We start from the raw sequence: 57,671 nt of genomic DNA on the forward strand, positions 1-57,671 counted from the left end.
TCATTGTGATAAATTATTAGGTAAGTTAATATGATGGTAATTAAAACAAAAGCTATTACTATGCAAATTATAGATTTATGGAAATACTTTCCTTTAAATTTTGATAGTATGTTGATGTCAATATTAATCATTAAGACTAAATAAGGTATTATTTATTAAAGAATTGTGCTTATAGTTTATTTTTAAAATTTTTGTGGTTTTTAAGTTTTGAATTTTTTTCATAATCACCTATTGCTTTAATTTTAGAATTATCCATTTTTTCAAAAAGCTTAATTCTTTTACGTTTTTCTTTTTCCTTTATTTTAATTGAAATTAGATACACAAACGGTGCTATTAAACTTGGAACTCCTAAATAATAATACCAATAATCCATAATCTGATAATTTTAAGCTAAAATAACTTTGTCTTTGAAAATTCTTTAAGACATGGTTTTTGTAGAAATTTCTTATAAAAACATATCAAAACAAAAAACCTCCCCATTTCTGGAAAGGTTTTAAACAAAATCATTCGTGTATTAGTGGCTAAAAAAGGCAGATAAATATCAAAAGATTCCTGCCTTCGCAGGAATTAAATATGCTTTCCTTTCTCCCAACCATGTTTTCCTAAATATTGATTACCGCTTTCAACAGCGCCACCTTCAATAGACGTTCCCATGCTATCATTCCATCTATTCAAATATCCAAAGAGTGAAATAACACCTAACATTTCAACAATTTCGCCTTCATCCCAATATTCGTATAAACGTTTCTTTATAGTTTCATCAACACCATTTGGCACTTGCGAAGCTGCTAAACTAAAATCTAAAGCAGCACGTTCCGCTTCACTAAATGCAGGATGTGTTCTGTATTCCCAAATATTATCCAGTTGTTCCTGTTCGGCTCCATAGCGCTCTGCAGCACGTATGGCATGTGCTTGACAATACCTACAACCAGTTGAATTACTACTTACCCAAGCAATCATACGTTTTAAAGCTGAAGTTACTCTGCCTTCATTTGCCATAACGGCTTTATTTAAATTAATAAAGGCTTTACTAATGGCTGGTCTGCGTTGCATAGTCAATACAGAATTTGGACAAAATCCTAAGGTTTCATTAAAGAATTCTGCAAGTTTTTTGGTCTCTAAATCGTGGTCTGCAGATAATGGTGTAACTAATGGCATAAATTTAATTTTTTGGTACCCTCAAAGATATAATTTTATTAACTTTCCAATATATAATAAAATGTATTTATGAACCTAATTTTAAGACCATTCGAGCTTAAATTAAAGCACACGTTTACAATTTCTAGAGAGTCGTATAACACACAACCTACATTAATTGTTGAACTTAAAGATGGTGATTTTTCTGGATATGGTGAGGCAACTTCAAATCCATATTATGGCACCACAGTACAAAAAATGACTGATGATATATTACGCATTAAGCATATAATAGAAGCGGATAGCGATAAAACACCTGAAGCATTTTGGAACGAAATATACCCGCATTTAAAGCATAACATGTTTGCTTTATGCGCTTTAGACTTGGCTTATAACGATTTGTACGCACGCAAAAAAGGACAAAAACTTTTTGAGCTTTGGAACTACAATACCAAGAATAATCCTTTAACAGATTACACGATTGGGATAGATACTATTGATAAAATGGTAGCTAAAATGAAAGAATTGCCATGGCCCATTTACAAAATAAAATTAGGCACGAAAGAAGATATCGCTATAGTTGAAGCTTTACGACAACATACAGATGCTATTTTTAGAATTGATGCCAACTGCGGATGGACAGTTGATGAAACCATTAAAAATGCCATCGCTTTAAAAGCTTTAGGTGTCGAATTTTTAGAGCAACCTTTAAAAGCCGATGATTGGGATGCACATAAAGCCGTTTTTAAAAAATCTGTTTTACCCATTGTTGCCGACGAAAGCTGTCAAATTGAAGAAGATATTGATAAATGTCATAATCATTTTCATGGGGTTAATGTGAAGCTTGTAAAATGTGGCGGATTAACTTCGGCAAGAAGAATGCTTACTAAAGCTAGAACATTGGGTATGAAAACCATGGTAGGTTGTATGACGGAATCTTCGGTTGGCATTTCTGCAATAGCACATTTATTACCACTTTTAGATTATGTAGATATGGATGGCGCATTATTATTATCTGAAGATATAGCTCAAGGTGTAATTATTAAAAATGGTGTTGTTGAATATAGCCATTTAAACGGAGCGGGTGTTTCTTTAATTTAGCGAATTAATGATTGTTGAAAGCTTTCCAGACCGAACCGTATTAATAAATAAAAAAGAGTATTTATATTTTGGAGGAACTGCATATTTAGGACTTCCTACTCATGCTGATTTTCAAAATACGCTAATAAAAAGCATTACAAAATGGGGTTCATTTTACGGAAGTTCAAGAAACTCCAATATAAAATTATCCATTTTTGATAAAGCAGAAAATCTATTTTCTAAACAAATAGGAACAGAAAAATCGCTTACAACATCCTCTGGAACTTTAGCAGGGAAACTAGTTTTAGAGTATTTGTCTACAACAGAAAGCACATTTTATCACTACCCTAAAACGCACCCTGCTATTTTACACAGTAAAAGTTTGCCGTTATTTGAAAACGGAACACTGCATAACAACCTTGTTAATGACACAAAAGAAAAAGTTGTGATTACAGTCGATGCTGTTTTAGCATTAGAGATTACACCAACAGTATTCAATTTTTTAAATGACATTTCATCTAAAAAACAGATTACGCTTTTAGTTGATGAATCTCATAGTTTGGGCATTTTAGGAAAACAAGGCGAAGGTGTTTTTAAGACCATTTTGAATAAAAACTTAAAAAGAAAGATAATGATAGCCTCTTTAGGAAAAGCCTTAGGACTTTCGGGAGGCGTTATTGCATCAGATGTAGATTTTATTGATGCTATAAAAAATGAAGCACTCTTTATCTCGTCATCATGTGCAAATGCAGCTTATTTAGAAAGTTATGTCTTGTCGCAAGATATAATTAAAGTTCAGCAAGAAAAACTTGCAGCCAATTTGAATTTTTTGTTTGAAGATTTAGATTTGAATGATACATTTAAGTTTAATAAAGGTTACCCAGTTATCTATTGTAACTCTAAAAATATTTATGATAGGTTAGTTGAAAAAGGTATTATCATAACAAATTTTAAATACCCTAATTATAAAGGTGGTATGAATAGAATTGTAATTACTGCAAACCACACCAAACAAGATTTAACAAAACTGAAAGAGGTATTAATGTCTTTGTAAAAGAAATATTTAAAATCGAATAAAAAAACCTCTCTTCGTTTTGGAAGAGAGGTTTTTAGTATTAAAACTAAGATAGTTTTATTGATCCCACCATACTGGAGCTATTGGCTCTTGCTGATTTGCCAATACGTTTGCTTCATTTCTGTTTAATTCAGTAGATGGATAATTAGCGCGTCTAAACCATTGACCAAAAAAGTCACCATCGCTTTCTTCTTCCTCTCTAATGGTTAATCCTGTAAATACATCATCTGAAAAATCATATCTTCTAAAATCTACAAATGTTTCAGGGTTTAAATAGTTATGTATGTATTTTTCTTTCATAATGTGGTGTAATGCTAAGCCACCTTCTCCAACGTCAACAGATGTATCAGCGATATAATCTGTTCCATCTACACCCCACATATCCATACTTGCAGCAATTCCATCCATATAAGCCATATACGTTGTTGTGTTTGTTCCTACACTAGTTGTTGTACCTCCATTTACTAAAAATGCCGCTTCAGCTTTAATAAACATAGCTTCAGCGTAAGATATTAAGATTAAAGGCGAATCTATACTTGTGTAAAAACCATCAGTTTTAAATCGGGTATTTGCATCGTTTAAACCGCTAGGAGATTTACCTGCTCCACCGCTAACAAACCCTCTATACTCAGTATCGCCATCTGGTATTTCTGCAATTTCAGTCAATCTAGGATCTATTGTAATAGCGCCATTAAATGGATAATAATCACCATTCATTGAGCTTACAATTTGACTTGCAATGTCTCTGCTTAAGTTACCTGTTTCTCGCGCTAAAATTTCTGCTGAATACCATGGGTTTATGTTTTTTTCGTCATAAAACATTTCGAAATTATCATCGTTAGATGTAAATCCATTAGCGATGGTCGTTAAAACATCATTGGCAGTTGTAACCCCTTTACCAATTAAGTGTAGTTGATAACGTGCCTTAATGGTATAGGCTGCTCTTAACCATGAATCTGAATCGCCTCCGTAAATTAAATCTGCAGATCCTAAATTGAAACCAGAATTATCAGCACCACTCAAAGCTGCTATGGCACCATCTAATAGTTTAAAAATTTCGGTATAAATTTCCTCTTGTGTATCAAATGCTGGAAAATTAGAGTCTGGTCCTTGAGTCGCTTCAGAATATGGAATATTATCCCATGTATCTGTTGCTATGCCTAGGTTGATGGCAACTAAAATGTCTGAAATAGCACCTATATGCGGCGCTTGGTTTTCAATAGCCTTTGCCTTTACAACCTTTAAATTTGGTAATATATAAAGGTATATTTGTGTCCATAGACCACTAGCAGAAGTTTGTCCTGCGGCTCCACCACCAGTAGAAACAAAATATTGTGTATAGTTTCCAAATGCTAATTCTGCCGAACGTTGTCCTTCCATTGTGCTATGTATCACAGGAGCTATTAAGTCCTTCATCCCCAACTCTTCTAAAGCGGCAGTATTGGATGGTGTGTTCACATCAAAAAAATCATCACTACACCCTACGAGTGTAATAACAAACAGTGCTAAAATTGTAGCTTTTATATTAAATTTTTTCATAATTTCTTTTTTTAAAATATAATATTAAGACCAAATGAAAAACTCTGGCTTAAAGGTATACTTAACCCAGTAAATCCATAAACATTACTTCCTGCGCTATACTGATTACCTTCAGGATCGAAGCCATCAAATGGTGTCCACAGCAAGATGTTATTTGCACTTAGATTAAAACTAAGCTTGTCTATCTTTAATTTTTCTGTAACATTTAATCCAAAATCGTAAGACAAACCTATGTTTCTAAGTTTTACCCATGAAGCATCTTGAACTAAAATTTCAGAAGCTCTGTTGTAACGTGTTGAACTTCTGTAGTAGTTTTGATCGATAGTAGTTTCGATAGTATTAGGAGTAAAACCTCCACTACCATCATCCATAACGCCGTCTAATACAGTATCTACATTACGAAAAGCTGTAATTCCACGAACACCATTTCTAATGGAGTTACGCATACCCGAATCGTAAAGATCGCCACCTTTTTTGTATTCTAACACAAAATTAAATCCAATACCTTTCCATTTAAAACTGTTATTAACAGAAGATATAAAATCAGGAAATGCATTACCAACAATGACTCTTTCGTCTAGGTTAACACGAGGTAAACCGTCGCTACCAATGTAGCGTTCTCCATTTTCATAGCGCCACTTGTAACCATATAAGTTACCCATTTTGTCGCCTTCTCTAATTTCAGATGTTACACCAGCAAAGCCTGAGTTTGCAAATATAATAGACTCAATATCATCAGGAATGTTAAGGACATTACCCTCACTTGTAGACCAGTTTAAAATGATGTTCCACTTAAAGTCTGGTTTTCTAATAATATCTGCGCTTAATAATAACTCATGTCCAAACACCTCATAATCTCCCGCATTTCTTGTAATAGCAGATAGTCCAGAAGAATAAGCTGTACCAACATTAAAAATTTGATCTTCTACTTTAGTTTTAAAGTAGGCATAATCTATACGAATACGGCTATCAAAAAAACGTAAATCTGCACCAAATTCTGTAGATTTATTACTTTCAGGTTTAATAGCTAAATCTCCTAGCCTTGTACTTCTTCTGTATCCGCCAGAACCACCAAATGGGAAATCGCCATCAACTACAAAGTACTGACCAACGTCTCCAAAACCAGGACCTTTACCTACTTCTGCCCAAGATGCTCTTAGTTTTCCAAAAGAGAATACATTACTATCTCCAAAGAGATCAGAGATATCATAGGCTAAACTAGCAGACGGATAAAAGAACGATCTGTTTTCTTTTGGTAATGTTGATAACCAGTCATTTCGTCCTGTTAAGGTTAAAAACAATTTGTCTTTATATGCCAATTTAAGTTCTCCAAAAACCCCCATATTTCGCAATTGGGTTACTGAATTGTTTATAAAGAAATTAGTTGTATTTCCTATTTCATTTACTCCAGCAATGTTTAAGCCTTCTCCACGCGCTTCATCATAATCTCTTTTGGTGTCTGAAATTTGATGACCTAAAGTCAAATCTGTAGTAAAATCATCAGACCAATCTTTAGTGAATGCAACTAATAAGTTAGATTCTAAAGCGGTAAAATTTATATTTTGATTTAAAATAAAACCACCAACTTGCGAACCACCATCTAAATCTGGTCCTACATAACGATTGCGTCTATCAGAATAATTATCAATTTGAGCAGCATAGGTAATATTTACCCAATCTTTTGGTTGCCAATTAAATGTAGCATTACCTACCCAACGATTAACATCGTCAACAAGACTACTGGTTTCCATTAAATATCTTGGGTTGTCAATAATTCCAAAAGAATAATCACGTTCAGATCCATCAGGGTTTTGGTAGTCATTAATTGGGAATGTTCCTGAAAAATAAGAAAGCGCACTCATAACCGATTTATCCCCACCATTTGCTCTTCTACCTCCAGAGTTTGTGAAAGAAATAGAGCTATTAATATTGAAATTATCAGTAATTTTATAACCTGCTTTTAATCTTAGATTCGTTTTTTCATAATCTGTATTTGGTAAAATACCATCATCACTACTATTACCAACAGATAAAAAGTAATCCATAACACCTGTAGCACCGCTAACACTTAAATTTATTTGTTTGTTAACACCTGTTCTAAAAATGTCATAAGGACTGTAGTAGGCATCATTCGATAAATCTATAACATCTCCATTGCCTAAAGTTGCAGAATCATCGCTAAATTTTGGCCCCCAAGAATAAAAGGAAGTTCCTCCCAACCTTGTAAAACCAATATCGGTTTCTGGAGTATATAAGGTTCTAGGAAGATTAGAAAAACCTTCACGATATTCAGTTTGATCGTCTGGAGTTGTTTTAACATCTCTAAAAGTAGTAGAGGCTGTTAAGCTTATTTTAGCTTTTCCTAGCTTACCCTTTTTTGTGGTAATAATAATAGCACCATTTGACGCTCTAACACCATAAAGTGCTGTAGCAGCAGCGCCTTTTAAAACACTATAGCTTTCTATATCTTCAGGGTTAATATCACCTGCTCTATTAGAAAATGCAAATTGTTCAGCACTGTTTGGGGAATTAGATCCTGAACTTGGTCTTACTTCACCAGAAAACGTATCATTATTAAGTGCTAAACCGTCAACAATAATTAAAGGTTGATTACTTCTAGAAGGATTAACTGAAGTGACACCTCTAATTAAAATATCAACACCACCACCAGCAGACCCAGAAGTTCTGTTAATTTGTACACCAGCAACTTGTCCTTGAAGTGCTTCAAGAGCATTATTTTGACCGGTTAAATTAACATCATTAGCATTTACTTGTGTTACAGAATACCCTAAAGATTTCTGTTTTTTAGCAACACCAAACGCAGTAATAACAACTTCGTCTAGTTTGCTTGCATCTTCTTCTAGAGATGTATCTAGTTTTGTTCCTGTTACAGAGACTTCTTTTGTTTTAAAACCAACAAAAGAAAAAATTAATACATCACCTTGATTTGCAGAAATAGAATAATTTCCATCAAAATCAGTTGAGGTTCCATTGCTTGTACCTTTTACTTGAATGTTTACACCTGGTAACGGAACGCTAGAAGCATCAGTTACTTGACCACTTACAGTTATGTTCTGAGCAAACAAAAAACTGCATGTGGCGGCAAAAAAAACAAGAAAAGAGAGGGTCATTTTTTTTTTCATAAAATAGAATTTGAATTAATAGTTACTCAAATATAATAATTAATTTGCGTTTTTATGCGTTTTTATGCATGTTTATTACGTGTTTTTTGCAATATTGATTTGTTTGTTGCATATTTAGTGAATATTTGATGGAAATTATGTTAAAGCAAGAAAGGCATCATGCTATTTTAGATAAGTTAAAAGCAAATAAAAAAGTGCTATCCACTAAGCTTAGTGAAGAATTACTTGTGTCTGAAGATACCATTAGGCGAGATTTAAAAGAGTTAGAATCTAAAAACTTGGTATATAAAGTGCATGGCGGTGCTTTATTAAAGGAAAGTAGAATACTATCTTATGATGAAAGAAGAGGTGCTGATATTGATAAGAAAAAGAAGATTGCTAAAAAAGCAGTGAAGCTAATTCATGATGGACAGGCTATTATTATGAGTGGGAGTTCAACGAATTTAGAGCTAGCTAAAATTATTCCAGAAAATATAAATGCTACTGTTTATACTTATAGTTTACCCATTGCTACGCAGCTATCTTACCACCCTTTAATAGAGGTTATATTTATGGGCGGAAAATTAAACAAAGCTGCTCAAGTAACTGTGGGCATAGATTTAGTGACTTCTATTTATAATATTAGTACAGATATTTGTTTTATGGGTGTAGATGGCATAAATGTGAAAAGAGGTTTAACAGAACAAGACTGGGATGTGTCTCGAATAAAAAGAAGTATGATTCATGCCTCAAATCATGTTGTAGTAATGTGTATTGATAGTAAACTTATGTCTGCAAAAAGGCATACCGTTGTGCCTATTAAAGAGATTGATGCTATCATTTCTAATATTGATCCTACTGATACTGTTTTCGAAGATTTTAATGCTATTGGTTTAACAGTTATTTAGAAATTAAAGTTTCTGCAATTCGCATAAAATTAATTTTAACTTGATTCAAAAAAAAACAAATAACATTATCTAAAATTATGAGTACTTTAAAAAGTAAACTGATTTATTTGTACTTATTGGCTTTATTATTGAGCAGTTGCAAATCTAATTATATTGCTAAAAATTTAGATAATAAATTTTACAGCAATCAATTTACAGGATTATTAGTTTACAATCCTAAAACAAAAGACACCGTATTTAATTATAATGCCGATAAATACTTTACGCCAGCAAGCAACACCAAAATATTTACTTTATATACTGCTTTACAGGTATTGCCAGTACAAATTCCAGCCTTTAAATATATTGTGGAAAACGACACTATTACCATTCAAGGCACAGGGAACCCAACTTTTCTTCACCCTTTTTTTAATGATAGTACCGCATTAAAAATGGCTAAAAATTATAAAAAAGTTAATTTAATTTTAGATAATTTATCTGACGACAAATTTGGTCCTGGTTGGGCTTGGGAAGATTACGATACTTATTTTAGTCCAGAAAAAAGTAGCTTTCCGATGTATGGTAATGTGGTTGCTATTAGTAATCAAGATAGTTTACAAAGTATTCCTGAAGTATTAAAAAATCACATTCATTTGTCCGAATCTAATAAAAGAAGAAACTTTAACGACAACACGTTTTATTACAACCAAAAGCGAAAAGACACGATTGAAGTACCTATGGTTATTGATGCTGCATTAATAAAGAATTTGTGGGATGATATTTTGCCAAATAAAGTATCAATTTCTAAGTATACAGGTAAAGAGCTAACCCATACGGCTTATAGCATACCATCCGATTCTTTATATAAACGAATGATGCTTGTTAGCGATAATTTTTTAGCAGAACAGATGTTAATTTTGGCATCTTCAACACTTTCAGATACATTGAGCTCAAAAAGAATTAGAGATACTATTTTAAATAATCAATTAAAAGATTTAAAACAAAAACCGCGTTGGGTTGATGGTTCTGGTTTAAGCCGATATAATTTGTTTACACCAACATCTTTTGTGCAAGTGCTTACAAAGTTATATAATCAAATGCCACAACAACGGTTATATAATTTATTCCCTGTTGGGGGAGAATCGGGTACTTTAAAAAACTACTATTCTGGTAAAACTAAACCTTATATTTATGCCAAATCAGGTACTTTAGGCAATAATTATTCATTAAGCGGTTATTTAATTACAAATTCTGGAGAAACATTAATTTTTAGCTTTATGAATAACCATTACCGAAAATCTACAACCGATATTAAAAAGCGCATGCAATTAATTTTTGAGTGGCTTCGCGATAATTATTAAAAACTATCTATAAATTAAAGCATTTTTAAGTGAGTTACTTTTAGCTTTCAAATCAATTAAAAAACCATTAATTACTGCATATTCATTAACACCATTTTTTTGCAATAAAAATGTGGGATTTACTCCAGGCTTTATTTTAAACTCAGGTAATTCGTAATCTGTTTTAACCAAATGAATAGGTTTTGTTGCTTCTATATTGTTTTCAGGTAACTCTTCCATTTGCATGTAAGTATAACCCGATTTTAAGAGTTTATAAACTTTTGAATTCGAAATGTCATCAACATTATTAAATACCTTAGAATAAATTTTTCCTTCCACAATAGTATAACCTTCCGCATTAAAAGTGGCATAACCATAATAGGTAGATAAATCGCCTTGGTCTACAATTCTGCCTACGTTGTAAAAATCGGAATAATCTGTATTATCTATTTCATAATACTTCACACCAATATCAATTGTATAAGGTTTATCTAATAAATTATACGTTGCGCCTTCAATTTTTAAATCGAATAATTTGCTGTCGTTTCTCGGTATTTTTTCATAATCATCAATAGGAATATTTTTGTATTGTCCGTTAGCAATAGTATAAATTGCCGATAGAATAGATACATAATTTAGTTTCCTAATTTCTTGTTTTTCAACATCGTTTTTATAACCTCCAGATTCAATTAAAATAGTGCTCGTTCCCCATTTTTGAACATTATCACCAAAAGCCCTAGGCTCAAAAGCATCATTATATCTACCCACTTGCCCTGGTGCATATTTTTGGATAATATTGTTCATAAAAACAATAATTCTCATAGCGTCTCCACGCACGTTGTTAATGTCTTTTTCATAATTGTATGCCGGTGCTAAATAAGAAATGGTTGCAGGTTTATTAGTGCGTTCTGCATTGTAATAAATATTTTGGTCATGTAAATTAAATCCAAAATCGGCATTAAGGCTGTCTCTAATGCGTTTTAAAGTTTGACCTTCTGGCGATTGTAAACGTAACGCATCTCGATTAATATCTATTCCTAAAGCATTTCGTCTCGTGTACTTTTCTGCGCCATCTGGATTTAGCATTGGTAAAAAATGAAGCGTCACATGTTTTAATATGGTTTCTTTTTCTTCTAAAAAACCTATACTAGTCAATAGGTTAAAAATATCAAAAATAGCCTGAGTTGCTGTAGGTTCATCACCATGCATTTGAGACCATAAAAACACATTCGTTTTACCTGAGCCAATACTAATTAGGGTTAAATCTCTTCCTTCAATAGATTCCCCTACTTTTTTTAATGTAAACTCTGATCTACTTTTAAGAGCATTAATTAAAGGTTGTATATCTTGATGTTTTAATCGTCTTTTATCTAAACTAGGTGCTTTATAGGTGTCATAAGTTTGGTAAATTTTTGAAGTAAAATCGGTTGTTTGACTAGCAACAGATAATGATAGAAATAATAATGTTAGTTTAAAAAAAGGTTTCATAATAACTGCAAGATTATTGTTTTAAGGATATAAGTAGTATTTTTGAAACTACAAGAAACAAAAAATATATTTATAAAATGGCAGATAAAGTTACCACGCAGTGGAAAGGGAATATGGTATTTGAATCGGATAACCCAAGATGGCCATCGATAATGATGGATGCCTCTGAAGATTTTGGAGGTACCAACTCCGGAATGGCACCAAAAGCAATGATGCTATCTTCGCTTGCAGGCTGTTCTGGTTTAGATGTGGTTTCGGTTTTAAATAAAATGAGGGTTAAATTTGATGATTTTAAAATGGTTGTTGAGGGAGAGCTTACTGATGAGCACCCAAAATACTACCATAAGGTATCAGTCGATTATCATTTTTATGGTAAAGATTTAAAAGAAAGCAAAATAAAAAGCGCCGTAGATTTATCAGTTGAAAAATATTGCGGTGTAATGGAAATGTTTCGTCAATTTGCCGATATTAAAATTGGAATTCATTATCACAAAAACTAAGTTCCTTTTTGGAGTTTTAAAAAATTTAATATTTAGAAATTCTTTCTGAAAAGAAATTTATGCGTTGGACACATAAGCCAAAACCAGAAGCTAATAAAATAGCGTTGTTAAAAGATGTATTACAAGTAGATAGTGCTATTGCAGCTCTTTTATTACAACGTGGTATTGAAACTTTTGAGGCTGCTAAAACATTTTTCAGACCAAGTTTAAGCGATTTGCACGACCCCTTTTTAATGAAGGATATGGATCTCGCAGTTGCACGTATAGAAAAGGCTATTGCGAATAAAGAAAACATTTTGGTTTATGGTGATTATGATGTTGATGGTACCACAGCCGTAGCTTTAATGTCTACCTATTTAAAAACAAAATATCCACTTGTTCACACCTATATTCCAAACAGATATGATGAAGGATATGGCATTTCTTATAAAGGAATAAATTTTGCTTTAGAAAACGATTTTTCACTTATTATTGCTTTAGATTGTGGTATTAAATCGGTTGAAAAAGTTGATTATGCAAAAAAATTAGGTATCGATTTTATCATCTGCGATCACCACAGACCAGGAACCGAAATCCCAAAAGCAGCAGCAGTTTTAGATCCTAAACGCGAAGATTGTAATTATCCATATAAAGAATTATGCGGTTGTGGTGTTGGCTTTAAACTCGTTCAAGCATTAGCGTCAAAAGATGGAAAAACGGTTGAAGATTTAACCGAGTATTTAGATTTGGTTGCCACGGCTATTGGTGCAGATATCGTTCCAATTGATGGAGAAAACAGAGCTTTAGCGTATTTCGGATTACAAGTTATTAATACAAACCCACGACCAGGAATAAAAGCTATTTTAGATCAGGTTGAAAAAACCGAACTAACCATTACCGATGTTGTATTTATTGTAGCACCAAGAATTAATGCTGCAGGACGTATGAAGCACGGAAATTATGCGGTGACTTTATTAGCAGAAGAAGAGCATGATAAAGCGCATCAATATGCTTCTGAAATTGACGAATATAACTTAGACAGACGTGAAACAGATAAGCAAATTACTGAAGAAGCTCTCAAACAAATTGAAGACCAAAAGGAGCAAAACCGCCTTACTACTGTTGTTTACAACAAAAATTGGCATAAAGGGGTTATTGGTATTGTGGCTTCTAGATTAACAGAAACCTATTACAGGCCAACCATAGTATTTACAAGAAGCGGAGAAAAATTAGCAGCATCGGCACGCTCAGTTCGTGGTTTTGATGTGTATAATGCCATTGAAGCTTGTAGCGAACATATTGAACAATTTGGTGGCCACAAATATGCTGCTGGCTTAACTCTTGAAGAAGAAAATTATGAAGCTTTTAAACAAGCTTTTGAAGATGAAGTATCAAAAACAATTGATAGAAACCTATTGACTCCAGAAATTAAAATTGATACTCAAATTGATTTAAAAGATATTACGCCAAAGTTTTACAGAATTTTAAAACAGTTTGCACCTTACGGACCAGCAAATATGACACCTGTTTTTATGACTGAAAACTTAATCGATACAGGTTACGGTAAATGTGTTGGCGCAGATAAAACACACTTGCGTTTAACTGCAAAACAATCAGACTCCTCCAAAAGTATCGTTTGTATTGGATTTGGTATGGGCGATAAGTTTGATATTATTTCTGATAAAAAACCTTTTAAAGCGGTCTATTCTATTGATGAAAATGAGTTTAGAGGAAATGTATCACTTCAACTAAAATTAAGAGATATTAAAGCTTAGTAAATGGCTAAAAAAGATCCTTACGCAGCCTTACGAATTAAAGAATTCAATATTTTTTTATTACTGCGTTTCGCCTTAGTTTTTGGATGGTCTATGCAATTTATTGTTATTGAATGGCAAGTGTATGAATTGACTAAAGACCCGCTTTCATTAGGAATTATTGGTCTTTGCGAGTTTTTGCCTGCTTTTTTTCTTGCTCCTTTTGCTGGACATATTGTAGATAAAAAAGAAAAACGAAATCTATTTGCAATTTGCATTACACTATTTTCTTTAATAAGTTTTGGATTGTTTTGGTTGACTTCAGATAACGTAGAATCCTCATGGGAAACGAATACAATTTTATACGGAATTTATGGATTAGTATTTTTTGGTGGAGTTTTAAGAGCTTTCTTTGGACCAACTATTTTTTCACTTATAGCACTTCTTGTTCCTAAAAAAATATATCCTAACGCTGCAACATGGAGTAGTAGTACATGGAAAGGAGCTAATGTTTTTGGCGCACTGTGTGGTGGTTTTTTAATCGCATGGATAGGTGTTCATTACACACTTGGGATCATATTTCTTTTAGTAATGTTAGCATTAGTATTAGTGTTACAGATAGGTAAAAAACCAATTTTGAACAAGAACATTAATGAATCGGTGAAAGAAAGCCTAAAAGCAGGACTTAGTTTTGTGTTTAATGACAAAGTTATTTTAGGCGCATTAACTTTAGACATGATTGCTGTTTTGTTTGGAGGAGCTGTTGCGATTTTTGCTGTATTTGCGACAGATGTTTTAGGTGCAGGACCAAAAGGTTTTGGTATATTGAATGCGGCACTCTCTTCAGGAAGTATTATAACTATGTTAGCGACAACTTATATTCCTATTACAAAAAATACAGGAAAGAAATTACTTATTTCGGTTTTTGGTTTTGGTGTCTTTATGATAATTTTTGGAGCCTCAAAACTACTATGGTTAAGTGTTTTAGCATTGTTCTTTTCGGGTGTTTTCGATGGTATTTCGATGGTAGTTCGACAAACTATTCTTCAACTTAAAACCCCTGATGCTATGCGTGGACGAGTAGGAGCAGTTAATTCTATGTTTGTAGGGTCTTCTAACGAACTTGGAGCTCTTGAGAGTGGTATAGCTGCAAGAATTTTTGGTGCGCCTTTGGCTGTTGTGCTTGGTGGCACAGTAACTCTTATTATTGTCGCTATAATGGGGGTTAAAAATAGAGAATTAAGAGAGCTAGATTTAACCGAAGATGTTGAGGCTAGTGAAAATGAGGATTAATATTCTTTTAATTCCATATTTTCCCCATTAAAAACCCCATAAGTGTAATAATGAATCCAATCCCCTAAATTAATGTATTTAGAGTTTTCGTTGAGGTCTATATTTAAAGGCAAATGCCTGTGCCCAAATACAAAAAAATCGTGATGTTTGTCTTCTAGCTTTCTTTTACAATATTGGACTAACCACTCGTTATCTTCGCCTAAAAATTTGGCATCGTCGTCGCCAGAAATCAATTTGTTTTTTACCGATAAATGTTGTGCCATTCGTACACCTAAATCTGGGTGTAACCAACGGAATAGCCATTTACAAAACGGATTTGTAAATACTTTTTTCATGCGTTTATAACCTTTGTCTCCAGGTCCTAAACCATCGCCATGGCCAATTAAAAAGGTTTTGTTATTAAAGGTAAACTCTTTGGGTTTGTGATATACAGGAATATTGAGTTCTTCTTCGAAATAGCCATTCATCCAAAGATCGTGGTTACCAACAAAATAATAAATTGGAATTCCTGAATCTGATATTTCGGCAAGTTTTCCGAGAGTTCGTGTAAAACCTTTTGGAACTACTTTTTTATACTCCATCCAAAAATCGAATAAATCGCCTAACAGAAATATGGCAGCAGCATCGTGTTTTATATGGTCTAGCCATGCTACGAATTTTTTTTCGCGTGGGCGAGAGGCTTCTTGCGTTGGTGCTCCTAAATGATTATCGGATGCGAAGTATATTTTTTTTCCTTGTGGAATTTGCATGTTGTAAATATAGTTTTTTGACATGAATTTCACGAATAATCAAGAATAAGAATGTATGGATTTTATTGTTATTTCACAGAGTTTTAAGGAGAAAGCACAGAGCTTCGCAGAGAGAAAAACAATATTGTATATTGCCTGAAGTAAGCAGATATGTGCGTTAGGGATTGCAGGGGAAAGTCCACAGCGACCTTTTTTGGGAGCGAGGACTTGTAACGAAAAGCCCCACCCTTGTGGTAACGCCCAAAATAATTTAGCGTTTTAAAGTAACGTGACCTGTAAATTTTTGTCCGTCAATAACAACAACATACCAATAATCGTCGGTTGGTAATAGCTCGTTGTTAAAAGTTCCGTTCCATGAAAACGGTCTATTTCTAGAGCTTTTTAAAAGCTTGCCGTATCTATCAAAAATAGACACAAAAGAACCTGAGTAATACTCAATCCCTTTTAAATCGAATGCATCATTTTCGCCATCGTTATTAGGTGTAAAATACTTGGGAATATAAAAGTGCAAATAGGTTTGAGTTGTAATATATGAGCAATCGCGATCTTTTACATAAACCGTGTATAAGCCACCATCTACATTAAAAAACGTGTTGTTGGGTTGAAAAATGTTTCCGTTTAATGAGTACAACAAATTGCCAGTGTTTGATGTGGCATCGATAACAATTTCATTCCCATCTGAAGTTACATTTTCAATTACTGGATTATCAATTTGATTAAGTTGAATAGTTTTGGTAACCGAGCAAGTACCACTATTCACCCTAACCGTATAAGTACCTGGGTTTGACACATCAATTTGCTCAGTGATTGCGCCATTACTCCACAAATAAGATGTTACAATACCTGGATTTGTTGGATTAGCAGATAACCTTATGGTGGTGTTTTCACAAAATTCTAAGGTTTCGTCTGTTACAATTGGGATTTCGAAATAAGTAGCTTCTAGGGCAGTTCTTGAAGTAGATAAACAGCCACCTAGTCTAGTTTCGGCTTCGGCATAATATATTCCTGGAACGCCATTTGGATTATATATGGTACTATTTGCTTGAAGCAAGTTTCCACCAACCGCAGCATCATACCAATTTACATTAACATCAGTTGGTACGTTAACCCTAAGTGGTGTATTATCATTTTGACAAACCATTAAATCGCCATTGCTCGCTGGAGCATTTGGTAATGTAATAGCTCTAATTTCAAAAATCTCGGACGATGAGTTGCATGACGAGTTTGCTAAATTCACAACATCTTCAGCCACTAAAACTCTGTAAAAAGTAGTGTTGTTTAAAGCTGGCGTGGTATAGTTTTGGTTGTTCTCGCCAACAATATCTACCCAATTAATACCATCTGTACTTTCTTGCCATTGATAAAAATGAGATGAAAAAATAGCAAAATCTGGAATAGCTGTTAACTGTGTTGAAAAAGGAAATTGGTCTTCGCATATATATGCATTTGTGCTATTTGAGGCATCTTCAATAGTTACGGTATCACCACATGTTTTAAAAACAATATCATCAATAGCTAAATCGTTACCACAACCACCAACACCATTGTTTAACATTTTTAAAATAACAGATGTTTGCCCAGGCTCCGTTTGAAATACTAAGGCATATTGCACCCAATTAGGGCTTGAAGTTCCATTTATACTACCTGTATTGCCACTTGCTAATGGGTTGGTGTCGGTATTATCCCAAATTTCAAATCTTACATTTATAGGAATACCTCCGTTTGGACATTGGGTTGTACTTGGCAATAAATTAATCATCCACGAGGAAAACTCATAAGTTGTGTTTTCACATAATCCACTTATTGTTGTTCTGTAAAATTCTCCAGCCGTAAAATCCGCATTAACAACAAGCATTCTTCCGTCTGTATCGTTTGGAGTGTGATCGTCTATATCATGCCAATCAAAAAAATTGGTGTTACTAGAAACGGTATAAAATCCATCACTAGGTGACCCACCAGTAAAAGTATAACTTGTTGTTCCTACAGGTAATTGCGCACTTGTTGGTCCTGTACCAAAAGTTTCGGCAAAAATAGGGTCACCAGAATTCCCACCACAAAACCCCAATTGAGCATGTAGCTTTAAAACCATAAGATTTAAAAAAACTAAAATTAGTATTTGGGCTTTTTTATTGATAATTTTTATTTTTAATTATTCAGAGCCTAAAAATAACAATAAAGCAAGTTATCTTAGTAGAAAATATGGTTTTTAGTTATGAAATCGACTGAGATACTAAAACAAACGCTACATCGTCCATTTAATTACCCCAAACGCTCGTGGAAATTTTATCAAGAATGGAACGAAGCTATTTTTTTGCATTGGGAAGTAAATCCTGAATTGATTAGACCATATTTACCTAAAGGCATAGAGTTAGATATTATAAACGGTAAAACCTGGGTAAGTTTAGTGGCTTTTAATATGAATAATATTGGCTTAAAAAACTTACCAAAAATACCACATATTTCAGATTTTTACGAGATAAACATTCGAGTTTATGTAGTTTGCAATAATAAACCAAGTGTTTACTTTTTGAGTATGGAAGGAAGCAAACGGTCGTCTTGCAAGGTATTAAAAGTATTGTCTAAATTTCCGTATCGGTATTCAAAAATGAAAAGAAATGAGGCTAATTACTGCTCCAATAATACTGAGTTTAATGATTTATTTCGCATTAAGTATAATCTAGACAACCTTCCTGTTAAAAAAGATAAAACCGATTTATGGCTAACCGAACGCTATGCGGTTTTTCAGGATTATAAAAAGCATATTATTGAGTACGATGTGCATCATATAGAATGGCCTATGCAAAACATAAGTATAGAAAACCTTGAAATAAATTATCCTAGATTTAACCATTTAATTAATAATCATCCTGATAAAATACATTTCTCAAAAGGCGTACAAGTTTTAACTTGGGATAAAATAAAACGTAAATTATGAAAAAAGATTTCAAACCCTATTATGCTGTTATTTTTACTTCAACACAAAATGAAGATATTGATGGCTATTCAGAAATGTCTGAAAAAATAGAAATCCTAGCAAAACAACAAACAGGTTTTTTAGGAATGGATAGCGCACGAAACACTATTGGAATTACTGTGAGTTATTGGGAAACTTTAGAGGCTATAAAAAACTGGAAACAACAAAGTGAGCATTTACAAGCACAACAAAAAGGACGACAAGATTGGTACAGTTGGTACAATGTGCGAATTTGTAAAGTTGAACGCGAGTATGAATTTAATTCAAAAAAAACGTCATAAAATTATCTTAAAACACATCTAAGCACAACCACTTAGAGTATATATTTTTAAGTGACATTATTAAAAAACTACATAAAGCGCAACAAAATTAAATCAGCAATAATTGCTGCGCTTTTAATTGTTTATTATTTCTGTTTGCCAAATCAGCTTTTTAAAGATCCTACCTCAACAGTTATTACAAGTTCTAATAACGAATTATTAGGTGCGCAAATTGCTAAAGATGGCCAATGGCGATTTCCTGAAAATGACAGTATTCCTGAAAAGTTTAAAACTTGCATCATTCAGTTTGAAGATGAATATTTTTACAAACACCCTGGGTTTAACCCAATTTCAATCTTTAAAGCATTACGAGATAATATAAAATCTGGAGAAGTAAAACGTGGTGGAAGTACCATAACACAACAAGTTATTCGCTTGTCAAGAAAAGGCACGAAACGCACCTATTTTGAAAAATTTAAAGAAATTATTTTAGCAACTCGATTGGAATTCCGTGAAAGTAAAAATCAAATTCTATCCTATTATACAAGTCATGCCCCTTTTGGTGGTAATGTTGTAGGTTTAGATGCTGCGTCGTGGCGTTATTTTAATAGAGGCGCTAATGATTTATCTTGGGCAGAAAGTGCAACGCTTGCCGTTTTACCAAACGCACCAAGTTTAATCTATCCTGGGAAAAACCAAGAACACTTACTAACAAAAAGAAATCGATTACTTAAAAAATTATTAGAAAAAACTGTTATCGATTCACTTACTTATAATTTATCAATTGTTGAAGGTTTACCACAAAAACCATATCCATTACCACAAACAGCACCACATTTATTACAAAAAACAACAAAATATCATTACGGAAAGCGCATCAAAACCACAATAAATACGCAGCTTCAAAAACAGGTAAATAGTATTGTTAAAAATCATTATAATCAATTAAGTCAGAATGAAATTTACAACGCTGCTGTTTTAGTTTTAGATGTAAAAACTAGACAGGTTTTAGCATATGTAGGCAATACACCAACAGATAAAACACATCAAAAAGATGTTGATATTATTGATAAACCCAGAAGCACAGGAAGCATTTTAAAACCCTTTTTATACGCAGCTATGTTGGATGCGGGCGACATTTTACCAAATACTTTAGTTGCCGATGTTCCAACTCAATTTGGAAGCTATAACCCAGAAAATTATAATAAAACTTATGATGGTGTTGTGCCTGTTAGTCGAGCATTATCGCGGTCTTTAAACGTACCATCGGTTAGAATGCTGCAATCGTTTGGTTTAGATAGATTCCATCATTATTTAAAAGCATTAAACCTAAAAGATTTAAAATATAATGCCAATCATTATGGTTTGTCTTTAATTCTAGGTGGAGCAGAAAGCAACTTATGGGATTTATGTAAAAGTTATGCAGCTTTGTCTTCAACCTTAAATCATTTTTCTGAAACTTCTAGCGAATATTTTTCAAATGAATTTTGCGAACCCACTTTTTTAGCTTCCGAAAACATAAATTTTGGAAAGAAAACCACTGATAAAACCTTATTTGATACGGCTTCAATCTATTTAACTTACAACAGTTTAAAAGAAGTAAACAGACCCGAGAGTGATGAAAGTTGGGAGTTTTTTGATAGCTCGAAACAAATAGCTTGGAAAACTGGCACTAGTTTTGGGTTTCGCGATGCTTGGGCTATCGGTACCACTAAAGATTATGTAGTTGGCGTTTGGGTAGGAAATGCCGATGGCGAAGGTCGCCCGGGTTTGGTAGGCGTAGAAACTGCTGCGCCTATTTTATTTGATGTGTTTGATGTGCTACCTAATAGCGATTGGTTTGCAAAACCTTTTGATGAAATGCAAGAAGTTGAAATTTGCAAAGAAAGCGGATACAGAGCGTCTCAAAATTGTGCTGATACAGAAACACAGTTTATTCAAATAAGTGGATTAAAAACAAAGCCTTGTCCGTACCATGTTTTAATTCACTTAGATAAAGCTGAAAAGTTTCAAGTCAATTCTTCATGTGAAGATATCAGCAATATTACACATAAATCATGGTTTGTTTTACCACCTTTAATGGCTTATTACTATAAAACTAAAAACCCATTTTACAGGCCGATACCAAAATTTAGAGACGATTGTTTAGGTGATAATACCATAACCATGGAATTTATTTATCCTAAAGAAAATAACAGCATTTTTTTGCCAAAAGATTTTGATGGCAACACAAACGACCTTGTTTTAAAAATAGCGCATTCAAAACCAGAATCTACATTGTTTTGGTATTTGAATGACACGTTTTTAGGGAGTTCAAAAGATATTCATGAATTTGCTATGAAGCCAAAACAGGGAGAACATCTTATTACTGTGGTTGATGAATTTGGTAATGAAGCTAAACGGTGGATTGAGATTTTGGAATAGTTTAATACATCTTTATACCAACTAGGTTTAAAAATCTTGCAGTAAAGTATAATCATTTTACTTTCTTACATAAGTTTTAAGCATACTATGATCTGATACTTTGGAATAAAGTTTCTTTGTTTTTAAGACCTTTAAATCTTTAGAAATCCATATATGATCGAGGGAAAGCAACGGCAAATTCCAAAACCAAGTTTCTCTAAAGCCATTACCTTTTTCATTAAATGCATGATTAAAATTAGTTTTAAATGCATTTAAATATTTAGATTCGTAAGGCACATTGAAGTCGCCTAATAAAATGGTTTTTGTTTTTATTTTAATATTTTCATTTACAAATCCTAACTCCCATTCTCTTGGAACATCTGGACTTCCAGTAACATCAACTGCATAAAAATTAATCCCTGCTGTTTTAAAATCTATAACTGTTGTATTGTATTTTGAAGTGTTTTCACTTTTAATTTCTAAAGGAGTTTTCGAGAAAAGAAACATTTCTCTATCAGATGCATAAAAATAATAATTAGGGTATTTTTGTTGAATCTCCTCAATTATATATTTCCCAGTTTCAACTAAAACTAAAACATCTGGTATACTACCATTCTTATTAAAGGCTCCTTGTAAATTATTTTCTCTAGAAGCATTCCAAAAAACAACTTCTAAATCGCTCTCTTTAATATCTTCGGAAAAATTAATTTTAAAGCTCCTACCTAACCATATAAGTAATAATAATGATGCTATTAATAGATTGAATTTTCTAAATTTTCTATTTAAAAAAATAGAAAGTACTAAAACTGCTAAAATAATAATTGGTAACGGAAATGTGTAATACAATAGCGAGCTTTGGTAACTATCTTCTTTATAAATAAAGTGAATAGCTAGCAGCGATAAAATAATTGCTGCATTTAAAAACAGATATAGGACTCTAACTATTTTTAGCATTTATTATCGTAATGGAAAGCCCTTTGCCGCCCACCAAGGATGCATTTCAATTTCTAGTCTACCAGCTTTTACCATAGGATCAGAATTCGCTAAACTATCTGCCATTTTTTGTGTTGGAACGTTATAAATGGTAATACCACGTATATCGCCATCATCTCCAAATGGCCCAGAAATATCAGCATAACCTAACTCGTACATTTTTGCTAAATGTGCTAAATGTTCTTTCTGTAGGTCTGCTGTTTCTTCTTCATTTTGCCCTCGAATTGGTCCACGTTTTAAAAAAGCCATAAAATACTGTTGCATTAATACGGTGTCTTTTGTTTTTTCATCAACATAATCAAAAGTTTTAAAGCCTTTTGCTGTGAGTTCTTCTTTTAGTTGTCTAGCAGATTTTTTAACGGGTTCTTTTATTTCGACTTCAACTATAGAATCTATGGGTTCAGCTACCGTTTCGGTTATGGTTTCTTTTACTTCTTTAACTGATGTTTTTGCTTCTTCTTTACAAGATATAAAAACTAATAAAATCATGCATGCTAAAACTATTTTTTTCATAATTGCCACGTATTATAGGGTTGTTTACTTAATTGTGAGTTGTAATATTTTATATCTCCAGTAACTTCTTTACCTAACCAATCTGGTTTTTTAAAGGCTTCTTTTTCATTTTGCAATTCAACTTCAGCCATAATTAATCCTTCATTATCTCCAAAAAATTCATCAATTTCAAAAATATGATTTTCAATTTTTACCTCATAGCGCATTTTATCAATAATCCCTTTTTCACATAGTTTAAAAAGCGATTCTGCGTCCTCTTTAGAAACTTCTTTTTCCCATTCAAAACGCGATAATCCATCACTTGACGATTTTCCTTTTACGGTTAAAACACCTTTATTTCCTTTTAATCGCACACGAACAGTTCGCTCTGGGTCTCGATTTAAAAAACCTTGAATAATACGCGTACTTTTAAAAGCTTCTGCTTTAAAAACGTTTGAGGTTACTAAAAACTTGCATTCTATTTCTATCATACTCACTTCCTGCTAAAGCAGGAATCTTATTATTTTAATTTAAATCTCAAAATTGAGGTTCCTGCCTCCGCAGGAATTTATAAATTTACATTATGTCTGTCGATTTACCAATTCGAAAAATCATTCATATTGACATGGATGCATTTTATGCTTCTGTTGAGCAAATGGATAATCCTTATTTAAAAGGCAAACCTCTTGCTGTTGGTGGTGGCGGTAAGCGTGGTGTTATTAGTGCAGCTAGTTACGAGGCTAGAAAATTTGGTGTTAAAAGTGCTATGGCAGGAAATTTAGCGGTAAAACTATGCCCAGATTTAATTTTTGTGAGACCTAATTTTGAACGCTATTCTGAAATTTCTAAAAAAGTTAAAGCCATTTTTTATGATTACACAGATTTGGTTGAACCGCTTTCGCTTGATGAGGCTTATTTAGATGTTACAGAAAATAAAAAGGGAAACCCGAGTGCATCGTTAATTGCCAAGGAAATTAGGGAACGTATTTTTAAGGAAGTTGGCTTAACAGCATCGGCAGGAATTTCTATTAATAAATTTATTGCAAAAGTAGCGAGCGATTACAATAAACCTAACGGACAAAAAACCGTAAACCCTGAAGAGGTTATAAGCTTTTTAGAGCAACTAGATATTCGAAAATTTTATGGTGTTGGTAAAGTAACAGCCGAAAAAATGTATCAAAAAGGTATTTTTACGGGATTGGATTTAAAGCAAAAAACGTTGGAGTATTTAGATGCTAATTTCGGAAAATCTGGTAGGTATTATTATTACATAGTTCGTGGGATTCAAAATAGTGAGGTAAAACCAAATAGAATTAGAAAAAGTCTTGCTGCCGAACGTACGTTTAGCGAAAACTTATCGTCTGAAATTTTTATGCTCGAAAAATTAAAACACATTGCCGATGAGGTTTCTAGGCGTTTAAAAAAAAGTAGTGTCGCTGGAAAAACGGTGACTTTAAAAATAAAATACAGCGATTTTACTTTGCAAACACGAAGTAAAACATTGCCTTATTTTGTAAGTGATACTAGCATAATCTTAGAAACTGCTAAAGATTTATTGTATCAAGAAAAAATGAGTAATTCTGTAAGATTATTGGGTATTTCTTTATCTAATTTAAATACTGAAACTAAGAAAAAACCCGAACAGAAAAGTGTGAGTGTGCAATTAAAGTTTGAGTTTTAGATTAGTTTATAATTACTCTTTTCAATCTTTCTGAAACAAAACCCACAGACAAAGTTAAAACTCCTTCATTATCAATATCATAACTGCCTTGAATTTCAGAAACTGAATCATTGTTTTCATATTTACATGAAAAAAAGAATTTAGAGTTTTCTACTCGAAAATTTCCAGAACTACAACCATATATATTAGTAAACTGCCCATTAGATTTTAATTCGACAAATCGACCATTTTCAATAGGTGTCCAAAGCCCTAATACATCGTATTCATTTTCTGGATCAATAATATCATCTACCATTTCTATAACTTGCCATTTACCAACAATCTCATTGTCAATAAAAATAGAATTATCTTTTGAACATGAAAAGTAAAAAGAAAAACTAATAAGTACTAAAAAAAGTTTTTTCATTACATAATATTTTTATGTCAATATACAAAATTAAATTCTTACAAATCAAAGATGGTTTTATTCACGTTAGCCACTGTAACGACTCCCTCTTTTGAGGCTTGAAAAAAGGTATAGTGAAATATTCGTGTTCATGAATTCAATAATTTAAAATGGAAGTATGAATAAAAGCGTTACCCTTTTTATTTTTTCACAAAAAGGGTAACACCCAAATATTTTTTTAAATACTACTATTTTAAAAACTACAGCTTGTAATTTCAGTAACCCGTAAGGTATTTACCATGCCTTTTTCTTGTATTGGCATTGCAGCAAGACTTATAAGCATATCGCCAACATCTAAATAGCCTTTTTTGCAGGCAATGGCATTTACATCTTCAATCGTTTCATCGGTACTTACAAACTTATCGTAATAAAAGGCTTTTACGCCCCAAAGTAAGCTAAGGCGCGTAAGGATGCGCTTGTTTGATGTAAAAACTAAAATGTGTGATGATGGTCTCCAAGCCGAGATTTGAAACGCCGTATAACCACTATTTGTTAAGGTTGAAATGGCTTTGGCATTAATTTCGTTTGCCATATTTGCAGCATGATAACAGATAGATTTTGTAATGTAACGGTTGGTACGAATGTGTGGTGGTAATTGAGGGACTTGTATTAAATCTGAATTTTCGACACTTTTTAAAATGTTTGCCATTTGTTTAATAACCTGTATAGGATAATTACCAACCGAGGTTTCGCCAGAAAGCATTACGGCATCTGCCCCATCCATAACAGAGTTTGCAACATCGTTTACCTCTGCTCTAGTTGGTGTTAAACTAGAAATCATGGTTTCCATCATTTGTGTTGCTATAATGACTGGAATTCTTGCTTTTTTAGCACGTAATACGAGTTGTTTTTGAATTAGCGGAACTTCCTCTGCAGGAACCTCAACACCTAAATCGCCACGAGCTACCATTAAACCATCGCAATGCGCAACAATTTTATCGATATTTTCTACCGCTTCTGGTTTTTCAATTTTAGCAATTATAGGAATTTTATGCTCGCTGTGTTTGCTTATTAAATCGCGTAACTGCATTAAATCTTCAGCATGACGTACAAACGATAAAGCTATCCAATCTACATCTTGACTTATGGCAAAAATAGCATCTTCAATATCTTTTTCTGTTAAAGCTGGCTGAGAAATATTGGTATTAGGAAGGTTAACTCCTTTTTTAGATTTTAATGGTCCGCCTTGAATAACACGGGCTTTTACTTCGGTTTTTTTATCGGTTGAAACGACTTCGAAAATTAATTTTCCGTCATCTAAAAGAATACGTTCTCCAGGTTTTGCATCTTGCGGAAACCTATCGTATGTCATGTAAACACGTTCCTTTGTGCCTTCAAATCGTTTACCAGTTGCAAATATTATTTCGTCGCCTTCGTGCACAACAACTTCTTCTTTCATAACACCTACACGAAGTTTTGGCCCTTGTAAGTCTCCTAAAATTGCAGCGGTGTAACCAAACTCTTTATTTAATTCGCGTATCATTTTAATACGGTCTTCTACATCTTTATAATCGGCATGAGAAAAGTTAATTCTAAATACATCTACGCCTTCTTCAAGCATGCCTTTTAAAACATTTTTAGTACTTGTTGCTGGACCTAATGTGGCTACTATTTTGGTTTTTTTTCTTATTGGCATTAGTTAAAAATTAAATTATCTTTTGATTTTAGTTGATTAACATCAACGCTAAAGGCAGTTACAACTTGCGGAATATTTAAAATGTTACTTAAAATATAGGCTTCTTTACTAAAATTGTTGTCGTTATCTATTTTTAAAAAATAGTTTACATCTTTATATTCTGGTATTAAATTAAATATTTTAGTTATTTGCTCTTGAGTGTTAAATAATGATTGTTGATTAACCTGCTGTGGTGCTTCGTGCGTTATACAAATATTAGATACTAAGCTCCATGTTGTTAATTGTTTATCATCTTCCCATTCAAAAATAGAATAGGTTGATTTATCTTTGTTATAATCTAAATCTAATGATTTTCTAACAAGGCTTATACCTAAATGTTTGTTTAAAAGATAAGCTAACCTATAGTCTTCAATAGTGCAATGAATTGCAATTAAGGTATACAACGCTTCTTCAAAAACATCATCTAAAACAAGTTTGTGAACAGCCATAACTTATTGTTAAAGGTCGTAAATATAGTATTTTAAATAGTTAGTTGTAATATGTTTGTTCTAATCTTAACTATAAACGCTACTAAAACGTTGTAGTTAATTTTTTTTAAAAAGATTTTTTAAACCATTCCTGACATCCTATTCTGAAATGCGAAAAAAGCACGTTTTGATGCTTTCTCTTCGGCTTTTTTCTTTGAAGTTGCTCGTGCTTTCGCTATCACTTTTTCGTCAATTGAAAGCTTTACCGAAAAATGTCTAACCTCATCGTTTCCTGTATCTTCATACACATTGTATCTAAATGTTTTCTTTTCTTTTTGGCACCACTCTATCAATAAACTTTTGTAACTAATTACTTTTCCTTCTAGCGTTTGAATATCTACATAAGGAATTATAACGCGTTTAAATATGAATTTTTCACAGTATTTATAACCTCTATCTAAAAAAATGGCGCCTACTAAAGCTTCGAATAAATTACCGTGAATGTTGTCTCCAAATTGCCCTGATGGAATTTTGCTTTCTACTAAATCTATTAAATTTAGATCTCTCCCTAGTTCGTTTAAATGTTCTCTGCTTACAATTTTAGATCGCATTTTTGTAAGATAGCCTTCATCTCCGCTAGGTACTTCGAGATATAAATGCGACGCAATAACCGAACTTAACATAGCATCGCCTAAAAACTCTAATCGCTCATAATTTATAGCATTGCCTTTACTGTCTTTTATGTTCATAGAACGATGCGTAAATGCTGTATTATAAAACTTTATCTTCTTAGGTTTAAACCCAAGAATTTTAGTTAATTGCATAAAAAAATTCCCGTTGCTTTTAAAACGGGAATTTAATATGTTACGAATGTTTTTCATCTGATAATAAATATCTTAAATTAATGTCAGATGTAATAAACCATGTTTCATTTTACTGTAAAAATTAATTTATCGTTATGGTTTATTTCATTCGGGATTCAATCTATTTTTTTGAATACTACGCAAGCGTTATGTCCGCCAAATCCAAACGTATTACTCATAGCTACTTTAACATCTCTTTTTTGAGCCTTGTTCAGCGTTAAATTTAATTCAGGATCAATGTTTTCATCAACAGTTGTATGGTTAATTGTTGGTGGCACAATACCGTGCTCCATAGCCAATATAACCGATATAGCTTCAATAGCACCTGCTGCACCTAACAAGTGTCCAGTCATTGATTTAGTTGAGTTAATATTTATACTTTTTGCATGACTACCAAACACTTTTGAGATGGCTTTAAGTTCAGCCACATCCCCTAAAGGTGTAGATGTTCCGTGTGTGTTAATATGGTCTACATCTTCTGGTTGCAACCCAGCATCTCTTAAACAGTTTTTCATTACTTCAACAACGCCAATACCTTCTGGATGTGGTGCTGTCATGTGATAAGCATCTGAAGACAATCCGCCCCCTGCCACTTCGGCATAAATTTTTGCTCCTCTTGCTTTGGCATGCTCATACTCTTCTAAAATTAAAGCACCTGCTCCTTCACCCAAAACAAAACCATCTCGGGTTCCATCAAAAGGTCTCGAAGCCGTTTCTGGACTTTCGTTTCTAGTAGACAAGGCATGCATGGCATTAAAGCCTCCCATACCAGCAATGGTTACTGCTGCTTCACTTCCTCCTGTTACAACTACATCGCAATACCCTAAACGTATTGAGTTTAAAGCATCGAACATAGCATTGGCTGAAGATGCACATGCAGAAACTGTGGTGTAATTTGGCCCCATAAAACCATGTTTTATAGAGATGTTTGCAGGTGCAATATCTGCAATCATTTTAGGAATAAAGAATGGGTTAAACCTTGGTGTACCATCGCCCTCAGCAAAGTTTAAAACTTCTTGCTGAAAGGTTTCTAAACCACCAATACCTGCTCCCCATATAACACCAACACGTAACTTATCAACTTCCTCAAGATTTAGCTTAGCGTCTTCAATAGCTTCGTCTGCTGCTACCATAGCATATTGTGCAAACTTATCCATTTTACGAGCCTCTTTTCTATCAAGAAAATCAGTAGCATTAAAGTTTTTTAATTCGCAAGCGAACCTAGTTTTAAACTTTTCGGTATCATAGTATGTTATAGGCGCAGCACCACTTTTCCCACTAATTAAGCCATCCCAAAATTCATTCTTGGTATTGCCAATTGGTGTTAAAGCTCCTAATCCTGTGACTACAACTCGCTTTATTTCCATAAATTTTTAGTGCTTATTTTGCAGCTTCAATATAAGATATAGCTTGACCTACTGTTGCAATATTTTCAGCTTGATCGTCTGGAATTTGGATATCGAATTCTTTTTCGAATTCCATAATTAGTTCTACAGTGTCTAATGAGTCTGCTCCTAAATCGTTTGTGAAGCTTGCTTCTGTTACAACTTCGTTCTCATCAACCCCTAATTTGTCTACGATAATCGCTTTTACTCTTGATGCAATGTCTGACATAATTTTTTAATTTTAAGTTTTAATTAAGTGGCAAAAATAAAAAACTTTATTTTAAAACAACCTTTTAGTTTAAAAATGTGTTGGTAATTTACTAAAATTACTTTTAAGTATTTCTGTTTTGCCTTCTAATTGTTAATAATTATTCTTTTTTTTGTGTGAATAATTTTAACATAATGTCTGTAAATGAAACGTATTGTAATTTTTGCGTCCGGAAGTGGTACTAATGCTGAAAATCTAATTAAGTTTTTTCACAACAGAGATAATGCTTCTGTTATTCAAGTACTCACTAACAATCCTCATGCCAAAGTTTTAGACCGCTGTAAAAAACTAAAAGTTAGTGCGTTATCATTTAACAGAGTAGCCTTTACAAAAACTGATGACATTCTAAATATTTTAAAAGCTTCTAATCCAGATTTAATTGTGTTAGCTGGTTTTTTATGGAAATTCCCTGATAATATTTTAAATGCTTTCCCAAATAAAGTCATTAATGTGCATCCTGCCTTATTACCAAAATATGGTGGAAAAGGGATGTATGGCATGCATGTACATGAAGCTGTTGTAAAAAATAATGAAAAAGAAACAGGTATTACTATTCACTATGTAAATGAACATTATGATGAAGGTGCCATTATTTTTCAGGCAAAGTGTGATGTGAATTCAAATGATTCTGCCGAAGATGTAGCAGCTAAAATTCATGGATTGGAAATGGAGTATTTTCCGATAGTGGTTGAGAAATTACTTCTCAATAAGATTTAGAACTTAAATAATAAGATTCCCGCCTTCGCGGGAATGATAAAAATGTCAAAGAAGAAAAAAAAATATTATACAGTTTGGAAAGGACACAAAACAGGCATTTTTGAATCTTGGAACGATTGCAAAGCGCAAATTAAAGATTACCAAGGCGCAGTATACAAATCGTTCTCAACTTTTGATGCAGCAAAAAAAGCTCTAAAAAGCAACTATAAAGATTATATTGGCAAAACATCAAAATTTAAAAGTGAACTTTCTGAAGCGCAACTCAAAAAAATAGGGCAACCTAATTATAATTCCATTTCAGTTGATGCAGCCTCTAGCGGAAACCCAGGAATAATGGAATATAGAGGTGTAGATACTAAAACAAAAAAACAGCTTTTTATTCAAGGCCCTTTTGAAGAGGGGACTAATAATATAGGAGAGTTTCTAGCATTAGTACACGGTTTGAGTTTTTTAAAAAAACACAATAGCAACCGTATAATTTATACAGACTCTAAAACCGCTATGAGTTGGGTACGTAAAAAAATGTGTAATTCAAAATTAGAGCGTAACGAAAAAAACAAACCCGTTTACGATTTAGTCGATCGTGCTATCACTTGGCTAAAAGAAAACGATTATAAAACTGTAATTGTTAAGTGGGAGACTAAAGCTTGGGGAGAAATTCCTGCGGATTTTGGACGAAAATAATGTTATTGTTTTACTGTTTCCTTTTGAATTTTTGGGTTTCTATAGTTATTCCAGAAATATTCAACTTCAATAGTGTTTTTATTTAATAATCTGTAAAACATACTGGTATGCTTAGTAATTACTACCTCTCTACTTTCTTTATCAAAAATTGAAACCTTAAATAATTTCGGATTTAATTCTATTTTATAAACTATAGCTTCTACTAATTCAATAAAATTATTAGCTTCTTTAACTGTCCAGGCTTCTAATAGATAATCTACCGTTTCATTAAAAGAATCTTCAGCTTGTTTTGTCCACGCTACTTGCATTTATTCTCTTTTTAGTAGCATTAATAACATCATTATTGGGTTTAACTAATCCTTTTTCACTTTGAATTTTACTTAAACCTAAAGCTTTTCTAATCTCTAAAGCTTTAGGTTCTTCTAAAACATCATTAGCTACTTCACTTAAAACAAACTCCATGTAATTTTTAAGATTTCGTCCTTGTCTTTTTGCTTTTTCTTCAAGAATAGCAAGTGTTTCTTCACTTAAAACTATTTCTTTTCGTTTTTTATTCAACAACATAACAGTATAATTTACATTAAATATACGTATAATTTACGATAATTATTATTGAACTTAGAATTTTAGTGAATTTCAATCAAAAAAAGCTTTTCCTACTTACTAATACCTTAAAAAAATATTCTTTAATTAGTACTTAAAAGACTTATATTTGCAGAAAATTATAACTCCTTTTATGGGCAAATTAGTAATTGTTGGTACAATGGCTTTTGATGCTATTGAAACACCTTTCGGAAAAACCGATAAAATACTTGGTGGAGCCGCTACTTTTATTGGTCTTGCAGCATCACATTTTAATATTGACGCTACGGCAGTATCTATTGTTGGTGGCGATTTTCCTCAAGACTATTTAGACTTATTATCAAATAAAAATATTGACCTCTCTGGTGTAGAAATTGTTAAAAACGGTAAAACGTTTTTTTGGAGCGGACGCTACCATAACGACATGAATTCTAGAGACACCTTAGTTACAGAATTAAACACGCTAGCAGATTTTAATCCTGTTGTCCCTAAGAATTATCGTGATGCAGAAGTAGTTATGTTAGGTAATTTGCACCCTATCGTCCAATCTAGTGTGTTAGATCAAATGACAACCAAACCAAAGTTAGTCATTTTAGATACTATGAATTTTTGGATGGATTCTGCTTTAAACGATTTACACAACGTTATAAAACGTGTAGATGTTATTACTATAAACGACGAGGAAGCTAGACAATTAACTGGAGAATATTCATTGGTTGTTGCAGCTAGAAAAATCCATGACATGGGACCAAAATATGTTGTAATTAAAAAAGGAGAACACGGTGCTTTGTTGTTTCATAACGACCATGTATTTTATGCTCCTGCTTTACCGCTTGAAGAGGTTTTTGACCCAACAGGTGCCGGCGATACTTTTGCTGGTGGATTTGCTGGTTACATTGCAAAAACAAGAGATACATCATTCGAAAACATGAAAAATGCGGTAATATATGGTTCTACATTAGCATCGTTTTGTGTTGAAAAGTTTGGAACAGAGCGCATGATAAACCTAACAAGTAAAGAAATACATAAACGCTTGCTACAGTTTAAACAACTAACGCAATTTGATATAAAATTAACATAACCCAACGCGCTCTAAAATAGAGCGCGTTTTTAATTGAATATAAAACTTCAAAATAAAATTATTTTGAAAACAAATTTTTTTTATTTCAACTAAAGTGAAAACCTTTATATACTTATGAGTGATGCACTAAAACACGAATGTGGAATAGCCATGATAAGGCTTTTAAAACCGCTAGAATATTATAAAGAAAAATATGGTAGCGCATTTTATGGTGTTAATAAAATGTATTTAATGATGGAAAAACAGCACAATCGTGGGCAAGATGGCGCTGGATTTGCAAGCATTAAACTAGATACAAAACCTGGTGAACGATATATAAGTCGTGTGCGCTCTATAGCACAACAACCTATACAGGATATTTTTGCGCAAATTAACGAACGTGTTAATAAAGAACTTACCAAACACCCTGAGTATGTTGATGATGTCGCAGCACAAAAAAAGAACATTCCATATATAGGCGAAGTGCTATTAGGTCATGTACGTTACGGAACTTTTGGAAAGAATAGCGTAGAAAGTGTACATCCGTTTTTAAGGCAAAACAATTGGATGCACAGAAACTTAATAATGGCAGGAAACTTTAACATGACTAATGTTAAAGAGCTTTTTGGCAACCTTATCGAGTTAGGGCAGCACCCAAAAGAATATACTGACACCATTACTATTATGGAGAAAATTGGTCATTTTTTAGATGATGCCGTTAGCAAAATTTATAAAGAGTTAAAAAAAGAAGGCTATAATAAAAGAGAAGCCTCACCACTAATTGCAGAACGCCTTAAAGTAAGTAAAATATTGCGACGCGCTGCCAAAAATTGGGATGGTGGTTATGCTATGGCAGGACTTATTGGACATGGTGATGCTTTTGTTTTAAGAGATCCAGCAGGTATTCGTCCAACATATTATTATAAAGATGACGAAATAGTTGTAGTCGCATCAGAGCGTCCAGTAATTCAAACGGTTTTTAATGTAGGTTTTGATGACGTTAAAGAGTTAGATCCTGGTCATGCCATTATCACCAAAAAATCAGGGCAAGTAGCTATTAAAAAAATATTAGAACCCTTAGAAAGAAAATCATGTTCGTTTGAGCGTATTTATTTTTCTCGAGGAAGTGATGCCGAAATATATCAAGAGCGTAAAATGCTAGGTAAATTATTAATGCCTAAAGTTCTTGAAGCTATTGAAGGTGACACGAAAAACACCGTGTTTTCATACATCCCAAATACCGCTGAAACTTCCTTTTTTGGAATGATTGAAACCGTTGAAGATTATTTAAACGAAAAGAAAACAGAGGCCATTTTAAGCGGAGGCGGAAAAATGTCTGCCAAAAAAGTGACCGAGATTTTAGAAGAAAGACCTCGCATAGAAAAAATAGCCATTAAAGACGTTAAGTTACGTACGTTTATAACCGAAGATAGTAGTCGAGACGATTTAGTAGCTCATGTTTACGATGTTACTTATGGCGTTATAAAACCAACCGATAATTTAGTTATTATAGACGATAGTATAGTACGTGGTACAACTTTAAAAATGAGTATTCTTAAAATGCTAGATAGATTGCATCCTAAAAAGATTGTAGTAGTTTCTTCGGCACCACAAATACGTTATCCAGATTGTTATGGTATAGATATGGCAAATCTTGAAACGCTAATAGCTTTTAGAGCTGCATTAGCCTTGTTAAAAGATAGAAATATGTATCATATAGTAGACGAGGTTTATAATAAATGTTTGAGTCAAACTAATTTAGATGACAAAAATGTAAAGAATTTTGTTAAAGAAATTTATGATCCTTTTACTGATGAAGAAATATCTGATAAAGCTTCAGAATTGTTAAGTGATGAAAGTATAAAAGCAGAAGTGAAAATTATTTTTCAGCCTGTAGAAAACTTACACAAAGCTTGTCCAGAGCATTTAGGCGATTGGTACTTTACAGGAAACTATCCTACAGTTGGAGGAAACAGAGTTGTAAATAGAGCCTTTATTAATTTTTACGAAGGCAATAATGAGCGCGCTTACTAAGTGAAGAAAATATAATTTTAACATACATTTTTTAGCAAAAAAACATTTAATCCGAAAATTATGCTGTTTGTCTAAAAAATAATCGATTTATGTTAAATACGTATAAATTGGTCTCACCATAACATAAGTAGGTTAAGTTCATGGTAGATTTGGGGCAAAAAAAGGTGAACATCTGTTCGCCTTTTTTTATGCCTTTTATTAACACATCCAATTTATTTCTAACACCTCCTTTCATCTTAAACATCTAGCAAAATTTCTTTTAAGCCAATATATAAGTCGTTTAACTAAAATATTTTAGTAAGCTGTTTTAGCATTATATATTTGTACCACCATAACATAAGTAGGTTAAGTTCATGGTAGATTTGGGGCAAAAAGGTGAACACTCGTTCACCTTTTTCATTTTATATTAATTCTCACCTTTCGACTTTAGTTTATCTTGAGCGAAGACGAAAGACTCAAGATAAACTTCAGCAGAAATCTCTTTTTATAATTTTTTGTTTCTGTCTCACCCACAAATAAAAGTCTTTTAGGTAATGCCATAAAAAATTATCTTTACAGGATAACAGTAATAAAAATCTTATTATATTCTGATATATTTACGGGATATGAGTAATAAATGTTACGATATAACGAGTTGTAGGTAATTTACGCAAAGGAATATTTATGAAATTTATTTTCTCAATTTTAGGTTTTTTCTTATTTGCTAACGTGGTATGCGCCCAGAAAATAGCTGATAAACCTGAACTAAAAATTCACACAAAATTTACACTTGAATTAATAACAAAAGATTCTACTCAATTTGATTATCGGATTTTAAAATCTGAACCTTATAAAAGTGATAATGATTCGGATTCGGCACGAAAAGCTCTTGATGATAGTCTTAAATTTAACCAAGTTCAAGGTGTTTTTACAAATGGGAATTTTGGTAGTAGAAAAGCTACTTTATTAGTGATTAAAACTGGAAATGAAAATCCGTTAGATTACAATCTATATATTCAGCGAAATGGAAAAAGGAAATTCAAGAAAACCTCTACAATCAATATAAGTCAATCACCTACTATTGAAGTCTGGCAGGAAGAGCTATCATCTTTAAAGATTTTAGATTTTAAAAAAGTAAAGGTTTCGCCTATTCTACCAGAAATTAAAATCGATACAACTTGCTATAGCACATATGATATTTTGGATGGGAATAAACTTTTCGAAAAACAACTACCTTTTGTCTTAGATATAGTTACAGACAATAGAAAGAAAATTGAAATTGATAAAGTCAAAAGATATGAAGACTCTATTAACTCTATAGAAAAATCAAATTGGGGATATTTAAATAATCTCTTGATTAAAAAGGACGAAAGATATATGGATGGCTACTTAAATAGTCGAAAAATTGCTCAACCTTTAGTTTTCGAAATAACAGAATGTCCTTTTCTCAAAAGGAATACAGCATATTACTTTACTAAACGTAAAAAGGATATACGGCTTGTAATGTTCCAATGGAAATTGAGATGGGTTGATGGATGGCAGTCTAAAGACCACTTGAGTATCTCTGAAAACTACAATGAAAAGTTTGAGTTTTTAAAAACCAAGCTATCCGAATTTATGTCTATTGATAAAAAAGAACATCCAAATCACAGTTCAGATTCATATGAAATCGTTTGGTTTAAAAAGAATGATATATTAGCTAAATTGAGTTTTTATATAAATGATAGATATAAGAATTATTCATTGAGTTTACACATATACAAAGAAGAATAAAAAACTACCTACAACAATGGCTATAAACAATTGCTATTACAGGCTAATCCTGAAAATTTCTGCGGAATTTTCAGCTTGTCGTGTACTTGCAAAAGTCTGTGTTAGCCCACGCAACTGTTCATAGCCGATAACGTTAGGAAGAATAACCACAAGGGCACGCAAACGAAACATTAAATTTTTTAGGCAATAGATGAATTAATAGCAACACGTAACCATAAATCAAGTCACAGCACAAGCTTATCGCTTATCATAAAATTTAAAATTTCCACTGTTTGCTTATTCTTCCTAACCCGCAAAGTATAGACTGCACTCTGACTAACTTTTAGTATATTTATTAACTAATTGAAAACCCTTATGGTAACTACTACCTAACAAGCTATAAGATTCATAGAGCGCAGCAAACGGTTCCAACCTGTATGCTGCGCATCCACGAACCTTATACTTTGCGGGTTGTAAAACATTTGAGAAAACTGAAAAACTTGACCAATAGATATATTATTTTACTTTTCTTTCTGACAGTCGGACTAAGTTCTTGTGATAATCTGACACAAAAGGAATTTTTCGACAAAATGGTTTATAAAGAATATCAATCAAACTATGACGGAATAGTTACTGAAAAATATATCGATAAGCATAATCACGCAAGACCGATAATTATTATTCGACATCAAATTTTTGGAGATAAGAAAAAAGATTTTGTTTTTCAAAGTTCTAAACTATTCGACTTTATAAAAATTGGAGACACGATTACTAAAGAAATCGAATCTTTATCAATAAACCTCAAAAGAAAAAATCTCGATACGATAATTAAATTGGATTTTGACAATATAAAAGGAAAGGGGAAATATTATTCTGAAAATAAATATCTGACTGAAAATTGAATAAAAACGTTTTACAACATTGTATAAAAATAATGCTTAAGTTTAATCCTAAATCAAAAGGTTAGCGCGTATTTGGTCACTCTGATTTTCCTGCGGAAAATCCTCGGACACAAAACCGCACTATTCTTATACGTAACCGTTGTAAGCAATTTGAGAAAACCGCCAAAAATATAAAGGTGTTAACATAAAATGAAATTAAACGAATATTTAGCTAATCGACTAAAGGAAATTTTTACTGAAGGAAAATGGGTTTTAGGTACAAATTTCAAAGAACAAATAATTGACCTTGATTGGAAACAAGCAACTCAAAAAATAGATAACTTTAACACTATTGCTGATTTGACTTTTCACATTGATTACTATATAGCTGGAGTAAAAAAAGTTCTTAGAGGAGGAACACTCGATATACGAGACAAATATAGTTTTGATTACCCACCTATAAAATCTGAACAAGATTGGCGAAACTTAGTGAATAAGTTTTGCCTTGACTCGGAAGAATTTATTGAACTTGTTGAAAAGATGTCAGAAGAAAAAATATTATCGGACTTTGTAGATAAACAATATGGGACTTATTTCCGGAATATTGACGCAATGATTGAACACACTTATTATCATCTTGGACAAATAATACTCATTAAAAAACGAATTAAATAAAAACTGCTTACAACAAAGTATAAAAAATAGCGGTTTCAGTGTTTAAACAAAAGATATTTAATAAAAAAAAGGTCAGTTATAAACCGAAAATTAGTGCATAAAAACCAGCTACTTTTCATATACAAGACCGTTGGCAGCAACCTTGACCCGTCCTGAAATAAGGCTACATAATTTTAAACATTATGTATAGAAATGACAAAGTAATTAGACGTTACAGTGAACCTTTCAAATTAAAAATTTTAGCCGAACTTACAACCGGAAAACACACAAAGAGCGAACTTTGTAAACTCTACTCTATTGCGCCTACAACAGTCAATGAGTGGATTAAAAAATATAATCGTAAAGACTTAATGAACACCAGAGTAAAAGTGGAAACAAAAGACGAAATATCTAGAATTAAAGCACTGCAAAAAGAGATTGAACAGCTTAAAAAACTACTGCTTAAAAAGGATTTGGATGCTATGGTATTAGATTCATATCTGGAAGTAGCTGCTGAAGATTTAGGTTATAAATCCATTGCTGAACTAAAAAAAAAGTTAAGTATAAAGCCTTAATCAAAGCTAAAGAAAAATCTAAGGGATTTACCTCTTTAACAACTATAACCAGTTGTTTTGGACTTAAACGTGATGCGTATTACAAATACAAATCTAGAGCTGATAGGCGTTTAAAAATAGAACAACAGATTATAAACATAGTCAGTAAAAAACGTAAATCCCTTCCTAGAGAAGGTGTGCGTAAACTCATGAAATCATTAGATAACGAGTTTACTAAAGCTAGCCTTAAAGTTGGTAGAGATACCTTATTTAATGTCCTTAGAAAACACAATATGCTAACACTTAGAAAGAAAACTAGTGCCAGAACAACAAATTCTTATCATCGTTTTTATAAGTATAATAACATGATAAAGGATATGAAAGTCACTAGATCAAATCAAGTTTGGGTATCTGATATTACATACATCAGAACAGTAAAAGGTTTTTGTTATCTGGCTTTAATTACAGACATGCATTCCAGAAAAATTGTTGGTTATGACCTTAGTGATAGCTTAGAACTTAAAGGATGTGTAAGAGCCCTTAATAAGGCCATTTATCAAGCTAAAAACATTAAACAGCTTGTTCATCATTCGGACAGAGGAATACAGTATTGTAGTAATGTATACACTCAAATACTTAAAAGAAAAAAGATAGGTATTAGTATGACTGAAGAAAATCATTGCTATGAAAACGCAATGGCAGAGCGTGTAAATGGAATCTTAAAAGACGAATTTTATCTCGACCAAACCTTTGATAACGTGACTCACGCTAAAAGAACCGCAAAAAATGCAATTAATTTATACAATGAAATAAGATTACATTTATCTTTAGACTATAAAACACCTAATATGGTATACAAATTATCAGCCTAAATTAAATTTTAACCTGTAGCCATATTTCAGGACAAGACACCTGAAAACCGAACTCAATAAATGCAAGAAATGACATTAAAGCATACAATTAAAACAAGAAGATTTCTGAATGAAAATCACGATTCTTGTACAATATGCGGAAATGAATTTAAAGAATCTGAAACCACTCATTTAGGCTATTTAGAAAATGGAGAATTAGCTTATTTAGGAGATTGTTGCTCTTCAAAATTAAAGGAAACTATTATTCGACATTCTTTTTCTAAAAGACCTTATACAATTGCTGACAAAGACACTATACTTTGGAGATTTATGGATTTCACAAAGTTTATCTCTTTAATCAGTTCTAACTCACTTTTTTTTACAAGAGCTGACAAATTTGAAGACCCATTTGAAGGAGCAAAAGGACTTAAAAAAAACAAAAACAAATGGGACAAACACTATTTAGAATTTATTGAACAAGCTCACAAAAATCCACCAGAAGGAATTGATTTTAAACTTACTGACAAACAAATAAAAATTGAGTCTAAAAGAGTGTTAGCTGAAATGGAAAGCGGAGGAATTGAAGATATTAAAAAGACCTTTATAAATTGTTGGCACGAAAATGAATTTGAATCTGAAGCTATGTGGAAACTTTACACAAATAATATGTCTGAAGGAATAGCAATTCAAACGACTTACGACAGACTTTACAGGTCGTTAAATAAAAATCCATCAATTGATATAGGTCGTGTAAATTATATAGATTTTAATAATTCATTCGCTGGAGTAAATGATTCTTTTTGGTATAAGAGAAAATCATTTGAGCACGAAAAAGAAGTTAGAGCAATATATTTTGACTTTAAAAAAGAATATGATTTTGGAAAACCAATAAAAGTTAATATTAATACTTTGATTCAAAAAATTTATGTTTCACCAACTGCTCAAAATTGGTTTCTGGAAGTAGTGAAAGAAACAATCGGAAAATATAATTTAAAAAAGAAAATATATCAATCGAATATGAAAGCAGAACCTTTTCATTAGAGAAAAAGGCAGCTGCCAACATGTGGATATAACAAATAAATACTTTTAACTTCTGAGTAATCCACGCGAGTAAGCACGTTAGGGATTGAAATGGAAATCCTTTTTAAAAAAGAATAAGCAATACATTATGCTTTATACTAAATATTTACAAATTGCCACGTCGCGCGCTCCTCGCAATGGCATTTTAAAAAGATTGTATTGGAAAGCCCGACCACTTGCCCTGAGCGCAGTCGAAGGGTTGTGGTAACGCCATAAAAAAAAAGCAAACCCATTTACTGAATTTGCTTTTGTATTTATTTTGTCCCGTCCTGAAATAGCGATACACTAAAACTTTAGTGTAATGAAAACATCAGAAAACACAGGTTACGTTAAGCGTACCCAAAAAGATTACTCCCTTTCTTTTAAACTAGAAGTTGTCCAAGAAATAGAGCAAGGATTTCTAACTAGAAGCCAAGCACGTGACAAATATGGCATTCAAGCTGGTTCGACCATTACCAGATGGTTAAAAAAATATGGTAACTTTGACTGGCAAGAACAAATCTCCACCAGTATGTCTACAACTCCCGAGCAACGTATTTTAGAATTAGAACAGCAAGTAAAACTATTAGAAAAGCAGAAAGCAAGAGCTGAATATCTAGCAGAACGCGCAGATAAAAAAGTGATTCTTTTTGATATGATGGTTGATATGGTCGAAAAGGAATATAATATTGATGTTAGAAAAAATTACAATCCCGAGTTATTGACCGCTTCAAAGAAGCCCACAAAGAAACAGTAGTTTCTACCTGTTATTTACTCGGGATTGATAGACAGGTTTACTATAGGTCGATACAATCCAAAAGACAAAAACAAAGTGTTGCCCAAAAAGTAATAGCACTAGTGCAATCCGTTCGCATATCCATGCCAAATCTTGGAACTCGAAAGCTTTATCATATACTGAAAACACAATTAACAGCTTTAAATATTGGTAGAGATAAACTCTTTAGAATACTAAGAGCAAACCATTTACTTATAAAACCAAAACGAAGTTATCATGTTACAACAGACTCACATCATCGTTTTAGAAAACACAAAAACTTAATAAGTACTTTAGAAATTAAAAAACCAGAACAAGTTTGGGTTAGTGATATCACATACACAGGAAACAGAAAAAATCCATCTTATCTCGCTTTGGTTACAGATGCTTATTCTAAGAAGATTGTAGGGTATAATGTATCTAACAGTTTAAATGCATCTGGTTCTATATTAGCTTTGGAAATGGCTATTAAAAACAGAAAATATAAACAAAAAGGTTTGATTCATCATTCTGATAGAGGTTTACAATACTGTTCTGATGACTATCAAGAAAAACTAAAAGATAACTTTATAAAACCAAGTATGACTGAACAATATGATCCTTATGAAAATGCTATCGCAGAACGTATAAATGGTATTTTAAAACAAGAATTTGGTATAGCGAAACACAATGTGGATTTAAAGCTAAGGATCATTTTAATTAAAAATGCAATAAAAATTTACAATAAAAAAAGACCGCATTGGTCTAACAACATGTTAACTCCAATACAAATGCATCAACAAAACACTTTAAAACCAAAACGATATAAATCAAAAAACCTGAACAATAGTAATATTGTTCAGGTTTAATTTATAAATTTAATCCTTTATTAATCTGTATCGATTATTTAGGACTAGACATTTTGTAAAAACTTCTACTTCGCCTCAGCGTAACGTCTTTCAACTTCGTTCCAGTTAACTACATTAAAAAATGCGTTAATATAATCTGGACGACGGTTTTGGTAGTTTAAATAATAGGCGTGTTCCCAAACATCTAATCCTAAAATTGGTGTGCCACCACAACTAACTCCTGGCATTAATGGGTTATCTTGATTTGGTGTAGAGCAGATTTCTACCTTCCCACCTTTATGTACACATAACCATGCCCAACCAGAGCCAAAACGTGTTGCTGCTGCTTTACTAAACGCCGCAATAAACTCATCTTTTGATCCGTAAGCCGCCTCTATAGCATCTTTTAATTCACCAGATAAATAACCTCTGTCTTCAGGATTTAAAACGGTCCAAAATAAAGAGTGATTATAAAATCCGCCACCGTTATTTCTAACCGCGCCATTATTCATATCTAAATTAGTTAGAATATCTTCAATAGATTTTCCATCTAAATCTGTTCCTGCAATAGCATTATTTAAGTTATTTGTATATCCTTGGTGATGTTTAGAATGATGTATCTCCATGGTGCGCGCATCGATATGAGGCTCTAAAGCGTCATAAGCATATCCTAATTTCGGTAATTCGAAAGCCATAATTTTTCTATGTTTTAAATATTAGTATTTATTTTCATTCAAATTTACGGATAAAACAGGTCAATAAAAAATAATAAATTGTTATCAAACCATTGATAGTTTCTATATTGTCTCTAAATTTGTTTTATGCAGTTAAATTCATCTTTTACAATTTATAATGCTTCTGCTGGTAGCGGAAAAACCTACACCTTAGTAAAAGCGTATTTAAAATTTTTATTTAGCTCTACTAATCTTTATTTGTTTAAAAACATTCTTGCCATTACGTTTACCAATAAAGCGGTTTCGGAAATGAAAGAGCGTATTATAGACATGCTAAAAACGTTTTCTGAAGAGGCTATTTTAAAAACTTCAAATAGTATGTTTAACGATATTTGTGAAGAACTAGAAATAAAACCTAAAAAGCTTCATGAAAAATCTAAAAAACTACTAAATACCATTATACATAATTACGCTGCGTTTGATATTAGCACTATTGATGGGTTTACACATAAATTGATACGAACTTTTGCACACGATTTAAAATTGCCTTTAAATTTTGAGGTTGAATTGGATCAAGATGCGCTTTTAAATGAAGCTGTTGACAGTTTAATAGCCAAAGCTGGAACTGATGATGCACTGACAAAAATTTTGGTAGATTTTGCTATTGAAAAAGCTGATGATGATAAAAGTTGGGATGTATCTTTTGATTTTAATAAGATTGCAAAATTGTTGGTTAATGAAAACGATATGCCGTTTATTGAAATCTTAAAGCACAAAACTTTAAACGATTTCAAAGGGCTTAAAACGCATTTGAAAAAAGAAATTTTAACTTTTGAAACTATTATAGTTGAAGAAGCGCAACGTGTTTTGACCTTAATTGAAGAAGCTGGTTTGGAGCAGAACGATTTTTCGAGAGGTTCGTTACCAAAACACTTTCAAAACCTTAGTAATAAAAGGTTTGATATTAAATTCGATTTAATTTGGCAGGGAGATTTATTAGAAAATAATCCGCTTTATCCTAAAAAAGTTTCTGATGATGTTGCCTCAATAATTAACCAAATTCAACCACAATTGGCAACGGCTTTTAACAGCACCAAACAAGCGGCTTTTCATCTTAAATTTTTAAAAGCTTTTTATAAAAACGTCACGCCGCTTTCTGTTTTAAACGCTATAAATAACGAGTTAAATGCTTTAAAAGCTGAACAGAATAAAATGCTGATTTCAGAATTTAATGCCATTATCAGCAAAGAAATAAAAAACCAACCTACACCTTTTATTTACGAACGTATCGGCGAAAAATTCAAGCATTACTTTATTGATGAGTTTCAAGACACATCGGTTATGCAATGGGAAAATTTAATTCCGTTGCTAGAGAATTCACTTTCTGCCGAAAACGGAAGCACTATGTTAGTTGGCGATGCCAAACAAGCTATTTACCGTTGGCGCGGTGGCAAAGCAGAACAATTTATTGATTTGTTTAACGAAGCGAAACAGCCATTTCATATTAAACAAAAAGTAGAAACACTCGATGACAATTACCGAAGTTTTAAAGAAATAGTAGATTTTAACAATGGCTTTTTTAAATTTTTATCACATCAAATTTTTACTGCTGATAATTATAAAACGCTTTACGAAAATGCACATCAAAACATTACTAAAAAAGAAGCAGGCTATGTCGCATTTTCATTTTTAGACATTGAAAAAGAAGATGATAGAAATGAACTGTTTTCAGAAAACACCTTAAATAGCATTAAGGACTGTTTAGAAAATGGTTTTGATTTACAAGATATTTGTATTCTTGTTAGAAAGAAAAAAGAAGGTATTGCGGTTGCTAATTATTTGAGTCAGTATAACATTCCTATTGTATCTTCCGAAACATTGTTGCTGAATAATTCAGCCGAAGTTAATTTTATAAATAATGTGTTAGCACTTTTAATTCAGCCAAAAAACAACGAAATAAAAATTGCTGTTTTAAATTATTTAACGACGCTTTTTAATATTGAAAACAAGCACGAATTCTTTACAAATCATATCAATTTAGAATTGCCTGAGCTTTTTAAAAGTTTTGAAAAATTCAATATCCATATAAATAATAGTGATTTATTACAACTACCGCTTTACGATTTAGCAGAAACTATAGTGAGAAGCTTTAATTTGGTTAAAATATCCAACGCTTATATTCAGTTTTATTTAGATGTGGTTTTAGATTTTTCACAGAATAAAGGCTCGGATATTTCTGGGTTTTTACACTACTTCGCTAAGAAAAAAGAAAACTTAAGTATTGTATCGCCTAAAGGGCAAAATGCAGTACAAATCATGACCATTCATAAATCTAAAGGTTTGGAATTTCCTGTGGTTATATTCCCTTTTGCCGATTTAGATATTTACAGAGAATTAGAACCCAAAGAATGGTTTGCTTTAGATAAAGAAAAATACAACGGCTTTTCGCATACGCTCTTAAACTACAATAAAGATTTTGAACATTATAGCGATGAAGGCTTACGCATATTTAACAAACATAAATCTGAACAGGAATTAGACAATATCAATCTGCTTTATGTAACATTAACAAGAGCTGTGGAGCAATTGCATGTTATTTCTACTAATGATATTTCATCAAAGGGCGAAGTAAATACTAAAAAGTACTCTGGGTTGTTTATTGAGTATTTAAAATCTATTAACGAATGGGAAGATTCTAAATTAACATACACCTTTGGAATCCCTAAAAGAGTTGTAGAAATTGAAACTCCGAAAAAAGAAGCTCAAATTCAACAGCAATTTATTTCAACAGCAAAAGAAACTCATAATATAAAAGTAGTAACAAAATCTGGGTTACTTTGGGATACCACACAAAAAGAAGCTATTGAAAAAGGAAATCTTATACATAATATCATGTCTAAAATTAATACTAAAGACGATATTGATGTTGCTGTAAACGATTTTATAAATGTTTCTTCAATTAATAAAGAGCAAGCAAAAATTTTAAAAACCGTTGTAAATGAGATAATTAATCATTCTAAGCTTGAAGGTTATTACACGTCAAGTTACACCATATATAATGAACGTGATATTATTACAAAAGAAGGTGTCATTTTACGTCCAGATCGCGTAGTTGTAAATGCTAACAACGAAGCTGTTATAATAGATTACAAAACAGGTTTTGAAGATAAAAAGCATCAGCAGCAATTACAATCGTATCAAGATGTTTTAGAAGACATGAGCCTAAAAGTGATTAAAAAAATTCTTATTTACATAAATGATGATATTCAAATAAAAGCGATTTAACTTTTTAAAAAACATAAAACCATGTACAGCACTATAAAACAACATTTACAGAACGAAATTCAAGATATTAAAGACAATGGGCTTTACAAAGAAGAACGCATTATAACTTCGGCACAAGGTGCAGAAATAACTTTAAATACTGGCGAAACGGTTTTAAACTTTTGTGCCAACAATTATTTAGGCTTGTCTTCGCATCCAGATGTTATTCAAGCGGCAAAAGATGCTATGGATACACATGGTTTTGGCATGAGTTCGGTACGCTTTATTTGTGGCACTCAAGATATTCACAAAGAACTAGAACAAAAAATCGCAGATTTCTATCAAACCGAAGACACCATATTATACGCTGCGGCTTTTGATGCTAACGGTGGCGTTTTTGAACCATTATTAGGAAAAGAAGATGCCATTATATCAGATTCTTTAAATCATGCTTCTATTATAGATGGTGTGCGTTTGTGTAAAGCAGCAAGATATCGCTATCAAAATAGTGATATGGCAGATTTAGAAACGCAACTTATTGAAGCTAATAAAAACGGAGCACGTTTTAAAATAATAGTAACAGATGGCGTCTTTTCTATGGATGGCTTAGTAGCTCCATTAGATGAAATTTGTGATTTAGCCGATAAATATGATGCATTGGTAATGATTGATGAATGTCATGCCACAGGTTTTATAGGCAAAACAGGTAGAGGAACACTTGAAGAAAAAGGCGTATTAAACCGTATAGATATTATTACAGGAACACTCGGAAAAGCGTTAGGGGGAGCTATGGGAGGCTATACTACCGGTAAAAAAGAAATTATTGATATGCTACGCCAACGCTCAAGACCTTATTTGTTCTCAAATTCGTTAGCCCCTGCCATTGTTGGAGCGTCCATTAAGGTTTTTGATATGCTTGCAAATAATACAGAGCTTAGAGATAAACTAGAGTGGAACACCAATTACTTTAAAAAAGGAATGAAAGCCGCAGACTTAGATATAATAGATGGTGATTCGGCTATTGTACCCGTAATGTTATACGATGCAAAATTATCTCAAACTATGGCAAATATGCTTTTAAAAGAAGAAATATACGTTATTGGGTTCTTTTTTCCCGTTGTACCGAAAGGTAAAGCAAGAATTCGCGTACAACTATCTGCAGCTCACACAAAAATGCATTTAGATAAGGCTATTGCTGCGTTCACAAAAGTTGGCAAAGCACTAAATATTATCTAAAATCATTCTGTACTGTCGATGAATAAAAGAATTATCCAATATTTTTATATATTTGTCTTTGTTAATAACATTTAACAACTTACTTTTGCTTACAATTAACACTTAAAAATTAAACTTTTGAATATGAAAAATCTTAGCAGATTATTGTTCGCTATGTTGCTTGTACTTGGTTATAGCAACGTAAATGCGCAAGACGAAAACAACCCATGGCAAATTACCATAGGAGCTAACGCAGTTGACTTTTACCCTACAGGTGAAAACGCACCACTTGGTGATACCTTTGATGAATACTTTAATGTGGGTGATCATTGGAATATCTTACCTTCTTTATCAACTATTTCTGTATCTAAATACTTAGGTGATGGTTTCTCTTTTGGAGTTGCTGGATCTTTAAACAAAATTGACAAATGGGGAGATGCTTCAGTTGATGATTTATCTTACTATGGAGTAGATGGAACTATTAAATATAGTCTTGGTAACTTACTTAACTCAAATACTTTCGAGCCTTACTTAGGTGCAGGTGGTGGTTACACTTGGGTTGACGAAGTTGGTGCCGGTACTGTAAATGGTACTTTAGGTGTAAATGTTTGGTTTAACGAAAACATTGGCTTAACACTTCAATCTGCATATAAACATGCTTTTGAAGATTATTTAAATACACATTTCCAACACACTGCTGGAATTTCTATCAAATTTGGTGGAACTGATACAGATGGTGATGGTATCTACGACAAAGATGATGCTTGTCCAGATGTTGCTGGTTTAGAAGCTTTCAACGGTTGTCCTGATACTGACGGAGATGGTATAGAAGATTCTAAAGATTCTTGTCCTAACGAAGCTGGTTTAGCTGAATTTAACGGATGTCCAGATGCTGATGGTGATGGTGTTGCTGATAAAGATGATAACTGTCCTACAGTTGCTGGTTTAAAAGCTTTAGCTGGTTGTCCAGATGCTGATGGTGACGGTGTTGCTGATGGTGATGACAACTGTGTTAACACTGCAGGTCCTGCGGCTAACAAAGGTTGCCCATGGCCAGATACTGATGGTGACGGTGTTTTAGATAAAGATGATAACTGTGTAGATGTTAAAGGAACTGTTGCTAACAATGGTTGTCCAGAAGTATCTGCTGAAGTGCAAAAGCAACTTAATGAGTATGCTAAAACTATCTTATTTGATACAGGTAAATCTACTATCAAAAAGCAATCTGCAGAAGTTTTATCTGACATTATTAAAATCTTAAAAGAGTATCCTACTTCTAAATTTACTGTAGAAGGACATACTGATAGTGTTGGTAGCGAAAAATTAAACCAAAGATTATCTGATTCTAGAGCTAATTCAGTTAAAGAATACTTAATTGAAAATGGTATTGACGCATTCAGACTTTCTGCTCTTGGTTACGGAGAATCTAAACCTATTGATTCTAACAAAACTAGAAAAGGTAGAGCTAACAACAGACGTGTTGAAATTAACTTAGCAAAATAAGAAACTAAATATTAGTTTTAAAAATAAGTTTTAGAAAAACGCTTCGGATATCCGAAGCGTTTTTTATTTTTATATACTCCCAAATAAACTTTAAAACGGCATATTAGAATGACTACTTTTATTTTTGATGTTTTAAAAGATTTACAAAATTCTAATATAAATCTTTCAAAACTAACTTTTATTTTACCTAGCAAAAGAGCTGGTTTGTTTTTAAAGCATCAACTTTATAAAGTTACAAATGAAACTATTTTTTCTCCACACATTATAAGTATAGAAGAATTTGTAGAAGCCTTATCTCAACTCAAAACAATTTCAAATACTGAACTTTTATTTGAATTTTATAACAGCTACACTCAACTAACTAATAAAGAAAATATAGATTCTTTTGAATCGTTTTCAAAATGGGCTCAAATATTACTTCAAGATTTTAATGAGATTGATAGATACCTCATTCCACAAGAAAATATATTTAATTATTTACGTGACATTCAAGAATTAAATCATTGGTCGTTAGAAGAAAATAAATCTGATTTTGTCAAAAACTACTTGTCATTTTGGAGCAAGCTTCATAATTATTACACACACTTTACCAAACATTTATTAAACAAAAATGTTGGTTATCAAGGATTGATATACAGAGAAGCTGTTAAAAATTTAGAATCATATATTCAGAACAGTACAGAAAAACAACACGTTTTTTTAGGCTTTAATGCTTTAAATACGGCTGAAGAAACCATCATACAGAAACTACTCGAAAATAATTTAGCAAAAATTTATTGGGATATTGATGATGTGTTTTTAAACAATCCAAAACACGATGCAGCACTATTTACAAGGCAGCACAAAACAAATTGGAGCTACTTTAAAAACAATTCATTTAATTGGATAACAAATAATTACTCGAAAGAAAAAAACATTTCAATTTATGGCGTTCCAAAAAACATTGGACAATCTAAATATATAGGAACACTTTTAAATAATCTAAGTAAAAACAACCAATCTTTACAAAACACAGCCGTTGTTTTAGGTGACGAAAATTTATTGATTCCTGTATTAAATTCATTGCCTGCAACTATTGAGGCTTTAAACATTACTATGGGTTTTCCATTAAAATCTATTCCGCTTGCCTCTCTTTTCGAAAGTTTATTTAAGCTTCATAAAAACCCATCAAGATCATTCTATTATAAAGATGTTATAAACATTATATCGCATCAATTTATAAGACCGCTATTATATTTTAATGATACAGATTATGCTTCTAAAATAATTGAAACCATTGAAGCAAATAACATTATCTATTTAGCTGCGGATAGATTAAAACAAATTACTTATAAAGCTGAAACCATTATTGATATACTCTTTACCAATTGGGAAACATCTATTGATGTGGCTTTAAAAAATTGTGAGCAATTAATCTTAATTATTAAAAATAATTTATCTGAAAACAAAACTTCAAACCTATTATCCTTAGAATATTTATTTCGTTTTAATGAATTATTTAACGAGCTATCGCGATTAAATTCCGAATACAATCACATTAAAGATATTTCAACTTTATTTAGCATTTACAAAGAATTATTAAGCACCGAAACACTCGATTTTCAAGGTGAACCTTTACAAGGTTTACAAATTATGGGTATGTTGGAATCTCGAGTTTTAGATTTTGAAACCGTCATTATTTCATCTGTAAACGAAGGCGTGTTACCATCTGGGAAAAGTAACAATTCTTTTATTCCGTTTGATGTTAAATTAGAAAATAATCTGCCTACTTATAAAGAAAAAGATGCGGTTTACACCTATCACTTTTACAGACTTTTGCAACGTGCCAAAAATATTTATATTTTATACAATACCGAAGCCGATGTGTTAACTGGAGGCGAAAAAAGTAGATTCATTACACAATTACAACTAGAAAATATTCATAAAGTAAGCCATCAAATTATTGCGCCTCATGTGCCAGTAATAAAGCCGTCATTAAATGAAATAAACAAAACGCCTGAGCTTATAAATCAAATTATTGAAGTTGCAAAAAAAGGGTTTTCACCATCATCACTTACCAACTATATTAGAAATCCTATTGATTTTTATTATCAGAAAATATTAAAAATTCGGGAACACGATGACGCTGAAGAAACCGTTGCAGCAAACACCTTAGGAACCGTTGTACACAATACACTTGAAGATTTTTATAAACCATTTGTTGGAAGATTTTTAACGATTGAAAACATCAAAAGCTTAAAACCAAAAATATCTGAAAGGGTAAGCTATCATTTTAAGAATGAATATAAAGAAGGCGATATAACAAAAGGTAAAAACCTTATTGTTTTTGAAATAGCAAAACGCTATGTTTCTAACTTTTTAGATTTAGAAACACAAGATTTAAAAGCTGGAAACCAAATAAAAATTATAGCTATTGAAGCTAAAAATGATGTTCCATTCGATATTCCAGAACTTAATTTCCCTGTAAATCTAACAGGAAAAGTAGATCGCGTTGATGATTATAATGGTGTAACCAGAATTATTGATTACAAAACAGGACACGTTAGTCAAAGCAATGTAGAGATTGTAAATTGGGAAGATATTACTACAGATTATAACAAATACAGCAAGAGCTTCCAAGTGCTTACCTATGTGTTGATGATGCATCAATCCAATCAAATAAACCTTCCTGTTGAAGCTGGCATTATTTCATTTAAAAATTTGAGTAGCGGCTTTTTAAAGTTTGCTAAAAAAGACAAAGCAGGATCTTATGCTAAAAAAGACACGTTGATTACTGAAGAAACGCTTGATAAATTTAGCGATGAATTAAAGCAACTCATTTTAGAAATTTGTAATTTGAATACACCTTTCACCGAAAAAGAAATATAAATGACTATTGAAAAAAACATAATTATTAACGGTAAACACAAAAAACCAATATTAACCGATTTATTTTTTAAAGATGATGACATTAAAAAACCAATATTAATATTTTGCCATGGCTACAAAGGTTTTAAAGATTGGGGTGCATGGAATTTGATGGCAAAAGCATTTGCAGAAAGCGGTTTTTACTTTATAAAATTTAATTTTTCGTATAATGGCGGCACTGTAAACAACCCATAGATTTTCCAGATTTAGAAGCTTTTGGAAATAACAATTACACCAAAGAACTAGACGATTTAGAATCTGTTATAGAATGGGTGTGTTCGAATTCTAAACTAAAAAAGAATGCTGATATAAATAACATAACTTTAGTAGGGCACAGTAGAGCTGGCGGAATTGTAACTATAAAAGCTGAAGAAAATAACAAAATAAAAAAGGTAATAAGTTTAGCTGGTGTATGTGATTTTGGTAAAAGAACAGCAACTTCTGGAGGTTTAGAGCAATGGAAAAAAAATGGTGTTAAATATGTTCTAAACGGACGAACAAAACAGCAGATGCCACATTACTTTCAATTTTATAAAGATTTTATTGCCAATGAAAACAGACTCACCATTAAACGTGCCGTATCAAACTTAAAAATTCCATATTTAATTATTCATGGAAATAATGTACTAGTGTTTTTATTGATGAAGCTAAGAGCCTCCATAATTGGAATCCTAAAAGTCAATTAGAAATTATTGAAGGCACCAATCATGTTTTTGGAGCACAACATCCATGGGAGAAAGAAATACTCCCTAATCATTTAAAAGAAGCTATAACCAAAGTTATAGACTTCTTAGAGTATTAAAAAATATTGTGGAGAAGATCGGATTCGAACCGACGACCTCTTGACTGCCAGTCAAGCGCTCTAGCCAACTGAGCTACATCCCCGTGAATTTATTTTAACCCGCTTAAAACTAAAACAGGTATATTACTATTAAAGTCTTTCTTCAAAATCACATTTTTCTCCCATTTCTTTGTGAAGAACCCTCTTTTTCTTCGTACTACGCACAACATATCTGGTTCAGTAGTACGATAATGCTCTAACACACCTTGATACGTCGTTGCATTTTCTGAATAAATCGTATTAGAAATTAAAGATTGTAAGTCGCTATTCAACTTAAAATCATCTTCATTATAATAAGGTGTTTTAACTAATAATAAATTAGCATCTGCTTTAAATTGGTCTTTAATATATTTAAGTGGCTGCAAAACATTCTCTTTTTTAATAACTGCAGATTTTACAGCCATTAAAATATGTTTAATTGGCTTAAACACTTCGCCTTCTGGCACAATAAGTGCTGGAATTTGAGTTTGTTTAATAATTTTTCCTGAAGTTTTCCCTAAAAACACTTCGTCTTTAATTGAATTAGTTCTAGGTTCAACCAAAATCAAATCAATATTAGCGGCCTTACATGCTAACTCCAATGTATCAATTAGCTTTCCTTTTAAAGTTTTCACTACTACATCAACATCCTTTGTGTCAATTTTTGATACTAAATCATTTAAAAACGCTTTACTTTCTCGTTCTATAATATGATCTACTTTAATCATAGTACCAGCTTTAGTATACACATTGTAAACTTGCACAACATAAAGTTTTGCATTAAAAGCTTTGGCAAAATCTACTGCATATTGCAAATGACTTAAAGCATTTTTTGATGAGCCAACGGGTACTAAAATATTCTTCATAATAAAAAAGTTTAAAAGACTAAATTTGTAGCAATATTTATGCAAAAGTAAACATTAAAAATGATTCGTAAAGCAACGCTTGAAGATATAGATGGAATTATAAAAATTACTAAAGCATGCGCTAGCTTTATGATAGACAACGGGATATATCAATGGAACGAACATTATCCTAATAAAGCAGCTTTTAAAAATGATGTTTTAAGAAACGAATTATATGTAATTGAAGAAGACAAAAAATTAGTTGGCTGTATAGTCATTTCATCATTTATGGACGAAGAATATATCCCCATTTCTTGGTTAACTGAAAACAAGCGTAATATTTATATCCATCGTTTAACCATTCATCCTAAATATCAAGGAAAGGGCTATGCACAAAAATTAATGGGTTTTGCTGAAAACTTCGCCTTAGAAAACAAGTATACTTCCATAAGATTAGATACCTTTTCGCAAAACAAAAGAAACCAAAAGTTTTACGAACTACGGGGGTACAAACGCTTAGGAAATATTTATTTTCCTAAACAAAGCAATTATCCTTTTTATTGTTATGAATTAGTATGGTAAACACAAGCATAAGCTTAAAACACATAAACAAATTAGCAATTCCAGCATTAATTTCTGGAGTATCTGAACCTATTTTATCATTAACCGATGCAGCAATAGTTGGGAATATAGAGTTTAACGCCACTGAATCTTTAGCCGCTGTAGGTATTGTAACCACCTTTTTATCAATGTTAATCTGGGTTTTGGGTCAAACCCGAAGTGCTATTTCATCAATCGTATCACAATATGTTGGCGCAAATAAACTCGATAAAATTAAAAACCTGCCAGCGCAAGCTATCTTTATTATTACTTCATTAAGTGTTTTAATAATAATAGGAACTTACCCTTTTGCAAACCAAATTTTTAAGCTTTATAATGCCTCCGGTTTAATTTTAGATTATAGTGTCAATTATTACAGAATTCGTGTTTTCGGATTTCCTTTTACACTTTTTACCATAGCTGTTTTTGGTGCTTTTCGCGGATTACAAAACACCTATTATCCTATGCTAATCGCCATTATAGGAACCATTACAAATGTTATTTTAGACTTTGCTTTGGTTTACGGAATTGATGGTTACATATCGCCCATGAACATTAAAGGTGCTGCATATGCTAGTGTAATTGCACAATTATTAATGGCTATTTTTGCAGTCTATTATTTACTTAAAAAAACTGAAATACCTTTAAAGTTAAGCTTTCCTTTTAACAAAGAAATTAATCGTTTTATATTAATGATTCTTAATCTTTTTGTACGTACCATTGCGTTAAATGTCACCCTTTATTATGCCAGTGCTTTTGCTACTAGTTACGGAGCAACATACATTGCAGCATATACTATTGCTATTAACTTGTGGTTTCTTGGGGCTTTTATTGTAGATGGTTATGCTAGCGCAGGCAATATTTTATCGGGAAAACTGTACGGTGGAAAAGAATATAATTTACTTATTATATTAAGCAACAAATTAATAAAATATGGTATTATTATAGGCATCCTAATAGCCATAGTTGGAGGCTTATTGTATTACCCTTTAGGTAATATATTTACTAACGATCCTGAAGTTTTAAAACAATTTTATAGCATATTTTGGATAGTTTTAGCAATGCAGCCATTATGCACAATCGCTTTTATTTTCGATGGTATTTTTAAAGGTTTGGGTAAAATGGAGGCGTTGCGTAACGTTCTTTTAATCTCTACATTTTTAGTTTTTATTCCTGTTTTATTTTGGTTAGATCATCTCGATTATAAACTTTATGCCATTTTTATAGCCTTAACGTTTTGGATCATTGCACGAGGCTTTCCTTTAATTTTAATTTTTAGAAAAATATTTATTCCTCTTTCAAAAAACAATTAACTTTGGTCGATAATTGATGAAAATAATTGCAATGACCTTGTTAAAAGCTTTCCTTAACCAAATAGATATTGAAGAAAAAATTAATAAAGCACCCAATTCTAATTATGAAATCGGCGTGTTTATTGGTTCTATGCTACCCTTTGCAACACTAGTAGTAATAGCCTATTTAATATTTAGATACAATAAAAAAAGAATAAATAAAAAGTAACCCTTATGGATATCATGTCATTTATTAGCGGCAGCGGACTATTTTTAATATTAGGCTTAGTTTTAATAATCGTTTACTTTCTAAACAGAAAAAAAAGAAGATAGTATCTTTGCAAAGCAAATAGCATTATAAAATGAGCAACATTCGCATTACAAAACAATTTTCTTTCGAAACTGGTCACGCCCTTTACGGATACGATGGCAAGTGCAAAAACGTACACGGTCACAGTTACAAACTATCGGTAACCGTTTTTGGCAAGCCTATAACAGACACCAATAATGTGAAATTCGGAATGGTAATCGATTTCGGCGATTTAAAAAAAATTGTAAAAGAAGAAATTGTAAACGTCTTTGATCATGCCACCGTGTTCAACAAAAACACACCACATGTTGAACTCGCTAAAGAGCTTAAAGACCGTGATCACAACGTGCTCTTGGTAAATTACCAACCCACCAGCGAAATGATGGTTATCGATTTTGCTCAAAAAATAAAAAAACGTTTACCAAATCATATTGCGTTACATTCCTTAAAACTTCAAGAAACCGATACCTCGTTTGCAGAATGGTATGCCTCCGATAATATTTAGGGCGTTACCCCAAAGGGTCGGGCTTTCGGTAGTCGCTTCCTCCTTTAGTCGGCGAGCTCAAACAAGCCGTTCAATCCCTAACCTTATTTGCATTGTGTTTTTTTAAAGGTTCGTTTAATACATAGATAAGGTTCCGTTTGCAATGAACTTTATCGGTTGTTAAACGAATTTAGTCAATTTTTCTGACAAATTCAAATCCTAAAAGCCACTATCTCTCAACCACAACCCATTTCCCCTTCGTTCTAACCAAATATTCATTATCGTACATCGCTTCAGCTTGAATACCTGGTAAATAATACGTGCCTAAATACGATGCATTTAACATGACGTTAAATGTTTTTGTAATGTGTTTTCCTTTTTCTGGTAAATCAAAATAAAAGTTTACACGGTCGTCTCTAATATCTGTAAATCGAGCTTGACTTATTGTTGCACTACCAAAATCTGTAAATCTGGTATTTACAATTTCCCAACCCGATGGAAAAATCTTTGTTAAAGCCACATCGTTTACACGTTCATTTTTTAAATTACTTACACTAACTGTAGCAACAAAATCTTGCCCTTGCTGTAGTTTCGATACATCAATGGTATTTCCTTTTAAATCTTTATAAGTATACGATACACTTAACCCACGTTGTTCAGCAAGTTCTTCACCTAATGGTAATTTCCCTGAATTTAAAACACGCACATAAACCACATTGTCTTTTTGGTTTGTAAAAGACACACTATTTGCACCATCTTTAACTTGTAATTCGCGTTGCGCAATGGCACTTTTGGTGTCTATACTTTCAGTTTTTCCATTGATTGAGTAATTAACTTTTAATGCTTTTCCGCCATTTGCATCAACCATTTTTGCCATAGCTAATAAACTATACGCTGTGGTTTGAGTGCTCATCCAACGGTTGCTCGATAAATCTTTGGCAATATATTCAGCAAGTTCTCGTGTTTTCGGGTTTTTAGTAAGCACCATAGTTTCTAAAGCCATGGCACGATTTCTATCTCTAGAGCCATAAGTATAATAATTATACTTAACGGGTTTAAACTCGATGTTTGCAGATTGCGAAATGTTATCGCTCGCTTCTTTTTGTCCTGCTAAAGCATAAGCTGCAGCGAGTCGCCATTTGGCTTCGTTTGAAATTTCAGAGAACTCCCGCAATCTATTCATACTTGCTAAATCTGGACTTCCAGCTAAAGCTAAAGTATATAATCGGTAAGCTTGTGCTAAATCGGAATTGTAAGTTCTATAACTTGGTCGCCAATTGCTCGCTGCTTGTTTTTGGTATTTAATCCAGTTGCTTTTAAAAGTTAATGGCAGTACATAGCCTTTCTTTTCGGCTTCAATTAAAAAATGACCTGCGTAACTGGTACCCCAATCATTTGCTGTGTTTTCTCCCATCCAATAACTCATACCACCATTTGGTCTTTGGAAATGTCCTAATCGCTTTATGCCGTTTTCGATATTATTTTGAATAGCTTGTTTTTTCTTGTGTGTTAAATCGAAAATATCACCTAAAAATAAT

54 protein-coding genes and 1 tRNA gene (1 of these 55 only partly in view) are annotated in these 57,671 nt (G+C 32.3%); 33 read left to right on the forward strand and 22 right to left on the reverse strand.

Features of this window, described 5'->3' with window-relative positions; genetic code table 11:
• Positions 1–169: 169 nt before the first annotated feature.
• Positions 170–373: a hypothetical protein gene (locus tag RG22_RS08695; RefSeq protein WP_034042506.1), complete on the reverse strand. Its 204-nt coding sequence runs from the start codon at positions 371–373 to the stop codon at positions 170–172.
• Positions 374–567: 194 nt separating this feature from the next.
• Entirely contained in the window at positions 568–1,158 is a 591-nt protein-coding gene (locus RG22_RS08700) for a carboxymuconolactone decarboxylase family protein (RefSeq protein ID WP_034042508.1), read from the reverse strand.
• Positions 1,159–1,227: 69 nt separating this feature from the next.
• Between RG22_RS08700 and RG22_RS08705 the strand changes: the two genes are divergently transcribed.
• Together RG22_RS08705 and RG22_RS08710 are read left to right on the forward strand one after the other, a co-directional pair.
• Positions 1,228–2,238, forward strand: coding sequence for a dipeptide epimerase (locus RG22_RS08705; RefSeq protein ID WP_034042509.1), 1,011 nt, complete (start codon positions 1,228–1,230; stop codon positions 2,236–2,238).
• Between the two features lie 7 nt (positions 2,239–2,245).
• Positions 2,246–3,271, forward strand: coding sequence for an aminotransferase class I/II-fold pyridoxal phosphate-dependent enzyme (locus tag RG22_RS08710; RefSeq protein WP_034042511.1), 1,026 nt, complete (start codon positions 2,246–2,248; stop codon positions 3,269–3,271).
• Between the two features lie 78 nt (positions 3,272–3,349).
• On the opposite strand, the gene RG22_RS08715 is transcribed toward RG22_RS08710, so the two are convergent.
• Together RG22_RS08715 and RG22_RS08720 are read right to left on the reverse strand one after the other, a co-directional pair.
• Entirely contained in the window at positions 3,350–4,831 is a 1,482-nt protein-coding gene (locus RG22_RS08715) for a SusD/RagB family nutrient-binding outer membrane lipoprotein (RefSeq protein WP_034042513.1), read from the reverse strand.
• A gap of 11 nt (positions 4,832–4,842) precedes the next feature.
• Positions 4,843–7,974: a SusC/RagA family TonB-linked outer membrane protein gene (locus RG22_RS08720; protein WP_034042515.1), complete on the reverse strand. Its 3,132-nt coding sequence runs from the start codon at positions 7,972–7,974 to the stop codon at positions 4,843–4,845.
• A 137-nt stretch (positions 7,975–8,111) separates the two neighbouring features.
• Between RG22_RS08720 and RG22_RS08725 the strand changes: the two genes are divergently transcribed.
• Positions 8,112–8,861, forward strand: a complete 750-nt coding sequence (locus RG22_RS08725; RefSeq protein WP_034045905.1) for a DeoR/GlpR family DNA-binding transcription regulator — start codon at positions 8,112–8,114, stop codon at positions 8,859–8,861.
• Positions 8,862–8,938: 77 nt separating this feature from the next.
• Positions 8,939–10,201 (forward strand): D-alanyl-D-alanine carboxypeptidase/D-alanyl-D-alanine-endopeptidase, encoded by a 1,263-nt coding sequence (locus RG22_RS08730; protein WP_034042516.1) that lies wholly within the window; start codon positions 8,939–8,941, stop codon positions 10,199–10,201.
• Positions 10,202–10,204: 3 nt separating this feature from the next.
• On the opposite strand, the gene RG22_RS08735 is transcribed toward RG22_RS08730, so the two are convergent.
• Positions 10,205–11,668, reverse strand: coding sequence for a M14 family metallopeptidase (locus RG22_RS08735; protein WP_034042517.1), 1,464 nt, complete (start codon positions 11,666–11,668; stop codon positions 10,205–10,207).
• 77 nt (positions 11,669–11,745) lie between these two features.
• On the opposite strand from RG22_RS08735, the gene RG22_RS08740 reads away from it, so the two are divergent.
• From RG22_RS08740 to RG22_RS08750, 3 genes are read left to right on the forward strand one after another with little or no spacing between them, the layout of a single operon-like run.
• On the forward strand, positions 11,746–12,168 hold the full coding sequence (locus tag RG22_RS08740; RefSeq protein ID WP_034042518.1) for an OsmC family protein: 423 nt from the start codon (positions 11,746–11,748) through the stop codon (positions 12,166–12,168).
• 59 nt (positions 12,169–12,227) lie between these two features.
• Entirely contained in the window at positions 12,228–13,922 is a 1,695-nt protein-coding gene (recJ, locus tag RG22_RS08745) for a single-stranded-DNA-specific exonuclease RecJ (protein ID WP_034042519.1), read from the forward strand.
• Positions 13,923–13,925: 3 nt separating this feature from the next.
• Entirely contained in the window at positions 13,926–15,194 is a 1,269-nt protein-coding gene (locus RG22_RS08750; RefSeq protein ID WP_034042521.1) for an MFS transporter, read from the forward strand.
• Here RG22_RS08750 and RG22_RS08755 read toward each other — a convergent pair.
• Positions 15,191–15,943: a UDP-2,3-diacylglucosamine diphosphatase gene (locus tag RG22_RS08755; RefSeq protein WP_034042522.1), complete on the reverse strand. Its 753-nt coding sequence runs from the start codon at positions 15,941–15,943 to the stop codon at positions 15,191–15,193. The genes RG22_RS08750 and RG22_RS08755 overlap by 4 nt on opposite strands.
• 250 nt (positions 15,944–16,193) lie before the next feature.
• The gene (locus tag RG22_RS08760; RefSeq protein WP_052143686.1) at positions 16,194–18,032 is read right to left on the reverse strand and encodes a T9SS type B sorting domain-containing protein; all 1,839 of its coding nucleotides are present in this window, start codon (positions 18,030–18,032) and stop codon (positions 16,194–16,196) included.
• A gap of 123 nt (positions 18,033–18,155) precedes the next feature.
• On the opposite strand from RG22_RS08760, the gene RG22_RS08765 reads away from it, so the two are divergent.
• The 3 genes from RG22_RS08765 to pbpC are packed head-to-tail and all read left to right on the forward strand — an operon-like array spanning position 18,156 to position 21,601.
• Positions 18,156–18,878, forward strand: a complete 723-nt coding sequence (locus RG22_RS08765; RefSeq protein WP_034042524.1) for a YqjF family protein — start codon at positions 18,156–18,158, stop codon at positions 18,876–18,878.
• Positions 18,875–19,198: an antibiotic biosynthesis monooxygenase family protein gene (locus RG22_RS08770; RefSeq protein WP_034042526.1), complete on the forward strand. Its 324-nt coding sequence runs from the start codon at positions 18,875–18,877 to the stop codon at positions 19,196–19,198. The genes RG22_RS08765 and RG22_RS08770 overlap by 4 nt, the downstream gene beginning before the upstream one ends.
• Positions 19,199–19,249: 51 nt before the next feature.
• On the forward strand, positions 19,250–21,601 hold the full coding sequence (gene pbpC, locus RG22_RS08775) for a penicillin-binding protein 1C (protein ID WP_034042529.1): 2,352 nt from the start codon (positions 19,250–19,252) through the stop codon (positions 21,599–21,601).
• 57 nt (positions 21,602–21,658) lie between these two features.
• Here the strand turns inward: pbpC and RG22_RS08780 are convergent, their stop codons facing one another.
• From RG22_RS08780 to RG22_RS08790, 3 genes are read right to left on the reverse strand one after another with little or no spacing between them, the layout of a single operon-like run.
• Positions 21,659–22,534, reverse strand: a complete 876-nt coding sequence (locus tag RG22_RS08780) for an endonuclease/exonuclease/phosphatase family protein (RefSeq protein WP_034042531.1) — start codon at positions 22,532–22,534, stop codon at positions 21,659–21,661.
• A 3-nt stretch (positions 22,535–22,537) separates the two neighbouring features.
• Entirely contained in the window at positions 22,538–23,086 is a 549-nt protein-coding gene (locus RG22_RS08785; RefSeq protein WP_034042533.1) for a YciI family protein, read from the reverse strand.
• Positions 23,083–23,556, reverse strand: a complete 474-nt coding sequence (locus RG22_RS08790) for a CYTH domain-containing protein (RefSeq protein ID WP_034042535.1) — start codon at positions 23,554–23,556, stop codon at positions 23,083–23,085. Before RG22_RS08790 ends, RG22_RS08785 begins: the two co-directional genes overlap by 4 nt.
• 92 nt (positions 23,557–23,648) lie before the next feature.
• On the opposite strand from RG22_RS08790, the gene dinB reads away from it, so the two are divergent.
• Positions 23,649–24,746: a DNA polymerase IV gene (gene dinB, locus RG22_RS08795; RefSeq protein WP_034042537.1), complete on the forward strand. Its 1,098-nt coding sequence runs from the start codon at positions 23,649–23,651 to the stop codon at positions 24,744–24,746.
• Between the two features lies 1 nt (position 24,747).
• Here dinB and RG22_RS08800 read toward each other — a convergent pair whose 3' ends face one another.
• From RG22_RS08800 to RG22_RS08825, 6 genes are all read right to left on the reverse strand, one after another.
• On the reverse strand, positions 24,748–25,152 hold the full coding sequence (locus RG22_RS08800; protein ID WP_034042539.1) for a hypothetical protein: 405 nt from the start codon (positions 25,150–25,152) through the stop codon (positions 24,748–24,750).
• Between the two features lie 232 nt (positions 25,153–25,384).
• The gene (gene pyk, locus RG22_RS08805; protein ID WP_034042542.1) at positions 25,385–26,827 is read right to left on the reverse strand and encodes a pyruvate kinase; all 1,443 of its coding nucleotides are present in this window, start codon (positions 26,825–26,827) and stop codon (positions 25,385–25,387) included.
• Positions 26,827–27,315, reverse strand: a complete 489-nt coding sequence (locus RG22_RS08810) for an IPExxxVDY family protein (protein WP_034042545.1) — start codon at positions 27,313–27,315, stop codon at positions 26,827–26,829. Before RG22_RS08810 ends, pyk begins: the two co-directional genes overlap by 1 nt.
• A 119-nt stretch (positions 27,316–27,434) precedes the next feature.
• Positions 27,435–28,175: a ribonuclease III gene (rnc, locus tag RG22_RS08815; RefSeq protein ID WP_034042548.1), complete on the reverse strand. Its 741-nt coding sequence runs from the start codon at positions 28,173–28,175 to the stop codon at positions 27,435–27,437.
• Positions 28,176–28,273: 98 nt separating this feature from the next.
• Positions 28,274–29,524, reverse strand: a complete 1,251-nt coding sequence (fabF, locus tag RG22_RS08820) for a beta-ketoacyl-ACP synthase II (protein WP_034042550.1) — start codon at positions 29,522–29,524, stop codon at positions 28,274–28,276.
• Positions 29,525–29,537: 13 nt separating this feature from the next.
• Positions 29,538–29,771, reverse strand: a complete 234-nt coding sequence (locus tag RG22_RS08825; protein WP_007647141.1) for an acyl carrier protein — start codon at positions 29,769–29,771, stop codon at positions 29,538–29,540.
• A gap of 183 nt (positions 29,772–29,954) precedes the next feature.
• Here RG22_RS08825 and purN point away from each other — a divergent pair, with 183 nt between their 5' ends.
• Positions 29,955–30,527: a phosphoribosylglycinamide formyltransferase gene (purN, locus tag RG22_RS08830; RefSeq protein WP_034042552.1), complete on the forward strand. Its 573-nt coding sequence runs from the start codon at positions 29,955–29,957 to the stop codon at positions 30,525–30,527.
• Positions 30,528–30,569: 42 nt separating this feature from the next.
• Positions 30,570–31,211 (forward strand): ribonuclease H1 domain-containing protein, encoded by a 642-nt coding sequence (locus tag RG22_RS08835; protein WP_034042554.1) that lies wholly within the window; start codon positions 30,570–30,572, stop codon positions 31,209–31,211.
• Positions 31,212–31,213: 2 nt separating this feature from the next.
• Here RG22_RS08835 and RG22_RS08840 read toward each other — a convergent pair whose 3' ends face one another.
• Together RG22_RS08840 and RG22_RS08845 are read right to left on the reverse strand one after the other, a co-directional pair.
• Positions 31,214–31,519 (reverse strand): type II toxin-antitoxin system RelE/ParE family toxin, encoded by a 306-nt coding sequence (locus RG22_RS08840; RefSeq protein WP_052143687.1) that lies wholly within the window; start codon positions 31,517–31,519, stop codon positions 31,214–31,216.
• Positions 31,491–31,775: a hypothetical protein gene (locus tag RG22_RS08845; RefSeq protein WP_034042556.1), complete on the reverse strand. Its 285-nt coding sequence runs from the start codon at positions 31,773–31,775 to the stop codon at positions 31,491–31,493. The genes RG22_RS08840 and RG22_RS08845 overlap by 29 nt, the downstream gene beginning before the upstream one ends.
• 172 nt (positions 31,776–31,947) lie before the next feature.
• Between RG22_RS08845 and RG22_RS08850 the strand changes: the two genes are divergently transcribed.
• From RG22_RS08850 to RG22_RS17630, 10 genes are all read left to right on the forward strand, one after another.
• A complete protein-coding gene (locus RG22_RS08850) occupies positions 31,948–32,874 on the forward strand; it encodes a PfkB family carbohydrate kinase (protein ID WP_034042558.1) in 927 nt (308 codons plus the stop codon).
• Between the two features lie 114 nt (positions 32,875–32,988).
• Positions 32,989–34,887, forward strand: coding sequence for an amidophosphoribosyltransferase (locus RG22_RS08855; protein ID WP_034042560.1), 1,899 nt, complete (start codon positions 32,989–32,991; stop codon positions 34,885–34,887).
• A gap of 663 nt (positions 34,888–35,550) precedes the next feature.
• Positions 35,551–36,639: a hypothetical protein gene (locus RG22_RS08860; RefSeq protein WP_034042561.1), complete on the forward strand. Its 1,089-nt coding sequence runs from the start codon at positions 35,551–35,553 to the stop codon at positions 36,637–36,639.
• A 461-nt stretch (positions 36,640–37,100) separates the two neighbouring features.
• Entirely contained in the window at positions 37,101–37,520 is a 420-nt protein-coding gene (locus RG22_RS08865) for a hypothetical protein (RefSeq protein ID WP_156113369.1), read from the forward strand.
• 189 nt (positions 37,521–37,709) lie between these two features.
• Positions 37,710–38,174: a hypothetical protein gene (locus RG22_RS08870; RefSeq protein ID WP_034042567.1), complete on the forward strand. Its 465-nt coding sequence runs from the start codon at positions 37,710–37,712 to the stop codon at positions 38,172–38,174.
• A 182-nt stretch (positions 38,175–38,356) separates the two neighbouring features.
• Positions 38,357–38,728 carry a transposase gene (locus RG22_RS08875; protein ID WP_034041369.1) on the forward strand — a complete coding sequence of 124 codons (372 nt, stop codon included), beginning with the start codon at positions 38,357–38,359 and terminating at the stop codon, positions 38,726–38,728.
• A complete protein-coding gene (locus RG22_RS08880) occupies positions 38,728–39,579 on the forward strand; it encodes an IS3 family transposase (protein WP_034042404.1) in 852 nt (283 codons plus the stop codon). Before RG22_RS08875 ends, RG22_RS08880 begins: the two co-directional genes overlap by 1 nt.
• A gap of 69 nt (positions 39,580–39,648) precedes the next feature.
• Positions 39,649–40,599, forward strand: a complete 951-nt coding sequence (locus RG22_RS08885; protein ID WP_034045908.1) for a hypothetical protein — start codon at positions 39,649–39,651, stop codon at positions 40,597–40,599.
• 340 nt (positions 40,600–40,939) lie between these two features.
• A complete protein-coding gene (locus tag RG22_RS17985; RefSeq protein WP_034040217.1) occupies positions 40,940–41,374 on the forward strand; it encodes a transposase in 435 nt (144 codons plus the stop codon).
• A gap of 23 nt (positions 41,375–41,397) precedes the next feature.
• Positions 41,398–42,240: an IS3 family transposase gene (locus tag RG22_RS17630; protein ID WP_034040219.1), complete on the forward strand. Its 843-nt coding sequence runs from the start codon at positions 41,398–41,400 to the stop codon at positions 42,238–42,240.
• Between the two features lie 65 nt (positions 42,241–42,305).
• Here the strand turns inward: RG22_RS17630 and RG22_RS08900 are convergent, their stop codons facing one another.
• Positions 42,306–42,914, reverse strand: a complete 609-nt coding sequence (locus tag RG22_RS08900; RefSeq protein ID WP_034042569.1) for a superoxide dismutase — start codon at positions 42,912–42,914, stop codon at positions 42,306–42,308.
• A 126-nt stretch (positions 42,915–43,040) separates the two neighbouring features.
• On the opposite strand from RG22_RS08900, the gene RG22_RS08905 reads away from it, so the two are divergent.
• From RG22_RS08905 to RG22_RS18240, 6 genes are all read left to right on the forward strand, one after another.
• Positions 43,041–46,178: a UvrD-helicase domain-containing protein gene (locus tag RG22_RS08905; RefSeq protein ID WP_034042570.1), complete on the forward strand. Its 3,138-nt coding sequence runs from the start codon at positions 43,041–43,043 to the stop codon at positions 46,176–46,178.
• A 21-nt stretch (positions 46,179–46,199) separates the two neighbouring features.
• Positions 46,200–47,393 carry a glycine C-acetyltransferase gene (gene kbl / locus RG22_RS08910; protein WP_034042573.1) on the forward strand — a complete coding sequence of 398 codons (1,194 nt, stop codon included), beginning with the start codon at positions 46,200–46,202 and terminating at the stop codon, positions 47,391–47,393.
• A gap of 123 nt (positions 47,394–47,516) precedes the next feature.
• Complete coding sequence (locus tag RG22_RS08915) at positions 47,517–48,875, forward strand: OmpA family protein (protein ID WP_034042575.1); 1,359 nt, start codon at positions 47,517–47,519, stop codon at positions 48,873–48,875.
• A 108-nt stretch (positions 48,876–48,983) separates the two neighbouring features.
• On the forward strand, positions 48,984–51,743 hold the full coding sequence (locus tag RG22_RS08920) for a PD-(D/E)XK nuclease family protein (RefSeq protein WP_034042576.1): 2,760 nt from the start codon (positions 48,984–48,986) through the stop codon (positions 51,741–51,743).
• Positions 51,744–51,977, forward strand: a complete 234-nt coding sequence (locus RG22_RS18235; protein WP_338062086.1) for an alpha/beta hydrolase family protein — start codon at positions 51,744–51,746, stop codon at positions 51,975–51,977.
• Positions 51,978–52,054: 77 nt separating this feature from the next.
• On the forward strand, positions 52,055–52,468 hold the full coding sequence (locus tag RG22_RS18240; RefSeq protein WP_338062087.1) for an alpha/beta hydrolase family protein: 414 nt from the start codon (positions 52,055–52,057) through the stop codon (positions 52,466–52,468).
• 125 nt (positions 52,469–52,593) lie between these two features.
• Here the strand turns inward: RG22_RS18240 and RG22_RS08930 are convergent.
• Positions 52,594–52,667: transfer RNA gene (locus RG22_RS08930), tRNA-Ala, on the reverse strand.
• A gap of 6 nt (positions 52,668–52,673) precedes the next feature.
• Entirely contained in the window at positions 52,674–53,468 is a 795-nt protein-coding gene (locus tag RG22_RS08935; protein ID WP_034042578.1) for a universal stress protein, read from the reverse strand.
• A gap of 60 nt (positions 53,469–53,528) precedes the next feature.
• On the opposite strand from RG22_RS08935, the gene RG22_RS08940 reads away from it, so the two are divergent.
• The 4 genes from RG22_RS08940 (at position 53,529) to RG22_RS08955 (ending at position 56,154) form a co-directional block, all read left to right on the forward strand.
• The gene (locus tag RG22_RS08940) at positions 53,529–54,029 is read left to right on the forward strand and encodes a GNAT family N-acetyltransferase (protein ID WP_034042580.1); all 501 of its coding nucleotides are present in this window, start codon (positions 53,529–53,531) and stop codon (positions 54,027–54,029) included.
• Positions 54,023–55,360 carry an MATE family efflux transporter gene (locus tag RG22_RS08945; protein WP_034042582.1) on the forward strand — a complete coding sequence of 446 codons (1,338 nt, stop codon included), beginning with the start codon at positions 54,023–54,025 and terminating at the stop codon, positions 55,358–55,360. The genes RG22_RS08940 and RG22_RS08945 overlap by 7 nt, the downstream gene beginning before the upstream one ends.
• 16 nt (positions 55,361–55,376) lie before the next feature.
• Positions 55,377–55,568 (forward strand): hypothetical protein, encoded by a 192-nt coding sequence (locus RG22_RS08950; RefSeq protein WP_034042584.1) that lies wholly within the window; start codon positions 55,377–55,379, stop codon positions 55,566–55,568.
• 133 nt (positions 55,569–55,701) lie between these two features.
• Positions 55,702–56,154, forward strand: coding sequence for a 6-pyruvoyl trahydropterin synthase family protein (locus RG22_RS08955; RefSeq protein WP_034042585.1), 453 nt, complete (start codon positions 55,702–55,704; stop codon positions 56,152–56,154).
• Between the two features lie 208 nt (positions 56,155–56,362).
• Here RG22_RS08955 and RG22_RS08960 read toward each other — a convergent pair whose 3' ends face one another.
• Positions 56,363–57,671 carry the final stretch of an alpha-2-macroglobulin family protein gene (locus RG22_RS08960; RefSeq protein ID WP_034042588.1) on the reverse strand. The gene runs 4,262 nt beyond the window's last position, so the window shows 1,309 of its 5,571 coding nt (coding positions 4,263–5,571); its start codon lies off the right edge, out of view; it ends in the stop codon at positions 56,363–56,365.

The sequence above is a fragment of the Wocania ichthyoenteri Th78 genome, assembly GCF_000789235.1.
Lineage (GTDB): Bacteria > Bacteroidota > Bacteroidia > Flavobacteriales > Flavobacteriaceae > Wocania_A > Wocania_A ichthyoenteri.

Coding starts and splice junctions, on each gene's coding strand:
- RG22_RS08695 (WP_034042506.1), bottom strand. CDS start 373: ATGGATTATTGGTATTATTATTTAGGAGTTCCAAGTTTAATAGCACCG.
- RG22_RS08700 (WP_034042508.1), bottom strand. CDS start 1,158: ATGCCATTAGTTACACCATTATCTGCAGACCACGATTTAGAGACCAAA.
- RG22_RS08705 (WP_034042509.1), top strand. CDS start 1,228: ATGAACCTAATTTTAAGACCATTCGAGCTTAAATTAAAGCACACGTTT.
- RG22_RS08710 (WP_034042511.1), top strand. CDS start 2,246: ATGATTGTTGAAAGCTTTCCAGACCGAACCGTATTAATAAATAAAAAA.
- RG22_RS08715 (WP_034042513.1), bottom strand. CDS start 4,831: ATGAAAAAATTTAATATAAAAGCTACAATTTTAGCACTGTTTGTTATT.
- RG22_RS08720 (WP_034042515.1), bottom strand. CDS start 7,974: ATGAAAAAAAAAATGACCCTCTCTTTTCTTGTTTTTTTTGCCGCCACA.
- RG22_RS08725 (WP_034045905.1), top strand. CDS start 8,112: ATGTTAAAGCAAGAAAGGCATCATGCTATTTTAGATAAGTTAAAAGCA.
- RG22_RS08730 (WP_034042516.1), top strand. CDS start 8,939: ATGAGTACTTTAAAAAGTAAACTGATTTATTTGTACTTATTGGCTTTA.
- RG22_RS08735 (WP_034042517.1), bottom strand. CDS start 11,668: ATGAAACCTTTTTTTAAACTAACATTATTATTTCTATCATTATCTGTT.
- RG22_RS08740 (WP_034042518.1), top strand. CDS start 11,746: ATGGCAGATAAAGTTACCACGCAGTGGAAAGGGAATATGGTATTTGAA.
- recJ (WP_034042519.1), top strand. CDS start 12,228: ATGCGTTGGACACATAAGCCAAAACCAGAAGCTAATAAAATAGCGTTG.
- RG22_RS08750 (WP_034042521.1), top strand. CDS start 13,926: ATGGCTAAAAAAGATCCTTACGCAGCCTTACGAATTAAAGAATTCAAT.
- RG22_RS08755 (WP_034042522.1), bottom strand. CDS start 15,943: ATGCAAATTCCACAAGGAAAAAAAATATACTTCGCATCCGATAATCAT.
- RG22_RS08760 (WP_052143686.1), bottom strand. CDS start 18,032: ATGGTTTTAAAGCTACATGCTCAATTGGGGTTTTGTGGTGGGAATTCT.
- RG22_RS08765 (WP_034042524.1), top strand. CDS start 18,156: ATGAAATCGACTGAGATACTAAAACAAACGCTACATCGTCCATTTAAT.
- RG22_RS08770 (WP_034042526.1), top strand. CDS start 18,875: ATGAAAAAAGATTTCAAACCCTATTATGCTGTTATTTTTACTTCAACA.
- RG22_RS08780 (WP_034042531.1), bottom strand. CDS start 22,534: ATGCTAAAAATAGTTAGAGTCCTATATCTGTTTTTAAATGCAGCAATT.
- RG22_RS08785 (WP_034042533.1), bottom strand. CDS start 23,086: ATGAAAAAAATAGTTTTAGCATGCATGATTTTATTAGTTTTTATATCT.
- RG22_RS08790 (WP_034042535.1), bottom strand. CDS start 23,556: ATGATAGAAATAGAATGCAAGTTTTTAGTAACCTCAAACGTTTTTAAA.
- dinB (WP_034042537.1), top strand. CDS start 23,649: ATGTCTGTCGATTTACCAATTCGAAAAATCATTCATATTGACATGGAT.
- RG22_RS08800 (WP_034042539.1), bottom strand. CDS start 25,152: ATGAAAAAACTTTTTTTAGTACTTATTAGTTTTTCTTTTTACTTTTCA.
- pyk (WP_034042542.1), bottom strand. CDS start 26,827: ATGCCAATAAGAAAAAAAACCAAAATAGTAGCCACATTAGGTCCAGCA.
- RG22_RS08810 (WP_034042545.1), bottom strand. CDS start 27,315: ATGGCTGTTCACAAACTTGTTTTAGATGATGTTTTTGAAGAAGCGTTG.
- rnc (WP_034042548.1), bottom strand. CDS start 28,175: ATGAAAAACATTCGTAACATATTAAATTCCCGTTTTAAAAGCAACGGG.
- fabF (WP_034042550.1), bottom strand. CDS start 29,524: ATGGAAATAAAGCGAGTTGTAGTCACAGGATTAGGAGCTTTAACACCA.
- RG22_RS08825 (WP_007647141.1), bottom strand. CDS start 29,771: ATGTCAGACATTGCATCAAGAGTAAAAGCGATTATCGTAGACAAATTA.
- purN (WP_034042552.1), top strand. CDS start 29,955: ATGAAACGTATTGTAATTTTTGCGTCCGGAAGTGGTACTAATGCTGAA.
- RG22_RS08835 (WP_034042554.1), top strand. CDS start 30,570: ATGTCAAAGAAGAAAAAAAAATATTATACAGTTTGGAAAGGACACAAA.
- RG22_RS08840 (WP_052143687.1), bottom strand. CDS start 31,519: ATGCAAGTAGCGTGGACAAAACAAGCTGAAGATTCTTTTAATGAAACG.
- RG22_RS08845 (WP_034042556.1), bottom strand. CDS start 31,775: ATGTTGTTGAATAAAAAACGAAAAGAAATAGTTTTAAGTGAAGAAACA.
- RG22_RS08850 (WP_034042558.1), top strand. CDS start 31,948: ATGGGCAAATTAGTAATTGTTGGTACAATGGCTTTTGATGCTATTGAA.
- RG22_RS08855 (WP_034042560.1), top strand. CDS start 32,989: ATGAGTGATGCACTAAAACACGAATGTGGAATAGCCATGATAAGGCTT.
- RG22_RS08860 (WP_034042561.1), top strand. CDS start 35,551: ATGAAATTTATTTTCTCAATTTTAGGTTTTTTCTTATTTGCTAACGTG.
- RG22_RS08870 (WP_034042567.1), top strand. CDS start 37,710: ATGAAATTAAACGAATATTTAGCTAATCGACTAAAGGAAATTTTTACT.
- RG22_RS08875 (WP_034041369.1), top strand. CDS start 38,357: ATGTATAGAAATGACAAAGTAATTAGACGTTACAGTGAACCTTTCAAA.
- RG22_RS08885 (WP_034045908.1), top strand. CDS start 39,649: ATGACATTAAAGCATACAATTAAAACAAGAAGATTTCTGAATGAAAAT.
- RG22_RS17985 (WP_034040217.1), top strand. CDS start 40,940: ATGAAAACATCAGAAAACACAGGTTACGTTAAGCGTACCCAAAAAGAT.
- RG22_RS08900 (WP_034042569.1), bottom strand. CDS start 42,914: ATGGCTTTCGAATTACCGAAATTAGGATATGCTTATGACGCTTTAGAG.
- RG22_RS08905 (WP_034042570.1), top strand. CDS start 43,041: ATGCAGTTAAATTCATCTTTTACAATTTATAATGCTTCTGCTGGTAGC.
- kbl (WP_034042573.1), top strand. CDS start 46,200: ATGTACAGCACTATAAAACAACATTTACAGAACGAAATTCAAGATATT.
- RG22_RS08915 (WP_034042575.1), top strand. CDS start 47,517: ATGAAAAATCTTAGCAGATTATTGTTCGCTATGTTGCTTGTACTTGGT.
- RG22_RS08920 (WP_034042576.1), top strand. CDS start 48,984: ATGACTACTTTTATTTTTGATGTTTTAAAAGATTTACAAAATTCTAAT.
- RG22_RS18235 (WP_338062086.1), top strand. CDS start 51,744: ATGACTATTGAAAAAAACATAATTATTAACGGTAAACACAAAAAACCA.
- RG22_RS08935 (WP_034042578.1), bottom strand. CDS start 53,468: ATGAAGAATATTTTAGTACCCGTTGGCTCATCAAAAAATGCTTTAAGT.
- RG22_RS08940 (WP_034042580.1), top strand. CDS start 53,529: ATGATTCGTAAAGCAACGCTTGAAGATATAGATGGAATTATAAAAATT.
- RG22_RS08945 (WP_034042582.1), top strand. CDS start 54,023: ATGGTAAACACAAGCATAAGCTTAAAACACATAAACAAATTAGCAATT.
- RG22_RS08950 (WP_034042584.1), top strand. CDS start 55,377: ATGAAAATAATTGCAATGACCTTGTTAAAAGCTTTCCTTAACCAAATA.
- RG22_RS08955 (WP_034042585.1), top strand. CDS start 55,702: ATGAGCAACATTCGCATTACAAAACAATTTTCTTTCGAAACTGGTCAC.